Consider the following 51468-nt stretch of genomic DNA (forward strand, 5'->3'; position numbering starts at 1 on the left):
TAATGATAAAGTCCTGCAGGTCACCACCGGCACCTTAACGCTAACCGGTACCATAAACAATGCTGGCGGCACCACTATTAATCAGGGTGCCACCTTACAAATAGGGGATGCTACGCACACCGCGGCCTTTATCTCTGATGCAGTAACCAATAACGGCAATCTGATAATTAATCAGAGCGGCGACTCCACCTTTAGCAGTGATATCAGCGGCCAGGGTAAACTCATTAAATCCGATGCCAGCACCCTGACGCTTGACGGTGTATTCAGTTACACCGGCGGCACTGAACTCAATGGCGGCACCACGCTGGTCGCCAAAGACAGCGCGCTGGGCACGGCCGCTGCGCCTGCCAGCATCACCATCAACAATAGCGCCACCCTGGCCAGTGCCGGTACGGTAACGGGCGATGTGAATATTATGGCAGGCGGCACGCTGGCAGCCTGGAATGTGGCGACGGCAGGGAATACCCCTTCCGCTACTGCGGATTCCATAAAGGGTAACGTCAGCAACAGCGGTTCGCTGATTATTGGCAGCGCAAACACCCAGCCAGGCCAGCGTTTTACCATCAATGGTAACTATGTTGGTAATGCCGGCAGCCAGCTAATAATGAATACCACCCTCGCGGATGACAACGCTGCGACGGACATGCTGACCATCACCGGTAACACCAGCGGTGAATCGAAAGTGGCGCTGACCAATATCGGCGGCCAGGGCGCGCAGACAATCAACGGCATTGAAATTATTGAGGTTGGGCAGACTTCCGATGCCGTATTCACTCTCTCATCCCGTGCCGTAGCGGGTGCCTGGGAATACGATCTTAAAAAGCGCGATGGAGACTGGTATCTGGTATCGGAAAAAGAACCCGATCCAAATGACAACGGCGATGGTGACAACGGCGAAGGCGGCGATAACGGTAACGGCGGCGATAACGGCAACGGCGGCGATAAYGGCAACGGCGGCGATAATGGCAACGGCGGCGATAATGGYAACGGCGGCGATAAYGGCAACGGYGGCGATAAYGGYAACGGYGGCGATAACGGTAACGGCGGCGATAACGGYAACGGYGGYGATAACGGCAACGGTGGTGATAACGGCAACGGCGGTGGAGATAAATCCCCTGACGTCATTCGTCCGGAAACCAGCGCTTATCTGGCTAACCAGAGCGCTGCACAGCAAATGTTCCTGCACAAGCTGGACGATCGCGAGCAGGTGCTGGCGCGTAATGAAGGCGAACAAAATGGCTGGATGTACGTCAAAGGCCGTTATAACGAAGGTACCGCAGCGGATGCGAAAGGCGGTTATGACACCACCACCACCGTCTTCCAGGTCGGCAGCGATCTCTATACCCGCACTTATGATGAAGGCGAACTGCATGCCGGCTTTATGCTTGGCGCAGGTCTGAGCGTCACGCATGCGGATGCCACTAATAACCGCAACTCCGCGAAGGGAAAAGTCAGCGGTTATAACGTCGGGCTGTATGCCACCTGGCAGCAGGATCCACAGTTACGTACCGGCAGCTATGTGGACAGCTGGGTGCAGGCTAACTGGTATGACGGCTACGTTCGTGGCGATGGCCTCGACTCTGAAGATTACAAGAGCAACGGCTATGCCGCCTCGCTGGAAATGGGCCACGCCTGGCTGGTTAACGGTGAAGAAGATCGCAGCTGGAAGATCGAGCCTCAGGGCCAGATCATCTACAGCTATCTCGATCAGGACGATCATACCGAGGTTAACGGTACGCGCATTACGCAAAGCGACAAGGACAGCATTCTGACCCGTCTGGGCGTACGCGTCAGCAACCTCAATCAGAAAGCGCCGGGAGACTGGCAGCCGTGGACATCGGTTAACTGGCTTAACGGCGACGGCGCGACCGATTTGCAGTTTAACGGCGAAACGCTGAGTAACGATGTGCCGGAAGATCGCGCCCTGGTCGAGGTCGGGATCACCGGTAAGCTCAATGAAGCAATGACGCTCTCCGTACGCGCCACGGGCGAATGGGGCGAAAACAGCTACGACGCTTACGGCGGCCATATTCTCTGGAACTATCGCTGGTAATAAATGCGGGGGCGATATTTTTCGCCCCCGCATTTCAGCCAGTGGCTTCCTCGCAGGGAACTTTAATCACCGCTTTTTTTACCTCGCTCTCCCGCCCCATGGTGCAACCAGGCTTATGCGGTTCACCAGGCATAAATACGGCAAACATCCCGGCGCGCAGGGTCAGCGTCTGCTGATTATCAATGTGCTGGCACAGCTGATAATCTTCTGCGTCATGCCACTCTTCACACTCGCGCGCACTGCCCGCAGCGCCGTAAAAAATCTGCTCTTCCCCGGAAAGCACCACCTGCACATCCACATACTGCCGGTGGAGTTCAGCCTTTTTTGTGTCCGGCAACTGGGTGCTGTAATGCATCACGTTCATAAAGCACGCCGTACCGGCGAGTTCGTGCCGTCCGGAGGATAGCTGCTCCGGCGCTAATGCCAGCGCCTGGCGCAGCGCATCCAGCAATCCGGCGGGTAAACCGGCCGCTTCCGGCTGGTGAATATCTCCGTAAATCATGCTTTTCTCCCGTTAGCCCACCAGGCCGCGCCGAGCAGTCCGGCGTCGTGCTGATAATGCGCAGTCAGTAATTCGGTATGGTACATCGCCGGTTCGCGTAACAGCGCCGTCCGCACACGGGCAAGATAGCCGGGTGCCAGACCAATGCTGCCGCCGAGCACCACGCACTGACAGTCGGTGGCGGCCTTCACATCGGCGATCAGGCGTGCCAGCGCGGTTGCCGATCTGTCCACCAGCGCACTGGCTCCTGCATGTCCCTGCTCGCTCAGGGCAAAAAGGGTTTTCGCGTCACAGCCAGCCAGTTCGCCCTCTGCCGCCGCCGCGATCCCGCGTCCGGAGGCAATGGCTTCCACGCAGCCGGTACGTCCACAGCCACAGCGCGGCCCGAGCGGATCGGCGAGCGTATGGCCGAAATGGCCCGCCAGCCCGCCCTGTCCGGTGACCAGCCTGCCATCACGCACCAGGCCGCCACCGACGCCTGTCGAGACGGTCAGAAACACCATGTCACGCACCCGAGCTGCCAGCGGCTGATATTCTGCCCATGCTGCCGCCTGCGCATCATTTAGCGCCACTCCCGGCAAGCCGGTGATGCTCGCGACGCAGGCCACCAGCGGAAAATGCGCCAGTCCGCCAAGGTTTTCCGGGTTAATGGCCGTCAGTACGCCATCCTGAATGATACCGGTGGAGGCAATGGCGAAGCGCTGCGCACGCGGGTAGAGCGGCGTCAGCAGATCGCGCAGGGCGGCCTCCAGCGCATCAGGCGTGCGGCTGGCGGGCGTCGGCAGGGTGGCGCGGCAGGATAATCGCCCGTGCACGTCCACCAGCGCAGCGGCAAGTTTGGTGCCGCCGATGTCGATAGCCAGAGTGATCATTTCGCCGCCCGCTTTGTTTTCATTAAGCCGCTTTTGTCCGTGTTATGCGTTACCGCACCGCTAAACGCTTTGCCATCAATAGCGTCGTGTGTACGCAGGGCTTCCGGTCGCAACCAGCGCTGTACGCGGGACGGCATATCAAGACCAATCAGCAGGATCACCACAAAGGTCAGGCTGAAAGAGAGCGATCCCAGCGCGGTGCCCAGCTCCATTTTCTGTGCGAAGAGTGCCCCGATAATCGGCGCCAGCGCGCCGCCCAGCGCCCCCACGTTATAAGTGAAGCCCAGCCCCGCCGCCCGTTGATCGGTATCGAAATAGCCGCCGATCAGCTTAGGTAAGATCCCGGAGATCCCCTGCCCCAGCATCTGCTGGAAGAAGAGTAAAAAGCCCAGCACCCAGACGTTGGCGCCGCCAATGGCGAATACCGGGATGATCAATAACTGCGAGGCCAGCAGACTGTAAACATAGGCTTTGCGCGTGCCCAGCCAGTCGCCGAGAAAGCCCCCCACGCAGCAGCCCACCGCCGCGCCAAAGCCGCTGAAGAACAGCACCCGCGCCACGGTGGAGGGATCGTAAGCCAGTTCGGTTTTCAGGTACGTCGGCAGCAGCGCCTGAATGGGCCAGGAATAGAGGAAGGCAAACAGCACCACCACCATCAGCATCACGCCCGTCGGCCAGCGTTTGCCGCTGCTTTGCACCATAAAGCTGATAAAGATCGCCGCGCACAGCAGACCAAAGGCAATCACCAGCGCGGCGTTTTTCATCTGCGCGGCAAAGCAGTACCAGAGCGCGCTGGCGGCGGCTATTGTCATCAGGATATTCAGAATGCGCAGTTTGCCGCGGTAAAGAATGTCGACCATAGTACGCACCGGCGCTTTACCGGCATGTTTTTGCTGCCAGTCTTCCGCTTCCGGAATATTTTTACGCAGCCAGAGCGCGAAAACGATCGGCACGATGCCGATAAAGAACAGCGCCCGCCAGCCCCATACCGGCACCACCAGGCTGTAAACCTGAGCGGCGATCACCGCGCCCACGGAAAAACCGGAGATCAAAAAGCCGCTGGCTTTATTGCGCAGTTGCTTCGGCCAGCTTTCAATCACGTAGGTGGCGCTGGAGCCGTATTCACCCGCCATCCCCATGCCGATCACCAGACGGGCGATAAACATGGTGGTGTAGCCCGGCGCGAAACCGCAGGCCAGGGTACCGACAGAAAACAAAATGATGCTGGTGACCATGGCGAGGCGGCGACCGTAGCGGTCCCCCATCGCCCCCAGCATCAGCCCGCCGAACCAGCGGGAAATAAAGGCGGCGGAAATCAGGCTGGCTGCCTGAACGGTGGTCAGGCCGAATTCGCCCTGGATCTCGGTTAATACCAGCGCGATTAATACAAAATCAAAACCATCCAGCAGATAGCCAAGCCAGGCGGCGCTGAACGCCCGCCACTGGCTGCGATTAAGATGGCGATACCACGGGATGCTCTGGGCAGGCATTGTCATAACATTCTCCCGACGCTCGGTCTGTTTTTCATGGCCGGGCCGACCTGTTGCCGCCCGGCATCAGGTTAGCACTTCTCAGCAAGCAGCCGATCCGCCAGCGCTTTCAGTTCTGGCAGGTATTGTTCATCAACCGGGCCGAAGGGTTTACGGCACAGCGGCACCGTCAGCACGTCCATGTAGTGCAGGATAGTTTTCAGGCCGCGGAAAACCCCCACTTTGATCAGCAGATCGATCGCTTTATTACACTCGGTCTGCAAACGTTGCGCGGTGGCGATATCCCCTTCGGCCAGCGCGCGGACAATCCCCATGTAGCGCCAGCCCATAATGTTATAGGTGCTGCCGATACCGCCATTCGCGCCCGCCAGCAGACCGGAGGCGAAGATCTCGTCATAGCCGTTATAAAGCACCAGATCCGGATGCGCGCGGTGGATCTGCTCCATCTGGAAGATATCGCCGGAGGTTTGTTTCAGCGCGCCGACGCCAGGCAGCGTGACCAGGGTGCTGATTTGATCGAGCGACAGCTTCACGCCGCTCAGCGCCGGGATGTTGTAAACCACCATCGGCAGGCCGTCGGCGGCATCAATGGCCGCCCGGTAGTGATCGCAGTGCTCGGCAAAGCTGAAAGGATAATAGAAGGGCGTAACGGCGGAGACGGCGTCAAACCCGTAACGGCTGGCTGCTGTCGCCAGCTGCTGCGTTTCCCGCGTGCTGACGGTGCCGACATGGGCAATCAGCGTGATTTTGCCTTTCGCTTCTTCGGCCACGATCTCCAGCACTTCTTCACGTTCTTTAATGCTTTGGACAAAGGCTTCGCCGGTGGATCCGCCGACGTACAGCCCATCAATTCCCTGACTGATATTGAAACGCACCAGACGGCGCAGGCTTTCGGTATCCAGATTTTCGCTGGCGTCGAAGGGGGTTAACAGGGCGGGCATAACACCTTTTAACTGAACAGACATGAACTTCTCCTGATGGGTTATCACTGTCTGACTATATACCTTTATACCTGTTATACCAGCACACAAAATCGACATTTTGTCCCCAAACGCAGGGAATGGGATCTGCCTCACTAAACGATCGTTTGAGGATCGTTAAGGCAATGCGGGATCAGGCGCGGGATTTTTTCTTTTTGTCGAAGGCGTGCCAGGTGGCGAAAACGCTGTTCAGATGGGTATGCAGGGCGCGATCGGCAGCATCCGGATCGCGCTGGCGGATGGCGTTGACGATCTCAATATGCTGCTGATAACTGACGTTATTGTGCTGATGCAGCTCTTTTTCCGGTACGGCCGGACGCGCGGCGATCAGCCAGTCAAGCAGGGAGAGATGAATGGCGTTGAAAATAGGGTTGCCGGGAATTTGCGCCAGCACGCGGTGAAACTCAACGTCGGAGCGGATAAAAAGCGCGTTGTCGTCCAGCGTCTGGCTGTTCCATTCCAGCGCTTTACTGAGCTGTTCAATCTGCGCGTCGGTGGCATGCTCGGCGGCGTAACGCACCAGGCTTGATTCAAAGAACAAACGCAGCTGTTCAAAATGGGCGATACCGCCGGGGCGCGAGAGAAAGTCTTTCGCCATGCCGGAGAGTTCGCTGACGATGGTATCCGCTGAGGGGCGTGATACGCGCGCCCGTTCGCCGTTGCTGATCTGCACCAGGCCTTTGCGCTTCAGCGCGGCCAGCGCTTCACGTACCGACGGGCGGCCAACGTTGAACAGCGCCATCAGCTCACGCTCAGACGGCAGCTGTTCACCCTCGGCCACTTCACGGCGGCGGATCATCTGCTCCAGCTCTTCTTCCACCATCTCTGAGAGCTTTTTACGCGCCAGCGGACGACGACGCAGCGTGCGCGCGACCTTTTCAGCAGGGTTGTCGGAATCAGGATCAAATGCGTTCATAGCGCCCGGATAAGTAATGTGTGACAGCAAGCTCATCATAACACAGGAATATCAGGCTGGCGCACCTGGTGCGGGATGGCGTTACCAAAGGCAAAAAAAACAGGCCCGTCAGGGCCTGTCAGTTTATTTCACAACGCGTAATGCCGGACGGCCACCGCGCGGCGGCGGATCGTCATCAGGATCGTTGTCATCACTGTTATCGGGCTTGTCGCCGTCGATAACGGACATGACAGTTTCACCCTCAGGCGTGGCAGTCTCGTCATCGTCATTGAGAGAAATGGCGTCGCCGTCATACGCCGCTTCCGGCTCAAACATGGTGCCTGCGCCGTTTTCACGGGCATAAATTGCCAGTACGGCAGCCAGCGGGACGTACACCTGGCGCGGCACCCCGCCGAAACGCGCGTTAAAACGCACTTCGTCGTTAGCCAGCTCCAGATTACCGACAGCACGCGGCGCGATATTCAACACAATCTGCCCGTCACGAGCATATTCCATTGGCACACGCACGCCTTCCAGGGTCACATCTACCACCAGATGCGGCGTGAGCTGGTTATCCAGCAACCATTCATAGAATGCGCGCAGCAGATACGGACGGCGTGGAGACAGTTGTGACATTTCCATGCTTATTAACCCCGGCCAAGGCGCATTTCGCGTTCGGCTTCTGTCAGTGAAGCGAGGAAGGAATCGCGTTCAAAGACGCGCGTCATGTAGCCTTTCAGCTCTTTAGCCCCTGCGCCGCTGAGTTCAATCCCCAGCTGCGGCAGACGCCATAACAGCGGCGCCAGATAGCAATCGACCAGGCTGAATTCATCGCTCAGGAAGTAAGGCTTCTGTCCAAATACCGGCGCGATAGCCAGCAGCTCTTCACGCAGTTGTTTACGGGCGGTATCCGCCTGAGCACCGGTGCTGTTCACGACAACGTTCATCAGCGAGTACCAGTCTTTTTCGATACGCTGCATGTACAGGCGGCTTTCACCACGCGCAACCGGGTATACCGGCATCAGCGGCGGATGCGGAAAACGCTCATCCAGATATTCCATAATGATGCGAGATTCCCAGAGGGTCAGCTCGCGATCTACAAGTGTCGGTACGCTTTGATTCGGGTTGAGGTCAATCAGATCCTGAGGCGGATGATCCTTCTCCACATGCTCAATTTCAAAACTAACACCTTTCTCGGCCAGCACGATGCGGACTTGGTGGCTATAGATGTCAGTAGGACCAGAAAACAGCGTCATTACCGAACGTTTGTTGGCAGCGACAGCCATGAAAACCTCCAGGTATATTCAGAATATTACTGCTGCAAACCACAACGTGGCTCGCCAGATGTAAGTAATCTATCCACCCGGGTACATTTCATTGTTCAATATTTAAACAAAAAATGAACTATCCCCGGCATTTGGGCACAAAATTGGATGATAGTTTACCAGATTTTGCGGGCTTTGTGGTGAGGGTATTGCGCAATTGCTCAAAAAGAGGCAGGAATCAATCTATTACAGTAGATAACTAAATTTTCAGGCATAAAAAAACCCGCCGGAGCGGGTTTTTTCGCCAACTGTATTCTGCCTGAGCAGAAACAGATTAACGTTTGGAGAACTGAGGACGACGACGTGCTTTACGCAGACCGACTTTCTTACGTTCAACCTGACGAGCATCACGAGTAACGAAGCCAGCTTTACGCAGTTCGCCACGCAGGGACTCATCGTACTCCATCAGAGCGCGGGTGATACCGTGACGGATCGCACCAGCCTGACCAGAGATACCACCACCTTTAACAGTGATGTACAGATCCAGTTTCTCAACCATGTCGACCAGTTCCAGCGGCTGACGAACTACCATGCGGGCAGTTTCACGACCGAAGTACTGTTCCAGAGAACGTTGGTTGATAACGATTTTGCCACTGCCCGGTTTGATGAAAACGCGAGCTGCGGAACTTTTGCGGCGACCAGTGCCGTAGTATTGATTTTCAGCCATTGCCATAATCCCGATTAGATGTCCAGAACTTGCGGTTGCTGTGCCGCGTGGTTGTGCTCGTTACCCGCGTAAACTTTCAGTTTACGGTACATAGCACGACCCAGCGGGCCTTTTGGCAGCATGCCTTTAACCGCGATTTCAATCACACGCTCAGGACGGCGGGCAATCATCTCTTCAAAGGTCGCTTCTTTGATACCACCGATGTGGCCGGTGTGATGGTAGTACATTTTGTCAGTACGCTTGTTACCGGTTACGGCAACTTTTTCTGCGTTCAGAACGATAATGTAATCACCAGTATCTACGTGCGGAGTGTATTCCGCTTTATGCTTACCGCGCAGGCGACGAGCCAGTTCGGTAGCCAGACGGCCCAGAGTTTTACCGGTCGCGTCAACAACATACCAGTCGCGTTTTACGGTTTCTGGTTTAGCTGTAAAAGTTTTCATTAAAAGCTTACCCAATAAATAGTTACACGTTGGTGAACACCCAAACGTTTAGTCAGTTGAGGTTCACACGACATTGTCCAGCAAACCTACCCCTTCGAATAGCCTATGCCGGCACACAAAAGTTTTGGGAAAAAAACTTTCTCGTAACGTGGGGTCGCAAGATTATAGGGAAGTCGGGTACAAAGATCGACCCCTTTTTGTGATTGCGACGATACTTTTCCCCGCGCCGTGCCTGGGGAGGCGATTATGCCAGATGCTCGCGCTTCAGATACTCCTCGCTTTGCATCTCCTGTAAGCGGGACAAGCAGCGCTGGAATTCAAATTTTACCCGCTCACCCTGATAAATCTCATGCAACGGGGCTTGCGCGCTGACCACCAGCTTCACGTGCCGCTCGTAGAATTCATCCACCAGCGCGATAAAGCGCCGCGCTTCGTTCTCCATCAGCGGCGTCATCACCGGCACGTCGTAGAGCATCACCGTGTGATACAGACGCGATAGCGCAATATAGTCGTGCTGACTGCGCGCCTCGACGCACAGCGTAGTGAAGGAAACTGCCAGCGTCTGATTTTCCGCCCCCAGGGTTTGCAGCGGGCGATGATTGATCTCAAGCGCTGGCCGCTGCTCGCGCGGCGTGCCCGCCAGCGCCAGCCACAGCGCTTCCATCTGCTGCGCCGTCTCGTCATTTAGGGGTGACAGCCACAGATGCGCCTGCGTCAGGGTACGCAGACGGTAATCGACGCCCGCGTCCACGTTCATCACGTCACAGTTGGCCTTGATAGCTTCAATCGCCGGCAGGAAGCGCGCGCGTTGCAGGCCGTTGCGGTAAAGCTCATCCGGTGGAATGTTAGAGGTCGCCACCAGCGTGATGCCGCGCGAGAACAGCGCTTTCATCAGGCCGCCAAGCAGCATGGCGTCGGTTATATCCGACACAAAAAACTCGTCAAAGCAGAGCACGTCGGTTTCGGCTTTAAAGCGATCGGCGATGATTTCCAGCGGATCGCTCTCTCCCTGTAACGCCGTCAGCTCTTCATGAACGCGCAGCATAAAGCGGTGAAAGTGCAGACGCTGTTTACGTGTGCCAGGCAAAGTCTGAAAAAACAGATCCATCAGCCAGGTTTTGCCGCGCCCGACGCCGCCCCACATATATAAGCCGCGTACGGGAGGGGTTGTCGATTCTTCTTTCTTACCGAGCAGTTTGCCGAAGGCCGCCATCAGGCCGCCGCGTGGCGCAGGCGTAGTGTGGGTATGCGTGAGTTGCTGCCAGATAGCGTCCAGCCGGTTAACCGCCTCGCGCTGCACCTCGTCTGGCTGATGCGTACCCGCATCCAGGGCTTGCTGGTATCGCGATGTGGGGGTAATACTTTGCATGATGTTATTGTTATTCCTTGAGTATCGGTATGCCGTAATTCACGGTTGACGAAAAAAAGGCCGTTCCACACTACGCGATGCAGCCTCAGGATTCCACTTATACGGAATTAGCGGTTATAGTGGCATAATCAGGCACAGGCGAGGAGCCTCCCTGCCAACACCCTACGGAATCACAAGACAACGGGAGATGTTCATGACCTGGGAATATGCGCTAATTGGTTTAGTCGTCGGCATCGTAATCGGTGCTGTAGCCATGCGTTTCGGTAATCGCAAGTTACGCAACCAGCAGGCCCTGCAATACGAGCTGGAAAAAAATAAGGCCGAGCTGGAGGAGTACCGTGAGGAGTTAGTCGGACATTTTGCCCACAGCGCCGAGCTGCTCGATAACATGGCCCATGATTATCGCCAGCTGTACCAGCACATGGCGAAAAGCTCCAGCCAGTTGCTGCCGGAAATGTCCGCCGAGATGAATCCGTTCCGCAATCGCCTTGCTGAATCGGAAGCGGGTAACGATCAGGCCCCGGTACAGATGCCGCGCGACTATTCAGAAGGCGCGTCAGGCCTGCTGCGCGGCGCGAAGAAACGCGATTAAGCGACTGTTAAGCCAGAATTTTTACGGGCGCGCAGGTTGCGCCCGCCTCTTCTTTCCCATCACAGCTATTATTTAGTCATTGTCCTCATTGTTACCCGTGCAAAATTTCAATAACATCCCTCTGTTTTGGGGCGTTTTTCCTTACACTTCAGGTTACGAGAGCCAGCATCAATGAAGAAAAAAAACCAGCTATTGAGTGCGTTAGCGTTAGGTGTTGGATTAGCGCTTGCCGCGCCGTTACAGACGATGGCGGCCTTGCCGTCACAGGTTCCGGGTCAGGCCGCGATCCCAAGCCTCGCGCCGATGCTGGAAAAAGTGTTGCCTGCGGTAGTTAGCGTGCAGGTGGAAGGCACCGCGGTGCAGCAAAATCCCAAAGTGCCGGAAGAACTGAAGAAATTCTTTGGCGAGGACGCGCCGGATCAGCAAGCCCAGCCGTTTGAAGGCCTTGGCTCCGGGGTGATTATCGATGCCGCCAAAGGTTATGTGCTGACCAATAATCATGTCATCAACCAGGCGCAGAAAATTAATGTGCAGTTGAATGATGGGCGTGAATTTGAAGCCAAACTGATTGGCGGCGATGACCAGAGCGATATTGCCCTGCTGCAACTGCAAAATGCCACCAATCTGACGCAAATCGCCGTCGCTGATTCCGACAGCCTGCGGGTGGGCGATTTCGCCGTCGCCGTGGGTAACCCTTTTGGCCTCGGCCAGACCGCCACTTCAGGCATTGTTTCAGCGCTCGGGCGTAGCGGGCTGAATCTCGAAGGGCTGGAAAACTTCATTCAGACCGACGCCTCCATCAACCGCGGCAACTCCGGCGGCGCGTTGTTAAACCTGAACGGCGAGCTGATCGGCATTAACACCGCCATTCTTGCCCCCAGCGGCGGCAGCGTCGGGATTGGTTTCGCCATCCCCAGCAACATGGCGCAGACGCTGGCCAAACAGCTGATCCAGTTCGGTGAAATCAAGCGCGGACTGCTGGGCATTAAAGGCATGGAAATGAGCGCGGATATTGCCAAAGCCTTTAACCTCAACGTGCAGCGCGGCGCGTTCGTCAGCGAAGTGCTGCCCAATTCCGGCTCGGCCAAAGCGGGGATCAAATCCGGCGATGTGATTGTCAGCCTCAACGGAAAACCGCTGAACAGCTTTGCGGAGCTGCGCTCCCGCATCGCCACCACCGAGCCGGGCTCGAAAGTGAAGCTGGGCCTGTTGCGCGATGGTAAACCGCAGGACGTGGAAGTTACGCTGGATAAAAGCACCTCATCTTCAGCGAGCGCGGAAATGATCGCCCCGGCGTTGCAGGGCGCGACCTTAAACGACGGCCAGCTGAAAGACGGTACCAAAGGGATCACCATCTCTGAAGTGGAAAAAAGCAGTCCTGCCGCCCAGGCCGGCCTGCATAAAGATGATGTGATTATTGGCGTCAATCGGGACCGTGTGCAGACAATAGCGGAAATGCGCAAGGTGCTGGAAGCGAAACCGAATATCATCGCCCTGCACGTGGTACGCGGTAACGATACGCTTTATTTATTATTACGTTAGGTATTTGTGGCTCCGGACATCATCCCCACGTGTGATGTCCGGATAACTCATGCTATGCTGCCCATTCTCTCTCTGGTGACGCCTGCATCATGTTTGTAAAGCTCATACGCTCCGTTGCAATCGGTTTGATTGTTGGTGGCCTTCTTCTGGCTGCTATGCCCTCCCTACGTCAGTTTAGTCCGTTGTCGACGCCCAAATTTGACAGCGCTGACGACACGCCGGTGAGCTACAACCAGGCGGTACGTCGTGCCGCGCCTGCCGTGGTTAACGTCTATAACCGCAGCGTGAATGCCTCCGCCAATAACCAGCTGGAGATCCGCACCCTGGGGTCAGGCGTGATCATGGACGAGCGCGGATACATCATTACCAACAAACATGTGATTAATGACGCCGACCAGATTATCGTCGCCTTACAGGATGGCCGGGTGTTTGAAGCCCTGCTGGTTGGATCCGACGCCTTAACCGATCTGGCGGTGCTGAAAGTCAACGCCACCGGCGGCCTGCCGGTGATCCCCATCAACCGTAAACGCATGCCGCACATCGGCGATGTGGTGATGGCCATCGGCAACCCCTACAACCTCGGGCAGACCATTACTCAGGGGATCGTCAGCGCCACCGGTCGTATTGGCCTGAATCCGTCAGGACGGCAGAACTTCCTGCAAACCGACGCCTCCATTAACCACGGCAACTCCGGCGGCGCGCTGGTTAACTCGCTGGGTGAATTAATGGGCATCAACACCCTCTCCTTTGACAAGAGCAACGACGGCGAAACGCCGGAAGGTATCGGCTTTGCTATCCCCTTCCAGCTGGCGACCAAAATTATGGATAAGCTGATCCGCGACGGTCGGGTGATCCGCGGCTACATCGGCATCAGCGGCAGAGAGATCGCCCCGCTGCATACCCAGGGTGGCGGCATCGATCAGATCCAGGGGATTGTGGTGAACGAAGTGGCGCCGGACGGCCCGGCGGCGCGCGCCGGGATCCAGGTGAACGATGTGATTATCTCGGTGAACAATAAACCGGCGGTATCGGCGCTGGAAACTATGGATCAGGTGGCGGAGATCCGCCCGGGTTCAGAAATTCCGGTTGAGGTGATGCGCGAAGATAAGAAGCTGTCCCTTAAGGTCACTATCCAGGAATACCCCGCCACAACCTAGCAGACGTAAAAAAGCCGGAACAACATTCCGGCTTTTTAGCATACAGATACTGCGCAGACTGTTACTGGTTAACGAACTCTTCGCCCAGCTGAATGTCTTTTTTCAGCGTTTCCAGCATGCCTTCCATCGCGCTTTGTTCAAAGGCGCTCAGTGTGCCGATGGACTGACGCTCTTCCACGCCATTTTTGCCCAGCAGCAGCGGCTGCGAGAAGAAGCGGGCGTGTTCGCCATCGCCTTCAACATATGCGCATTCCACCACGCCTTTTTCACCTGACAGCGCACGCACCAACGATAAACCAAAGCGCGCAGCGGCCTGACCCATCGACAGCGTAGCGGAACCGCCACCGGCCTTCGCTTCCACCACTTCAGTACCCGCGTTCTGGATACGTTTGGTCAGATCGGCTACTTCCTGATCGGTAAAGCTCACGCCCGGGATCTGCGACAGCAGCGGCAGAATGGTCACGCCAGAGTGTCCGCCGATAACCGGCACTTCCACCTCACCCGGTTGCTTGCCTTTCAGCTCAGCAACAAAGGTGTTGGAACGGATGATGTCCAGCGTGGTGACGCCAAACAGTTTGTTCTTGTCGTAAACACCGGCTTTTTTCAGCACTTCTGCCGCGATAGCGACGGTGGTGTTTACCGGGTTGGTGATGATACCCACACAGGCGCCCGGACAGGTTTTCGCTACCTGGCTGACCAGATTCTTCACGATACCGGCGTTAACGTTGAACAGATCGGAGCGATCCATCCCTGGCTTACGGGCAACGCCTGCGGAGATCAGCACCACGTCCGCGCCTTCCAGCGCAGGGGTGGCGTCTTCGCCGGAGAAACCTTTGATTTTTACAGCGGTAGGGATATGACTCAAATCAACTGCCACGCCTGGCGTAACCGGCGCGATGTCGTACAGAGAGAGTTCCGAGCCTGAAGGCAGTTGGGTCTTGAGAAGAAGGGCAAGCGCCTGGCCGATACCACCTGCCGCGCCGAGGACTGCAACTTTCATCCTAAACTCCTTATTATGGTAAGGTAAATATGTTGAAACCGTTGCTGGCGACCTTTAAAACTTCGGTAAATGTTAACAATATCCATGACAAAAGAATGCGGCCTCGCACGCTTTTAGCATCATTCACTTCCTGTTGCCCTTTGGGGGAAACTGCATGGCTTTATAGCGTCAGCAACCGAGCCGTGGCGGTACAATACACCCACTAAAGCCCTCAAAACAACATCAATTTGATAACATTTAATTTACTTTTAACCAAATCAGAGACACGTGACGCAGGCATGTTTATCGATAACGTTTTTTGATAAAATCCCGCCCTTTCATTACATTATTTCAGCCTTTAATCAGGCTGAGAATTTGCATAAAAATTCATTTATATGCATAATAATGGTGTTTCTCTCGCCATTCCACGGGTGACTTATGCGAAGTTCGGCCAAACAAGAAGAATTAATCAAAGCGTTCAAAGCGCTGCTTAAAGAAGAAAAATTCAGCTCCCAGGGTGAAATCGTGCTTGCATTGCAGGAGCAGGGTTTCGATAACATCAACCAGTCCAAAGTCTCGCGCATGCTGACCAAATTTGGTGCGGTACGCACCCGCAACGCGAAGATGGAGATGGTGTACTGCCTGCCTGCCGAGCTGGGCGTTCCGACGACTTCCAGCCCGCTGAAGAACCTGGTGCTGGATATTGATTACAACGCGGCAGTAGTGGTTATTCACACCAGTCCGGGCGCGGCGCAGCTGATTGCCCGTCTGCTGGACTCCTTAGGCAAGTCGGAAGGTATTCTCGGCACCATTGCCGGTGACGATACGATTTTCACCACGCCGGCCAGCGGCTTTACTGTCAAAGAGCTGTATGAAGCGATCCTCGTGCTGTTTGAGCAGGAGCTGTAAGAACCACCTCATCAACGGGTAACTATTGGGGGATACCACTGCGGTTTTCCCCTTTTCCGCTATTTATCACCCACATTTCTTTAACAGAAAGTGCGATTTTCTGCCCCATTACATTCACCCAGTGAATAAAACCGCACAAAAAATCAAAATCACCTACCACTCTGATTTTTATATTAATCCTTTCCGCGCGTGGCAAAAATTCGCCATTTTTAATGCCTTTCAGGAATAAAAAAAGCTAATTTTGTAACCAAAACCATACTGAAACCATTAGCATGGTATTAATTATTCGCGTGATTAGTGTATACTTGATTCTGTGATGAAGGTCACAAAGAAAGGCCTTCAGTAAAAGAATTCGACGAGGTAAACAACATGAAAATCAAAACCACTGTAGCCGCCCTGAGCATCCTTTCCGTCCTGTCCTTCGGCGCATCTGCCGCGAACGTTATCGGCAGCGATCAGGCGCAGGCCCGCCAGTCAATCGGTACCGTTTCCGTCGGTGGCGTTAACTCCTCTCCGATGGATATGCGTGCCGCACTGGATAAAAAAGCTGAACAAGAAGGTGCGTCTTCTTACCGCATTATCGAAGCACGTACCGGTGACAGCTGGCACGCCACTGCTGAACTCTATAAATAATTCCCTCCGTAGTGCTATATGATTGCCCCTGCCTTGCAGGGGCTTTTTTTTTTCAGGCTCGTACGTTGAAGCGCAGCGCCCCTTCCAGTTCTTCTTCCGCTTCATCAAATAGCAGGATCAGCGCGCCATAGCGCCGACGCTCTTTATCCGCCAGATGCAAAAACTCGATCTCCAGCGGTACAGGTAAAGCTCCCCCTGTCACCACATCCCAGAGAGAATCCAGATCGTGCACCTTTGCCCGCTCAATCTTAAAGGCGCGCGCAAATTCACGGTAAAAATCCGTCTGGTCCTCAATCTCATCAAAATCAAAAGTGTAGATAGTATTCATTGCCAGCCATCCCGCGCGCACGGGCGGCGAGAGCCGCCGCTGATGTTTATAATCCCCCCAGATGCAGGGTTTTCACTTCCATAAATTCTTCCAGTCCCAGCACCGAGCCTTCACGACCCAGCCCTGACTCTTTTACGCCGCCGAAGGGGGCCAGCTCGGTCGAAACCGCACACTCGTTGACGCCAATCATGCCGCTTTCAATGGCCTGCGAAACACGGAATACCCGCGCCAGATTTTGCGTGTAGAAATAGGCTGCAAGGCCGAACGGCGTATCGTTGGCGCGGCGGATCACCTCTTCTTCCGAGGTAAAGCGGAAGCAGGCGGCCAGCGGCCCGAACGTTTCCTCGGCGGCCAGCTTCATGCCATCGCTACAGTCGCCCAGTACCGTCGGCTCCCAGAAATTGCCGCCCAGCGCATGCGCTTTACCGCCTGCCAGCACTTTCGCGCCTTTCGCCACGGCATCCTCAACGTGTTCGCGCACCTTATCCACCGCGGAAGGTTCAATCAGCGGGCCGACCACCACGCCCTCTTCCACACCATTGCCCACTTTCAGGGCGCTGACGGCGCTCGCCAGCTTGCTGACGAAGGTGTCATACACTGACTCATGAATATAAAAACGGTTAACGCTGACGCACACCTGCCCGGCGTTACGGAATTTATTGGCAATCGCCCCCTGCACTGCCGCATCAATATCAGCATCTTCGAAGACGATATAGGGCGCGTTGCCGCCCAGCTCCATCGACACCTTTTTCATGGTGTCCGCTGCGTTGCGCATCAGGGTTTTGCCGACTGCCGTCGATCCGGTAAAGGAGATTTTGCGCACCTCCGGACTGGCCATAATGGCGTCGCTGATTTCCGCCGTGGTGCCTGCCACGGCGTTCAGTACGCCATCCGGCACCCCGGCTTTTTTCGCCAGCTGGATCAGGGCAAAGGCGCTGAGCGGCGTATTATTTGCAGGTTTGATCAAAGCAGTGCAGCCTGCCGCCAGCGCCGGGCCGAGCTTACGGGTCAGCATCGCCATCGGGAAGTTCCATGGCGTGATCGCCGCCACTACGCCCACCGGTTCGCGGGTGGCAAAGATGCGTGAGCCTGCTTTGGCAGGCGGGATGATTTCGCCGTTGGCGCGCTTGGCCTGCTCGGCAAACCATTGAATAAAGCTGGCGGCATAGTCCACTTCGCCTTCCGCTTCTTTCAGTGGTTTGCCCTGTTCGGCGGTCATCAGCTGTCCCAGCCAGCTTTTATTCTCGATAATCAGTTCATACCAGCGATAGAGGATCGCAGAGCGTTCTTTGGCGGTTTTCGCGCGCCAGGCGGGAAAGGCACGGCTGGCGGCGGCAATGGCCTCTTCCGTCTCTTTCTTACCAGCTTTCGCGACTTTCGCTATGACCTCGCCCGTTGCCGGGTTGGTGACCTCAAAGGTCGTTTCCAGTTTTTTCCATACTCCATCAACAAAATAACCTGTCTGGAATAGCGCATGATCCTGAAGTGCCTGCGTTGTCATATATCCTCCTGAGCCTCGGTTTTCGGGCAATGAAGTTAAGTATAGCCATAAAAAAACCGACGCTTCTGGCGTCGGTTTGTGGGCTTAACTGTCAGTCAGCGCATGCTGATATTTGTGGAGCATATCCACCAGCCGCTTCACAGGATGAGTGACCTGATCCGGCGCGGAGCAGCTGTGCAGCTTCTCCTGATACACATCAAGCTCACCCAGCAGCTGCGTAAAGTAGCGCCGCCGTTTGTGGTCGCTGGTGGCCGACATCACCTGATCCGCCGTGCGTCGCAACTGGCGATGCCAGGCCGACAGTTCGGCGTTCACCGGTACCGGCGCGTCACGCAGGCGCTGGTGGGCGATGATCAGCGTCAGCGCCAGACGGAATTTGGCGACATCATCCGGAAATTTGCTCAGCAGTAAAAACAGCTGCTGATACAGCGCCGGCAGATGGTTTTCTTTACGCCGGGCGGTATTGGTGGTCAGGGACGATACCGCCGCGGACATAAACTGATTGAGCAGCATCCGTCCGGTACGTGCGCGGGAGTTATCCCGCACCAGCACAATCACCGTGAACGCCAGGATACAGCCGACAATCTGCCCCAGCGCGCTGTCAAGAAAGCGGCTGAATTCAAAGGTCATCGGGTTATCCAGCACAATAATATTGATGGTGCTCGCCAGCGCGCCCAGGGATCCCAGCCGCCGTTTCTGCACTTCAATGCCGATAAAGAAGGCCAGTACCGCAAGGCTGATGCACAGCAACAGCATGCTTTGCTGCGTGGAGGGGATCACCACCAGGAAGTAGAACGCCCCCAGGGGTAAGGCCGCCAGCGTACCGTACACAAAATCGATCGCCACCATGCGCGGGTTAGGCAGGCGCATCGCCAGCGAGGTCACCACCGCGATCATCACCATCGCGCCGTTACCCGAGGTCCAGCCCGTCCACAGCCAGAACAGCGTGCCGAGAATACAGGAGAGCGTGGTGCGCCAGAAGTTCACCATCGCATGATGGCGCTCGGCGGACCCGGCTTTAACCACAGTTTCGCCTTCCAGCACCTCTTCTTCCGTGGCGCTGATTTTGGTATTGCCGATCACCCCGCGCCTGAGCAGCAGATAGCGCGTTGCCGCCCCGACCCAGCTGTAAATCGTCACCGGCGTGTCGCGTTCGCCGGTCCAGATAATCACCCGGCGTATGCGCTTGAGCTGTTTATGTACGTCCTGCGCGGTTTCTACCGGCTCCGCAAAGAGTTCGCGGAAGGTGTCGGTCACCGCTTCCGGTCGGGTGTTCTGAATAAGCCAGGTTTCACAGGCCTGAGTGATCAGCGTCAGCGACAGGGTGTTAATCACTTTCAGCCGCCGGTTCGCCCGCGCCCAGCGGGAGGATTCCATATTCAGGTTGCTGCGCATCCCTTCCAGCGCCGTGGTACGGCGCACCAGCGCGCCCCAGGCTTTATCCATCTCTTCGCCGCTGCCATGCGCGATGCATAATTGCATCAGCTGGTATTGCGCCACCAGCAGGCTGTCGAGTTCGCGGTCGATCTCCTGTTTGATGGATCGGGGTGAAAACAGCAAATCCGCGATTATGGCACAAACGATCCCCAGCACGATCTCACTGCATCGCTCCACCGCAAACTGCGGCGTGAGTAATGGCTCGTACTGAATGGTGATGACGATGATCAGCGCCGTATAACCCGCCAGCCCCCAGGCGTAGGAGTTTTCGACGCGCACCAGCGAGGAGACCCAGGTACAAAATCCGGCCCAGATACAGCAAACCACCAGCATCAGCAGCGGCGCGCGGATCATCAGAATAATGATGGTCAGCGCCGCCACGCAGCCGATAAAGGTGCCGATAATACGCAGCATGCCGCGGTAACGGATCGCCCCGGAGTAAGGTTCGCCCCCCGCCGCAAACGCCGGGCCTGCGGCAACGATCGCCGCCGTCAGCACGGCCCAGCGCGGGGTTTCAAGCTGGAAGTGAAAGCCGACGAACAGCGCCAGCACAATGGCGCACGCCAGTTTCAGGGCGAAGCGAATGTGCTGTGTGGCGATGGAAAAAATGCCCATCATGCTTAACCAAACTCACGCAGACGGTGAGCCAGTTTACGGAAGAAGGAGTCCTGGCTTTCGTCCCGGTCTTTTTCACCGGTGATCACCACCGTGGCCGTGGTCCCGGCGGGCCAGACATTCTCTTTCTGATCGTCCAGGCGAATACGCACCGGCACGCGCTGCGCCAGGCGGACCCATTCAAGATTGGAGTCAATGGTCGCCATGCCTTTGGCGTCACGGCTGCTGCTGGCGTTGGTGACCCCGGCGGCGACGCTGTCTACCGTGCCTTTAAGCACCCGGTTACTGCCCAGCGGCGTAATTTCCGCGCGATAGCCGGTTCGCACACCTTCCAGCTTGGTCTCTTCCATATAGGCGAGTACATAAAATGAATTTTGTTTGACCAGCGCCACCGCCGTCGAACCGCGGGTTATAAATTCCCCGGTATAAACGTTCAGGTTGGTCACCCAGCCTGCCGCCGGGGCGCGGATAACGGTACGTTCGAGATCGAGTTTTGCCAGATCCAGCGTCGCCTGCGCTTTCGCCTGCTGGTGGATCACCGTCTGCAAGACGTTGTTGGACTGCTCGATCTCCTCACGGGACATGGCCTGGATGCCTAATTTATTACGACGTCCGGCTTCGCGGCGCTTTTCACTGGCCAGCGCGCGGTAGTACGCCACGTCAGCCTCGGCTTCTTCGACGGCTTTTTGATAGCGCGGCCGATCGATGGTGAACAGCACCTGGTCTTTCTGCACCAGCTGGTTATCGTGAACCTTCACATCGGTGATCAGCCCCGCGACATCCGGCGCGATGGCGACCACATCGGCACTAAAACGCGCGTCACGCGTCCACGGCGATTCGGTGTAATAGACCCATGCGCGAAAGATGGCGATGAATGCCAGAATAACCATCACCAGGGTGATGGCGGTACGGGTAAAATTTCTTGTTAGTGTTTTCACATCTACCTCAGTCGAACAGGCGCGTCAGTAAATAAAATAAGCAGCAATATAGCGCTGTATTAAACAATGCCGGGTGCCAGACAAAGTCATAGATCCCTGTCGGGAGCAGCAGACGGCGCACCAGCCAGAACAGCGCCAGTGATATAAGTAACTCAAAGAATATCGGTGGGAACGACAGACCGAACACCACGACCACGGGAAACAGACTCATGTTGACCTTGATTAACGCATGCAGGAGACAATTATTATTCACGTCACCGCAGGAATTAGGGCCAGAAAGGCCAGGCGAGAGTGACGTATCTATTATTCAGCTAACTATATATTAGCGTAACTGTTATACTGTCATCTATATAGTGTGATCTAAATCACTTTTAAGCCAGAGTGAACAATGGAACGATTAAAACGCATGTCGGTGTTCGCCCGCGTCGTCGAACTGGGTTCGTTCACCGCCGCCGCGCGACAGCTGCATATGAGCGTCTCCTCAATCAGCCAGACCGTCTCGAAGCTGGAAGATGAGTTGCAGGTGAAGTTGCTCAACCGCAGCACCCGCAGCCTGGCGCTGACCGAAGCCGGTAAAATTTATTATCAGGGCTGCCGACGGATGCTGCATGAAGTACAGGACGTGCATGAACAGCTCTACGCTTTTAATAACACGCCCATCGGTACGCTGCGCATCGGCTGTTCTTCAACCATGGCGCAAAATGTCCTCGCCGGGATGACTGCCCGGATGCTGAAGGATTACCCCGGCCTGACGGTGAATCTGGTGACGGGGATCCCCGCCCCCGATCTTATTGCCGACGGGCTGGACGTGGTGATCCGCGTGGGGGCATTGCAGGATTCGAGCCTTTTTTCCCGCCGTCTGGGGGCGATGCCGATGGTGGTGTGCGCCGCGAAAAGCTATCTGGCGCAGTACGGCATTCCTGAAAAACCCGCCGATCTGAGCAATCACTCCTGGCTGGAGTACAGCGTGCGCCCGGATAACGAATTCGAGCTGATCGCCCCTGAAGGGCTATCCACGCGCCTGATCCCGCAGGGCCGTTTTGTCACTAACGATCCGATGACGCTAACCCGCTGGCTGACCGCCGGGGCCGGAGTGGCCTATGTGCCGCTGATGTGGGTGATCGATGAGATCAACCGCGGCACGCTGGAGATCTTATTTCCGCGCTACCAGTCGGATCCGCGCCCGGTTTACGCGCTTTATACCGAAAAGGACAAGCTGCCGCTCAAGGTGCAGGTCTGTATTAACTATCTGACGGATTATTTTGTTGAGGTGGCGAACCTGTTTCAGGCGATGCGCGGACGGGCGAAGGAAAAATAATGTAGGCCCGGCAAGCGCAGCGCCGCCGGGCAATTTCACGCGATAAATTATGCCGTACCGCCCACGGTCAGGTTATCCACTTTCAGCGTCGGCTGACCCACGCCGACCGGCAGGCTCTGCCCTTCCTTACCGCATACGCCCACGCCGCTGTCGAGTTGCAGATCGTTACCGACCATCGACACCTGCTGCATGGCTTCGATACCGGAGCCGATCAGCGTGGCGCCTTTCACCGGCGTCGTCACTTTACCGTTTTCAATCAGATAAGCTTCGGACGTTGAGAAAACGAATTTACCGGAGGTGATATCCACCTGACCGCCGCCAAAGTTTGGCGCGTAGATGCCGTATTCAACGGACTCGATGATCTCCTGCGGCGTGGATTGCCCCGCCAGCATGTAGGTATTGGTCATGCGCGGCATCGGTAAATGGGCATAGGATTCGCGGCGGCCGTTACCGGTTGGCGCGACGCCCATCAGACGGGCGTTCAGCTTGTCCTGCATATAGCCTTTCAGAACGCCCTTCTCGATCAGCACGTTGTACTGGCCCGGCGTACCTTCATCATCAATGGCGACCGAGCCGCGACGATCGTGCATCGTGCCGTCATCAACGATGGTACAGAGTTCAGACGCTACAAGTTGCCCCATCTGCCCGCTGAATACCGAGGTACCGCGGCGGTTGAAGTCGCCTTCCAGACCGTGACCCACCGCTTCGTGCAGCAGCACGCCCGGCCAGCCCGCGCCCAACACCACCGGCAGCGTACCGGCAGGGGCCGCCACGGCGGAAAGATTCACCAGCGCCATGCGCACGGCTTCTTTCGCCCAGGCATCCGCCCGGACGTCGCCGCCCGCATCGGCGAGGAACCATTCATAGCCGAAACGACCGCCGCCGCCGCTTGAGCCGCGCTCGCGCTTGCCCTGATCTTCCACCTGCACGCTGACCGACAGACGAACCAGCGGGCGGACATCCGCCGCCAGCGTGCCGTCAGTCGCGGCCACCAGGATCAGTTCATAAACACCGGTGAGGCTGGCATTCACTTCCTGTACGCGCTTATCCGCAGCACGGGCCACCGCATTCACGCGACGCAGAATGTCGAGCTTCTCTTCACGGGTCATGCTTTGCAGCGGATCGACGCTGGTATAGAGCGCGCCATACTCCACCGCGCCCAGGGTTTTCACTTTACCGTCGCCGCTGTCGCGCACGATAGTGCGTGCCGCCTGCGCGCTCTGTTCCAGCGCCAGCAGGCTGATCTGATCGGCGTAAGCAAAGCCCGTTTTTTCACCGCTTACCGCCCGCACGCCGACGCCCTGGTCGATGTGATACGAGCCGTCTTTAATGATGTTGTCTTCTAAAACCCAGGACTCATGATAGCTCGACTGGAAATAGAGATCGCCGTAATCAAGACGGCGCTCGGCCAGCTGGCCAAGAATGGAAAACAGATCCTGATGATTCAGGCCATTCGCCGTTAGCAATTGTTCACTAACCAGATTCAAACTCGTCATGTTGCTACTCTTTGGTTGCCGCCAGGTTAGCGGTAGAAATCATATCTATTGAGAGTGAGGCAATTACTCGCCCCCGTCAAATCATTGCTTCGCCGGGCTACGCGGCTGGCGCAGCACTTCATTAATTTGTGGTTTATCCATGGTGCCGGTGATCTGGTAGCGCAGGATGGAGACTTTATTCCACAAGGGCCCCAGCACTTTACTGGCGGCGAATACCGCTGCGCCGACGATGGGGTTAACCGCAAAAGCGGCCGCCACGCCGACGGTAGCGGAGATTTCCGGCGCCACCACGGCTTCCACGTCGAGTTTACGGCGAACCAGGTCTACCGATCCTTTCATGGCGATATCCGCTTCCAGGCCATCCACCAGGGTGTCATCGGTATGCAGCACGCCATCTTTGATCCAGGCGGTGCTGCGGATGGAGTCAAAATAGAAGCCTTCGCTGAAGGTGTCGCTGAAATCAAACCGCAGCTTGCGCAGCAGCGCGTCGAAACTCACCAGGCGCAGCAGCTGCCCGGCGCGTCCGGTGCTGACATCCGCGATCTCGCCGTTACCCAGCCGGGTGCGCAGAATACCGTTGAGGGAGGCTTCTTCCGGCTGCCAGGGCGTATTGCGCCAGTGCAAATCGTAATCGACGTCAAAAGGCGCTTCCCGCAGTGGCGTGGTAACACCAAAGAAATTGGTCGCCGCGTCGATCTTATCCCCCTTTAGTCTGCCCTTAATCGACGTGCGTTCGGCACCGGCGCGGTTGACCCATTCGCCGTTCGCCGTCAGACGGGCAAAGCCGCTGTCCAGCAGACCATTCTTCAGGGTTAAGGTGTCGCCATTGATCGTGAAATCGCCGTCGAGCCGCCCGTATTTTTGTCCCCAGAACCAGCACTCCGCGCAGCGTAATTGCAGATCAGGCCAGCCGCTGAAATCGATCTGCCGTTTGGTAAGCAGCGTCGTCGGCGACAGCGGATCGCGCTCGGCCGCCGCCGGGTTGTAATAGAGATAGCGGATCGCCGCCTGCCAGGGAGCGTTATCCAGCATCGTGACAGTAGCATTGATTTCACGTCCCTGGGCTTCGACTTTAGCACCGCCCGCTACCGGCTGCTTCACGATGCTCAGGTTGTTCCATTGCTGCCCGCCGAGCGTCAGCGCCGGGGTACGCAGGGTAATGCTTTCCGGGAAGGCCGTCGCGCTACTGACGTTATTCGCCACGCCCTGCTGGAGCAACGCCATCCACTGCGCGCCATCCAGCGGCGGCAGATTCAGCTCCACGCCTGCGGTTTCCGGCAGCGGCGGCAGCGTCCGGCTTTCCGACGTCCAGATAGCGCGGTCCAGGGTCAGCTTTTTACCCAGCAGCCAGCGGCTGTTGAAATGGCTGTCGCTGCCCGCTTTGCCCGTCAGATCGAAACGCCGCAGGTCGCCTTCCACTTTCACCGTTAACGGCAACGGCTGACCGGCGGCTTTTTCCAGCGGCGAAGGCAGACGGCTGGCGATATTTTTTAAGTCGCCTTTGATATCCACGTTGTAGCGCGCACCGGCATGATAAGGCAGCTCGATGCCCACTTTGCCATTCCAGGCGGCGCTACCGCTGACGGCATCGCGCAGCTGTTTCGGCAGCGCCTCTATGCCCGCAGGCTGCCAGTTACCGTTCAGATCTACCGCCACCTGATAGGCCTTTTCGCCCTCGGTGGTGGAGAAATTCACGTTAAGCGGCTGATTAAACCAGCGGGCGGTCAGCGGCTCGCTTTTCAGATTGCCGTTCTCAAAGCTGAACTGGCCGCTTAAATTATGCAGCGTGCTGTTCAGCGGCTTAATAAACAGGCTGTTATTATTCAATCGGACGTTGCCTTTGGCGGTCGTCATTTCGCCATCCAGCGGAATATCCAGATGTAAGCGAGCGCTTACATCGCCATCAAGCTGAAGCTCTTCCAGCGTGGCGCCCAGCGAATCTTTCAGCGGCGTGTCGTTGAAATAAGGCCCCACTGCTTTGCCTGGCCCGCTGATATCAGCATCGATCAGCAGTTTTTCTTTCAGGTAATCCGGGATCACCGCCGTCAGATTATGACCTTTCACACCGCCAAGGTTGACCTCATCGGTCCTCATCCACAGGCCGTCATTAAGGAAGTCCAGTTCCATATCGAGATTTTTAAGCGCCGGCCAGCCAGGCTGGAACGCGAAGGTGGCGTTACGCAGCGGCACCAGCACTTCGAACTGGCCTTCGTTATGTTTATAGGGGAACAGATGCGGATTACCGCCGTACACCAGGGTGGCGTTATCCACCTGGCCGCCCTGGATTGCGCCGCTCAGGTAATCCACCAGCGCTTTACCCATCAGGTTTTCCGGGAAGTACCGCCAGGCCTGTCCGGCATCATCGGTGCTGATCCCGGCGAGAATGCCAAGCCAGGGTTCATCTCCGGCAGGTTGCAGATAACGAAAATCGCCGCGCGCATGAACGCCCGTGCCTTTGACATCAATCTGCCGACCATCGAGCTGGAAACCTTTGTCATTTTTCAGCCAGTTAAGTGTGGCGACGCCCTTTTCGATTTCCAGCGGCGCGCGGAATACCGTTTTGTAGGGCATTTTCGCATCGGTGACGCTGCCGGTCAGCCTGCCGTCGTCCACGCTGCCGGAGAGCGTACCGGTAAAGTGCTCGACGCCCGGCAGCATTTTCCATTGCTGCCAGGCAAGATTGTTCCAGTTCGCCTGAAAGCGGGTTTTTTCAGTCGCCTGAAGGGGAATATCCAGCGCCAGCTTTTCGATTTGCCCGGTCGGCTGCATGGCGCGCCAGATTTCGCCCAGCGCAGGCGAGAGTTTTTCGGCAATGGGCAGCAGGCCGTCCAGCCCGTTCAGTTCCAGATGGCTGGCGCGCACGCGCAGTTCGTCGCTGCGTACGCCCTTCGCCCCGCCCACTTCCTGCGCCGGAACCCAGGCCAGCGACAGCGCGCCTTTCGGCCACGGCTTGTCATCCATGGTGATACGGGTTTCGGGAATATCGAACTGCCAGCCCTGCTGCTGGCGGGTGACGTGCGCCGTCAGATTATCAACTGACAAACGGTGCGGCTGGCTATCGCCTTTCCAGCTGGCGCCGCCTTTTTTCAGCCAGACATCGCCCCCCGACACTTCGCCTTTGCTCAGCGTCAGCCAGCCCTCAAGGCTAAAGCGCGCGGTTTGCAGGGCGACGTTATCCTGCATCCATTTGCCAAGCCAGGGTTTGACGTCAATATCATCGGCCTGTAGCCATACGCGGCCATGGTTGAGCAGCCCTTCGTCGTCACGCAGATCCATACGCACTTTCATCACGCCGTGTTGTCCGGTAAGGCTGGAGAGGCTGACTTCGCCTTCGGCACGGTGACGGGCTTTGCCGTTAAGCCACGTCAGCTGTGGCACCGCCAGCTCGGCCCGCTGTCCGGATGGCGTCAGGAAACTGATATGGCTGTCGCGCAGATCGAAATGATCGAACTGGCGGAGGAACAGATCGCTCAGGCGGCTGGTTTCCATGCCCTCGCTGTCATTGCTCTGTTGCAGGGGCGTATTGGTATGAACCTGAAGCTGATAAAAGGTGAGGTCGCGGAACTGCCAGCGCAGGTGCAGCAGGCTTTGCCAGACGTCGAGCGCCAGGGTGACGCGCTCAATGGACACTTCGCCGCCGTCTTTAAAACCGGCGTGGATGCCGCGTACGTCCAGCGTCGGGCCGAAATTTTGCCAGCTGGCGGTAACCTGTTTTGCGTCTACCGGCACGCCGGAGGAGGATTCGATTTTCGCGAGGATGGCCGGACGCCAGCTGTCCAGATGCGGCAGCATCAGGCGCAGGCCGCTCACCAGCAGCGCAATGATGACAACCAATGTCGCCACAGTCAGCAGCAATATCCCCGGCAGTCGCCTCACGCATCTCTCCTTGTCAGCCCGCGCAACAGGCCTTGATCGTGTCGCAGCATGCTACGAATTACATCATCACTACGTCGAACTGCTCTTGATTGTAGAGCGGTTCAATCTGCACTTTGACCTGTTTGCCGACAAAAATTTCGACTTCCGCCAGCGCGTGGGACTCTTCGCTTTTCAGCGCCTCGGCCACCGCCGGAGAAGCATAGACCAGGAAACGATCGGAATCGTAGGCATGATGCACACGGACAATTTCGCGCATGATTTCATAGCAGACGGTTTCGACGGTTTTCACCGTCCCGCGACCATGGCAGGTCGGGCATTCGTTGCACAGCACATGCTCGACGCTTTCACGGGTGCGTTTACGCGTCATCTCGACCAGACCGAGCTGCGAGAAACCGTTGATGCTGGTTTTGACGCGATCCTTGCTGAGCGCCTGCTCCAGCGAATGCAGCACGCGACGGCGGTGATCTTCATTATTCATGTCGATAAAATCGATAATAATAATGCCGCCGAGGTTGCGCAGACGCAGCTGACGGGCGATAGCCTGGGTGGCTTCGATGTTGGTGTTAAAGATGGTGTCGTCAAGATTACGGTGGCCGACAAAGGCCCCGGTATTGATATCGACGGTGGTCATCGCTTCCGTTTGATCGATGATCAGATAGCCGCCGGACTTCAGTTCAACCTTGCGCTCCAGCGCGCGCTGAATTTCGTTTTCGACGTCAAAGAGATCGAAAATCGGCTGACGCCCGCTGTAATGCTCAAGCTTGCTGGTCATCTCCGGAATATATTCGGCGGTGAATTCCAGCAGCGCTTCGAAAGTCAGACGGGAATCGACGCGAATACGATCGAGGTGCGCATCGGCAAAATCGCGCAGCACGCGCTGGGCCAGCGCCAGTTCGCCGTACATCTGATAACGCGTCTGCGGGCGCTTTTTGCGCTCCATGACTTTCGTCCATACGCGTTTAAGGTAGGCGGCATCGGAGGCCAGGTCCTCTTCGCATACGCCTTCTGCGGCGGTACGGATGATAAAGCCGCCCTGCTCATCGCAATATTCAGCCACCACGCGCTTTAAACGCTCGCGCTCGGTTTCGCTTTCAATACGCTGGGATACCCCAACGTGGGACGCGCCCGGCATAAACACCAGGTAACGGGATGGCAGGGTGATGTCGGTGGTCAGACGCGCGCCTTTGGTGCCGAGCGGATCTTTCACCACCTGCACCATCAGATCCTGCCCCTGACGCACCAGCTCTGAAATGTCGCGCACGGTGAAGTTTTTCTGCTCTTCCCCGGCCACGCATTCGGTATGCGGCATGATGTCGGAGGCGTGAAGAAACGCCGCCTTATCGAGACCAATATCTACAAAAGCCGCCTGCATACCGGGCAGCACACGGCTCACACGACCTTTGTAGATATTGCCGACTATTCCGCGCCGCGCTTCACGCTCAATGTGGATTTCCTGCAAAATGCCGCCATCAATGTACGCCACGCGTGTTTCTGAAGGCGTTACGTTTACCAACAATTCAGCCGTCATCTTTATTCCTTCCCTCGCGCAGTGCGTTAAAATTGCTCAGCAACTCATAGGTTTCTACCAGCGGTAAGCCGACCACAGCGTGGTAACTGCCGTTAATCCGTCGCACAAAGCAGCCGCCCAGTCCCTGGATCCCGTAGCCGCCCGCTTTATCCATCGGTTCACCGCTGGCGATGTACGCCATGATCTCATCATCAGAGAGTACTCTGAATGTCACATCTGTGACTACCAGACAGTCAAGAATGTGCTGACGATCGGCCAGCGCTACGGCAGTCATCACCTGGTGCGTTTGCCCTGAAAGCTGATGCAACATCTTAGCAGCATGAGAGGTATCCTGCGGTTTTTCCAGCACTTCGCCATTTAAAATGACAATGGTGTCAGCGCCGAGCACCGGCAAATCCCGCGCTGCCTGCGCCACACCAGCCTGGGCTTTTTCCCGCGCCAGACGCGTCACATATTGCTGCGCGCTTTCCTGCGCCTGACGGCACTCTTCGGTGCCGGGCAGAATGCGTTCAAATGAGACGCCCAGTTGCGTGAGCAGTTCCTGACGGCGGGGAGAGCCGGAAGCAAGATAGAGATCTGTCATAATACCCTTTTATTGCACTGCAAACTGCTGGCGAATTTTACGCATCAGCAGGAAAAGCCATGGCCAGAGAACACCGTTAACCGCGCTGCTCCAGAACACTTCCGGCCTGAAGGAGACATTGATCACCAGGAATTCCGCCCAGAACACAATCACCTCGGTGGCAAGCGAAAGCAGCATCACCACCAGCGCCTGCTGCCAGAGCGCGAGGTTACGGAAAAGCTGGAATTTGAGTGCCACGAGGTAAGCGATAATGCTCAGTGACAGGGCCCGCACGCCAAGCGTCGAACCGCTGATGAGATCCAGTATGGCACCCACGGCTAAACCTGTACCGACATTCACGCGGTGCGGTAAAGCGAGGATCCAGTAGAGCAGGATCAGCAGTACCCAGTTAGGCCGGTAGACAATGATGTCATCCGGCCAGGGCATAATCTGCAATAAAAGCGCAATGAGAAACGAGAGCCAGATCACCCAGCGTCCCTGGCTACGATAACTGCCCACTATTGTCCTCCCGGCGCTGTACCGGCAGGCTGCGGCAACCCGGTTGCCGGTGCAGGCACGGGCGCAGGCGGCCCCATCGAATCAGGGGCAGGCAATACCTGGGGCATCATCTGCATCAGGCGTTCGTTGGCGACGCGGTGCACGTCTTCCGGCGTCATCGGGTTTGCCCCGTTACGATCCGCGCCCCACAGCAGCAGCAAATAGCGTAAACGCTGTAAACCCGCCGTCGGACGCGCCTGGATCACGGTGTAAGCACGTTGCGTATCCAGCTTAACGGAGGAGACGACGCCCACCGGATAACCTTCCGGGAAACGTCCGCCCAGACCGGATGTCACCAGCACGTCGCCGACACGAATGTCGGTGTTGGCGGGCAGGTGCTCCAGTTGCAGATCGTCGGTACAGCCGTTACCGGCCGCGATGACGCGGATATCGTTACGTAAGACCTGGATAGGCAGCGCATGGGTGGCATCGCAGATTAACAGCACGCGGCTGGTGAGTTTCGCCACGGCGACCACCTGACCGACCACGCCTTTATCGCTGATCACCGGCTGGCCTTCGTAGACGCCGTTCACGCTGCCTTTATCGATAACCACCTGATCGCTGTAAGGGTCGTTCACCGTCGAGATGACCTGAGTCACCATTTTTTGTTCATCCTGGCGCAGGGGTGAGCCCAGCAGCTCGCGCAGACGCGCGTTCTCCTGTTTGTACTGCCCCAGCATCAGCAGTTCGCTGTTTTTCAGCAGCAGTTCCTGGCGCAGCGCCCGGTTTTCAAGTTCGAGCTGGTCACGTGATGCCAGCGTTTGCGATACGCTGTCGAGCAGGGCACGGGGACCGTTAGAGACAAAGTAGAAAGGACTGACGGCGGTATCCATGTACGTTCGGATCTGACTGAACGCACCCAGGCGGCTGTCGGCGATAATGACACCAAGCGCAACCAGCACCGCCAGAATAAGGCGAATCTGTAGCGACGGGCCACGGCTAAAAATTGGCTTCATAGGCTATGCGTATTCTCAGGCCGGCCAGAACCGAAGCGGCAATAGCGCCGCCCCGGATCTGACACCGACTATTCTTCGCTGAACAAATCGCCGCCGTGCATGTCGATCATTTCCAGCGCCTTGCCGCCGCCACGCGCGACGCAGGTCAGTGGATCTTCTGCAACTACGACAGGAATACCTGTCTCTTCCATTAACAGGCGGTCAAGGTTACGCAGCAACGCGCCACCACCGGTCAATACCATACCGCGCTCGGAGATGTCAGAAGCCAGTTCCGGCGGACACTGTTCCAGCGCAACCATGACCGCGCTGACGATACCGGTCAGCGGTTCCTGCAGCGCTTCGAGGATTTCGTTAGAGTTCAGGGTAAAGCCGCGCGGCACGCCTTCCGCCAGGTTACGACCGCGCACTTCGATTTCGCGCACTTCGTCACCCGGGTAAGCAGAACCGATTTCATGTTTGATACGCTCGGCCGTTGCTTCACCAATCAGCGAGCCGTAGTTACGACGCACATAATTAATGATGGCTTCATCGAAGCGGTCGCCGCCGATACGCACAGAAGAGGAGTAGACCACGCCGTTCAGGGAGATAACGGCCACTTCTGTGGTACCGCCACCAATATCCACCACCATGGAACCCGTCGCTTCTGAAACCGGCAGGCCTGCACCAATTGCGGCAGCCATCGGCTCTTCAATCAGAAAGACTTCACGGGCGCCTGCGCCTTGCGCGGATTCGCGGATAGCACGACGCTCAACCTGGGTTGCGCCAACCGGCACACACACCAGCACGCGCGGGCTTGGACGCATAAAGCTGTTGCTGTGCACCTGTTTGATAAAGTGCTGCAGCATTTTTTCCGTCACGAAGAAGTCAGCGATAACGCCGTCTTTCATCGGGCGAATAGCCGCAATGTTTCCTGGCGTACGGCCAAGCATCTGTTTAGCTTCATGACCTACCGCAGCGACGCTTTTCGGGGAACCAGCACGATCCTGACGAATAGCCACAACAGAAGGCTCATTCAATACGATGCCTTGTCCTTTTACATAAATAAGGGTATTCGCGGTACCCAGGTCAATGGACAAGTCATTGGAAAACATGCCACGAAATTTTTTCAACATACTGAGGGATAATCCTGAAAGCTGGGGCGGAAGAATAAAATCCGCTTACTTTACCAACCACACGCAGCAGCGACAAGGCGCAAAAATCGACGGCTACGGTGAAAATTAGTGCAGTTTGTGTCCTTGAGTTACAAATCGACCTGACTCCTTCAGGACAGATAGAGACCGCAGCGTTCCTCGCTATCACTTTGCAACCAGTCTAAGGTCATTCACTGGCTTTTTTACTGCACGAACTGGCGGGCAGACATGCACACCCCCACAAGATACAGCGCGCGTTATTCTACGTGAAATAACGTTAAACGGCAGGTCAAACAGAGTATCTTTGTGAATATTTTTTTACTTCGGTGTCAAGCGGCATCGAGGCTGCAAAAAAATCCCCCTGCCCGCCTGCCACTCCGCGTTCAATCAGGGTCTGCCATTCCCCTTTAGTACGGATGCCGGTGGCGAAAACGCGCGTTTGCGTTCCTTTGCAGGCCTCCACCAGACTCTGTACCAACAACTGGTTTTCGGTGCGCTTTTCAATGTTACGCACCAGGCTCGGATGGAGCTTCAGCAGTTCCACATCCAGCGCCTTGATCCAACTGGTGCTGACCAGCGTCAAACCCGCCTGAGCGACCACTATTCGCGCGCCTAATGCGGTCATTAATCGCACGACCGGTTGTAAACGGCTGATGTGTTGACAAACATCTGCCTCTGCAAGTTCAATAATAATCCGTTTACGTTGTGATTTTTCACATTGCATCAGGGTATCGCGCAACCAGCGCTGGAACTGGGGGCGGATCAGCGCCTCTACCGTAATGGGCATCGCCAGGCTCTCCTCCGGCCAGAAACGCAGGAAAGGGATCAGCCGGGTCATCTGCTGACGGTCATACTCCTCCGCCAGTCCGAACTGCAACACCATCGGCATATATTCCGCCGGAATGACCTCCTGATCGCCATCAAAAATGCGACACATCAGCTCCCGGTGATGCACGCGCCCGTCGCGGGTTACCGCGGGTTTCTGGTAAAAGCGCGGGCCGCCGCGGCTGAGCATCTGTTCGATCAGCGTTCGCCAGCGGACATTGCCGCGCCCTTTTTCCGGCAGCGTATCATCCCACACCGCCCAGCTGTTGCCGCCCTGCAATACGGCGTTACGCGTGGCCGCTTCAGCGTGTTCCATCACCTGTTCGGTGGATTGCCCGCCGCGCCAGGCGCAAATGCCAATGTGGATCATGTCATCCCGGTCGAGCATTTTGGACGGCGGCAGCGCGTCCACCGATTTCAGCAACTGGGCGGCGATACTTTCTGATTCTTTCAGCGTGCGGTGCGAGAGTAAAACGGCGAAGTCATTACGCTGATAGCGGGCCAGCAGCGCGCCGGGATAGCGCAGCATAAAGGTGGAAAGCAAATTAATGAGCACAAACAGGTTGTCTTCGGTGGCGGCTGCGCCCCATTTATCACGCAGTGAATCAAAATCCGGCAGGCGGATCAGCATGACCACGCCGTGCGTCCCGACGTTTTCCTGATCGTCCAGCAGCGTTGCCAGCTGGTTATCAAAGAACAACCGGTTGCTGAGCCCGGTTTTGGTGTCCTGGGCAACGTACGCGCGGATCAGGGTATCCATATGGCTGCGCTGATCCGCCGCCGTCTGGATCTCCGTCAGCAGCACATCCAGCGCGCTGCTGGTGCGCGACGGCCATTCATGCACGTTTCCGCGCACCTGCGGCCCGCGCTCCCCGTTGAGGATTTTTACTGAGCGGTTTTCCAGCAGCTCCTGTCCGGCGAGCTGGCGGCGTAGCCAGCGCACCGCCAGAAAAATAATGATCACCATAAAACCGATGGCGAGGGTTAAGGGCGCGGTCGCCAGCAGGGAATGAAAATAGTTCACCATCGGATCCTGGTAAGTCATTGAAATGGTCGTACCTGGATTTTTCAGCGAATGGATGGTGATTTCACGGTATTGCGTGGTGCTGCCCTGCGGACGATAGACATCTTTGGCGGTCTGATTGACCAGCGTATGATCGCCCTGCCGGATAACGATGCGCGCAATATCCACTGGCACCATGATTTCATTAAGTTGGGCGCTGAGAACATTTACCGGCGTTGAGACGAGACGGCTATCAATAATGGCGGCAACCGACTGCACCCGGTTGCTGAGTTTGTTCTGAATGGCAGAGTAAAAGCTGAAGGAACAACCTAGCAGGGTGACAAATATTGCCAGCCCGGTAAGCAGAGTGACAAAGGCTGAAAATTTCGTCGTTAATCGCATCCCTGAGTTAACTCCGTTGGTTGAAGGGCGCTTTGTGCCGTCATGACATAGTGTAGAGTAAGCGCTAACTTGCAGCAGGAAACGGGATACTATCAAACAAAAGTGAGCAGGCAAATTTTGGTAACACACTCGCGCTGGCGCAACTCATCCGTCATGCTTATATAAAGCAGACGGAGGATGAGATGAAACCACGAAAACTAACAGAAGCAGATGTCACGGCAGAATCGGTATTTATGCTGCAACGGCGTCAGGTATTAAAAACGCTGGGCATCAGCGCTACCGCCCTTTCTCTTTCCTCTGCGGCGCAGGCCGATCTGCTCAGCTGGTTTAAGGGCAATGACCGGCCAAAAGCCCCCGCCGGGAAACCGCTGAACTTTAATAAACCTGATGAATGGCAGAGTAAACTTTCTCTGACGCCTGAAGAAAAAGTCACGGGTTACAACAATTTTTACGAATTTGGTCTCGATAAGGCCGATCCGGCGGCTAACGCCGGCAGCATGAAAACCGATCCCTGGACGCTCACCATCAGCGGCGAAGTGGCAAAGCCGCTGACCCTCGATCACGATGCGCTGACCACGCGCTTCCCCCTTGAGGAGCGAATTTACCGCATGCGCTGCGTGGAGGCCTGGTCGATGGTGGTGCCGTGGATCGGCTTCCCGCTGCATAAGCTACTCGCGCTGGTGGAGCCCACCAGCAACGCAAAATACGTGGCGTTTGAAACTTTATATTCCCCGGACGAGATGCCCGGCCAGAAAGATCGCTTTATCGGCGGCGGCCTGAAATATCCCTATGTTGAAGGGCTGCGTATTGATGAAGCCATGCATCCGCTGACCCTGTTAACCGTCGGCGTGTACGGTAAAGCGCTGCCGCCGCAAAACGGTGCGCCGGTACGTCTGACCGTGCCATGGAAATATGGCTTTAAAGGCATTAAATCCATTGTCAGCATCAAACTGACCCGTGAGCGTCCTCCCACTACCTGGAATCTTTCGGCACCCAATGAATATGGCTTTTTTGCCAATGTGAACCCGCATGTCGATCATCCGCGCTGGTCGCAGGCCACTGAACGCTTTATTGGTTCCGGCGGCGTGCTGGACGTGAATCGTCAGCCGACGCTGCTGTTTAATGGCTATGCCGATGAAGTCGCGTCGCTCTATAAGGGCATGGATTTGCGGGAGAATTTTTAAATGCGTCTGACGGCAAAACAGGTGACGGGGCTGAAATGTGTGCTGCATCTTGCCGGACTGTTGCCGCTGCTCTGGCTGTTCTGGGCAGCCAGCCAGGGCTGGTTCAGCGCCGATCCGGCGAAAGATATTCAGCATTTTACCGGCAGGATGGCGTTAAAATTTCTGCTCGGCTCACTGCTGGTAACGCCGCTGGCGCGTTACGCCAGACAACCGTTGCTGATCCGCACCCGCCGCCTGCTGGGGCTGTGGTGTTTTGCCTGGGCCAGCCTGCATCTGGTGAGTTACGTTATGCTGGAGCTGGGGATTAATAATCTTGGTCTGCTGGGCCAGGAGCTGATATCCCGTCCTTATCTGACGCTCGGCGGTATCAGCTGGCTGATCCTGCTGGCGATGGCGCTGACATCCACCCAGGCCATGATGCGAAAATTGGGCAGAAACTGGCAACGTCTGCACAATTTCGTTTATCTTGTGGCGATCCTCGCGCCCATTCATTATCTGTGGTCGGTAAAGGTATTATCCCCGCAGCCGGTACTCTACGCCATCGCCGCGCTGGCGCTTTTGGCATGGCGTTACAAGAAGTTCCGTCAATGGTGGCAATAGTGCACGGTTCTGTGCACTTTCCCGCAGTTCTTCTGTCATCCGCTGTCATTTCCTGGATAGCGGTTGATAATCTTCCCTGATAAGACCAGTATTTAGCTGCCAAATGCTACGAAATCGTTATAATGTGCGACTTTGGTTTTGCCAACAGGGTTTTTAGGACTCTGAAAAGGTGACAACCGGGCAATGAAGGTATATTTTGTTTTTTACCGAAGTATTGCAGGAGATAGCAGCACAATGGTGGACAAGTTGCACATTTTGCTCTTAAACGGCCCTAATCTGAATATGCTGGGAACGCGCGAGCCGGAGAAGTACGGTACTCTGACGCTTAACGAAATTGTTACGTCTTTAAGCCAGGAAGCCGAAGCGCTCAACGTGTCTCTTTCGCATTTACAGTCCAACGCGGAGTATGTACTTATCGACCGCATTCATCAGGCTAAAGACAATGTCGACTATATCCTGATTAATCCGGCCGCGTTTACGCACACCAGCGTTGCCCTGCGTGATGCCCTGCTCGCCGTGAGTATCCCGTTTATCGAGATCCACCTGAGCAACGTGCATGCGCGTGAGCCGTTCCGCCATCACTCCTATCTCTCCGATATCGCTGCTGGCGTCATCTGCGGATTTGGCGCTGACGGTTATTCATACGCTTTACAGACGGCGGTAAAACGCCTGTCACAATCACACTAAACAAGAGTACGGAACCCACTCATGGATATTCGTAAGATTAAAAAACTGATCGAGCTGGTTGAAGAATCAGGCATCTCCGAACTGGAAATTTCTGAAGGCGAAGAGTCTGTTCGTATCAGCCGTGCTGCGCCAAACGTGGGTTATCCCATGATGCAGCAGGCTTATGCCGCACCGATGATGCAACAGCCAGCCCTGGCTAACGCTGTTGCACCTGCCGCCACCCCAACAATGGAAGCGCCGGCAGCAGCAGAAATCAGTGGCCACATCGTACGTTCCCCGATGGTCGGGACGTTCTACCGCACCCCAAGCCCGGACGCAAAAGCGTTCATCGAAGTGGGCCAGAAAGTGAATGCGGGCGACACCCTGTGCATCGTTGAAGCCATGAAAATGATGAACCAGATCGAAGCTGACAAATCCGGCGTGGTGAAAGCCATTCTGGTAGAAAGCGGCCAACCGGTAGAATTTGACGAGCCTCTGGTCGTCATCGAATAACGAGGCGAACATGCTGGATAAAATTGTCATTGCCAACCGCGGCGAGATTGCTCTGCGTATTCTGCGTGCCTGTAAAGAACTGGGCATCAAGACTGTCGCCGTGCACTCAACAGCGGATCGCGATTTAAAACACGTATTACTGGCGGACGAAACGGTCTGTATCGGTCCGGCACCGTCCGTAAAAAGCTACCTGAATATTCCGGCGATCATCAGCGCGGCTGAAATCACCGGCGCGGCAGCGATTCACCCGGGTTATGGCTTCCTTTCAGAGAATGCCAACTTTGCTGAGCAGGTTGAGCGCTCTGGCTTTATCTTTATCGGCCCGAAAGCTGACACTATTCGTCTGATGGGCGACAAAGTGTCGGCGATCACCGCGATGAAGAAAGCAGGCGTGCCAACCGTACCAGGCTCTGACGGCCCGCTCGGCGACGATATGGATGCTAACCGTGCCCATGCTAAACGCATTGGTTACCCGGTGATCATCAAGGCGTCCGGCGGCGGCGGCGGTCGCGGTATGCGCGTGGTACGCGGTGATGCCGAACTGGCGCAATCCATCTCCATGACCAAAGCTGAAGCGAAAGCGGCATTCAGCAACGACATGGTGTACATGGAAAAATACCTGGAAAACCCTCGCCACATCGAAATTCAGGTGCTGGCAGATGGACAGGGTAACGCCATTTATCTGGCCGAGCGTGACTGCTCCATGCAGCGTCGCCACCAGAAAGTCGTCGAAGAAGCGCCAGCGCCGGGCATTACTCCGGAACTGCGTAAATTCATCGGCGAACGCTGCTCCAAAGCCTGTATTGACATTGGCTACCGTGGCGCGGGTACTTTCGAGTTCCTGTTCGAAAACGGCGAGTTCTACTTCATTGAGATGAACACCCGTATTCAGGTTGAACATCCGGTAACAGAGATGATCACCGGTGTGGATCTGATCAAAGAGCAGCTGCGCATTGCCGCAGGTCAGCCGCTGTCCATCAAACAGGAAGACGTCCGGGTTCAGGGTCATGCGGTCGAGTGCCGTATTAACGCCGAAGATCCGAACACCTTCCTGCCAAGCCCGGGCAAAATCACCCGTTTCCATGCGCCAGGCGGTTTTGGCGTGCGCTGGGAATCGCATATTTACGCCGGTTATACCGTACCGCCGTATTATGACTCCATGATCGGTAAGCTGATCTGCTTCGGTGAAACCCGCGACGTGGCCATTGCCCGCATGAAAAATGCGTTGCAGGAGCTGATCATCGACGGCATCAAAACCAACGTTGATCTGCAAACCCGCATCATGAATGACGAGAACTTCCAGCACGGTGGAACTAACATCCACTATCTGGAGAAGAAGCTCGGTCTTCATGAGAAGTAATTAAGCGCTCGCAGCAAAAGGCCGGATTTCCGGCCTTTTTTTTATTCTCTTTTTCGCTCTTGCGGTACAATCCCCGCCTTTCTGATCCCCGAGGGACGATAATGGATACACGTTTCGTTCAGGCGCACAAAGAGGCCCGCTGGGCACTCTGGCTTACGCTGCTTTATCTCGCCGCCTGGTTAGTGACCGCTTACTTACCGGGAGATACGACCGGATTCACCGGATTGCCCCACTGGTTTGAAATGTCCTGTCTGCTGCTGCCGCTGGTATTTATCCTGCTGTGCTGGGCGATGGTGAAATTTATCTACCGGGATATTTCCCTGGAGGACGACGATGCAGCTTGAAGTCATTCTGCCGCTGGTCGCCTATTTGCTGGTGGTTTTTGGCCTGTCGGTCTATGCCATGCGCAAGCGCGCCTCCGGCTCATTCCTTAACGAGTATTTTCTCGGCAGCCGCTCCATGGGCGGGATCGTGCTGGCGATGACGCTGACCGCCACCTACATCAGCGCCAGTTCATTTATTGGCGGGCCGGGGGCGGCTTACAAATATGGTCTCGGCTGGGTGCTGCTGGCGATGATCCAGTTGCCTGCCGTCTGGCTGTCGCTGGGTATTCTGGGCAAAAAATTCGCCATCCTCGCGCGTCGTTATAACGCCGTGACGCTCAACGATATGCTGTTTGGCCGCTATCAGAGCCGCCTGCTGGTATGGCTGGCCAGTATCAGCCTGCTGGTCGCCTTTGTTGGCGCGATGGCGGTGCAGTTTATCGGCGGCGCGCGCCTGCTGGAAACGGCGGCCGGTATTCCTTACGAAACCGGGCTGCTGATTTTTGGCGTCAGCATTGCGCTCTATACCGCCTACGGCGGTTTCCGTGCCAGCGTGCTCAACGATACCCTGCAGGGCATGGTGATGCTGATTGGCACTATCGTGCTACTGGTCGGCGTGGTGCATGCCGCTGGCGGACTGGGTAACGCCGTCGATACGCTGCAACGCATCGACCCAAAACTGGTATCGCCGCAGGGTGCGGATGATATTCTGACCCCTACCTTTATGACGTCGTTCTGGGTGCTGGTATGCTTTGGGGTGATCGGCCTGCCGCATACGGCGGTACGCTGCATCTCCTATAAAGACAGCAAAGCGGTGCATCGCGGTATGATCATCGGCACCATTGTGGTGGCGATCCTGATGCTGGGCATGCATCTGGCGGGCGCGCTTGGCCGCGCGGTGATCCCCGATCTGATCGTGCCGGACCTGGTGATCCCAACGCTGATGATGAAAGTGCTGCCGCCTTTTGCAGCGGGGATCTTCCTTGCGGCGCCAATGGCGGCGATCATGTCAACGATCAACGCACAGTTGCTGCAAAGTTCCGCTACGATCATTAAAGATCTCTACCTGAATCTCTATCCGGCGCAGATCAATAATGAAAAGCGGCTGAAGAAAATGTCGGCGGCGATCACGTTGATCCTTGGCGTCTTGCTGTTGCTGGCGGCCTGGCGTCCACCAGAGATGATTATCTGGCTTAATCTGCTGGCCTTTGGCGGGCTGGAAGCCGTATTCCTGTGGCCGCTGGTGCTGGGCCTCTACTGGGAGCGGGCCAATGCGGCCGGGGCGCTTAGCGCGATGATTGTGGGCGGTGTGCTCTATGCCGTGCTGGCGACGTTTAAAATACAATATCTGGGCTTCCACCCGATTGTTCCGTCGCTGTTACTGAGTTTGCTGGCGTTTCTGATCGGGAACCTTTTTGGTCGCCCGGTTGCGGAAGGCCACGTTATTACATCTGATAAATAAAGAGTTTTGCCATGCCGTGGATCCAACTGAAACTGAATACAACCGGGACGAATGCCGAAGCGCTGAGCGATGCGCTGCTCGAAGCCGGCGCCGTCTCTATCACCTTCCAGGACACGCACGATACGCCGGTGTTTGAGCCGCTGCCGGGCGAAACCCGCCTGTGGGGTGACACGGACGTCATCGGCCTGTTTGATGCCGAAACGGACATGAACGAGGTGGTATCACTGCTTGCGTTGCATCCGCTGCTGGGCGCGGGTTTTGCGCACAAAATCGAACAGCTGGAAGATAAAGACTGGGAACGCGAGTGGATGGAAAACTTCCACCCGATGCGTTTCGGTGAGCGCCTGTGGATCTGCCCGAGCTGGCGCGATGTCCCGGACGTGAACGCCGTCAATGTGATGCTGGATCCGGGCCTGGCTTTTGGTACCGGCACTCACCCTACGACCTCGCTGTGTCTGCAATGGCTGGATGGCCTGGATCTGACCGGTAAAACGGTGATCGATTTTGGCTGCGGCTCCGGCATCCTCGCCATTGCGGCGCTGAAACTGGGCGCGGCGAAAGCCATTGGTATCGACATCGATCCGCAGGCCATTCAGGCCAGCCGTGATAACGCCGAACGTAATGGCGTGGCCGATCGTCTGGAGCTGTACCTGCCGCAGGACCAGCCAGCGACCATGAAAGCCGATGTGGTGGTGGCGAATATCCTCGCCGGCCCGCTGCGTGAACTGGCGCCGCTGATCAGCGTACTGCCTGTTGAAGGCGGTCTGCTGGGCCTTTCCGGTATTCTGGCCAGCCAGGCGGAAAGCGTTTGTGATGCCTATGCCGATCTGTTCTCGCTTGATCCCGTCGTGGAAAAAGAAGAGTGGTGCCGCATTACCGGTCGTAAAAAGTAAGTCCCTGCCGCAACGCAGTCTTCTGCTGCGTTGCGCTTATCTCCTGCCTGCCCCATTTTTTGTCCTTTATTCCGTCGTCAATAAGCCTATAATTTTCCTTTCAATTCATTGAAATTTAATATGTTTTTTGGGATTAACTATTCATGGGATGAATGTTATGAACACTGCATTACGCAGCGTGGCTTTATTAGCGCTGGGTCTGCTGTCGGCCTGCGCCACAGCAAACGAATGGAGTTATGAAGGAGAAAGCGCGCCAGAATATTGGGGAGAGCTGAACCCGGACTATTTTATGTGCAGCAAAGGGATGAACCAGTCGCCTGTCGATATTACAGCGGTCATGAAAACCCGTCTTATGCCGCTAAAACCACGTTATCCGCAAAGCCCGGTAAGCCTCAGCCATGAAGGCTATACGGTGATGGCTACCTTTGCCGACGATAACAAAAACAGCGTGAAAATAGACGGCGAGCTGTTCATGCTCCGGCAACTGCATTTCCATGCGCCGTCGGAAAATACGGTGGGTGGTAAGCATTACCCACTGGAGATGCATCTGGTGCACCAGAACGCGCAGGGTGAGACGACGGTCGTGGCCGTCATGTTTACCACCGGTACGCCAAACAATGAACTCCAGAAGCTGTGGCATGAAATGCCGCGCGAGGCGGACGAGAGCGTGGCGCTTACACAGGATGTCGACATCAAAAAACTGCTGCCTGCACGCACAATGTACTATCGCTATAGCGGATCGCTCACCACCCCGCCCTGTACGGAAGGCGTGCGCTGGCTGGTTATGAAAGAGCCGCTTTCACTTTCAGCGGAACAACTGAAGACGCTGACCCGCGTTTTACCTCATGAAAATAATCGTCCCGTACAGCCGGGACACGGTCGGGTGATCATCGAATAACGACACATTATTGCGTGAACCCGTACCGCGTAACGATGCTTTTATGAGCAGAAAAAAACGAGAGGTAGATCGCATTACTGGAGTTGAAGTGTCTATAAAAACAGCAAGTTACCAGATAACCCGCCGTTTTTTAGCGGCAAAATTCACTGTATTTAAGGAATTTTAGTTACGTCATGAATTATTACTATTAACATAACTCAATGATTCTCATGATAATTTATTGATAAATCCAATATGAATAACGGATTCAATGATCTGCAACAGTGGATTGTTCAAAGTTTGGCCTTTCATCTCGTGCAAAAAATGCGTAATATACGCCGCCTTGCAGTCACAGTATGGTCATTTCTTAACTCATGCGAATCGGACACCACCAGCTCAGAAATCGCCTGATCGCAGCGCCAATGGCTGGCATCACTGACAGGCCATTCAGGACGTTGTGCTACGAGATGGGAGCGGGACTTACCGTATCCGAGATGATGTCATCTAACCCTCAGGTCTGGGAAAGTGATAAATCACGCTTACGTATGGTGCACATTGATGAGCCGGGTATTCGTACAGTGCAGATCGCTGGTAGCGTACCTGAAGAAATGGCGGAAGCCGCACGTATCAACGTGGAAAGCGGTGCCCAGGTTATTGATATTAATATGGGTTGCCCGGCTAAAAAGGTGAATCGCAAGCTGGCAGGTTCAGCCCTTTTGCAACATCCAGATCTGGTGAAGTCTATCCTGACTGCGGTGGTAGCGGCTGTGGACGTTCCTGTTACGCTCAAGATTCGCACGGGTTGGGCGCCAGAACACCGTAACTGCGTAGAAATTGCCCAACTGGCTGAAGATTGTGGTATCCAGGCTCTGACCATTCATGGACGCACTCGCGCCTGTTTGTTCAACGGAGACGCGGAATACAGCAGTATTCGGGCAGTTAAGCAGAAAGTTTCCATTCCGATTATCGCGAATGGCGACATTACTGACCCGCTTAAAGCCAGAGCTGTGCTCGACTATACAGGGGCTGATGCTCTGATGATAGGTCGCGCGGCTCAGGGAAGACCCTGGATCTTTCGGGAAATCCAGCACTATCTGGACACTGGGGAGCTGCTTCCTCCCCTGCCTCTGGCAGAGGTGAAGCGCTTGCTTTGTGCGCATATTCGGGAACTGCATGACTTTTACGGTCAGGCAAAGGGTTATCGAATTGCGCGGAAACACGTATCCTGGTATCTCCAGGAGCACGCTCCAGATGACCAGTTTCGGCGCACATTCAACGCCATTGAAGACGCCAGCGAACAGCTGGAGGCGTTGGAGGCATACTTCGAAAATTTTGCGTAAACAGAAATAAAGAGCTGACAGAACTATGTTCGAACAACGCGTAAATTCTGACGTACTGACCGTTTCTACCGTTAACTCTCAGGACCAGGTAACTCAAAAACCTCTGCGTGACTCGGTAAAACAGGCACTGAAGAACTATTTTGCTCAACTGAATGGTCAGGATGTGAGTGATCTGTATGAGCTGGTATTGGCTGAAGTTGAACAGCCATTGTTGGACATGGTGATGCAATACACCCGCGGTAACCAAACGCGCGCTGCTCTGATGATGGGCATCAACCGTGGCACTCTGCGTAAGAAATTGAAAAAATACGGCATGAACTGATACTAATCAGTTAATTGCTTGTTTAAAAAGGCGCTTACCGGCATGGGGAAGCGCCTTTTTTATTGCCTGAAACAGCGGTAAAAAACCCTGCTTGTCATTCTTTCATTAGCCGGGATTTCGTGTATATTTCCAGCACCAAATCGGCGAAAGAGTGAACAAACAATATGTTGCGTAAATATGGCTGGCTGATTGTATTTGCCGTCACCGTTTTCCTGTTTGACGGGCTGTTAATGTTCTGGGTTGAGCTGGTCACCACTGAAGTGGATAAATGCCGCAACATGAACTCCGTTAATCCGTTAAAGCTGGTGAACTGTTCCGAGCTGGAGTAATTGATCGTCGGCGATTTTAAGCGAAACTGTCGTTATCCCCTCTTAATATCATGGATTTAAATCCCTTTGCGCCCTTTGCAGACAATGATAATGTCTCGCCCTTTCCGCCTGTTCTGTAGACAAAATACGACGCCTTAGCGTAAACGAGTTGATGACATCATGCTGGTAAGCCAATACGACCATGTCCTGGTTGTAATTTCTTTTGTCGTGGCCATTCTCGCCGCGTATACCGCACTTAATATGGCAGGACGCGTGACCAGCAGCCAGGGCAAAACCGCATGGGTGTGGCTTATCGGCGGGAGTTTCTCCATGGGGATCGGCATCTGGGCGATGCACTTCATCGGCATGCTGTCGATGGAACTCACCATGCACATGAACTACGCCCCCGGCATGACCACCCTGTCAATGCTGATCGCCTTTAGTGCGTCGCTGTTTGCGCTATGGCTGGTAAGCAAACCCAATCTGCATCAGCGTCGTTTACTCCCGGGTTCGCTGGTGATGGGCGCGGGCATCTCCGCCATGCACTATACCGGTATGGCGGCGTTACAGGTTTCACCGGCGATCGTCTGGGATATGCGCTGGGTTGCCCTGTCGCTGGTGATTGCTTTTGTCGCCTCCTGGGCTGCCCTGTGGCTGACTTTCCGTTTGCGCCACGAAGCAGCACAGGTTGCGCAAATGCGCGCGGGAGCTGCCATTCTGATGGGGCTGGCCATCGCCGGGATGCACTATACCGGCATGCGGGCGGCGATTTTCCCGCATCAGCACCCGATGATGCATGATGGCGTTAACGGCAACTGGCTGGCGGTTCTTGTCAGCGTTGTCGCACTTTCCATTCTGGGGATCACGCTGCTGGTCTCGATGCTGGATGCACGACTACAGGCGCGCACTTCTCTGCTTGCCTTATCGCTTGCAGAGGCCAACCGCGAGCTTGCGCAACTGGCGCTCCATGATACGTTGACCCGTTTACCTAACCGCGTATTGCTGGAAGACCGTCTGGATCAGGCGATCCGCAAGGCGAGACGTGAAGGGAGCTTTTTTGCCCTGATGTTTATGGATCTGGACGGCTTTAAAGCGGTGAACGATGCCTATGGTCACGACGTGGGGGATCGGTTGCTGATCGCCGTTACCGAACGCCTGAAGCATCCGCTTAAAGGCCAGTACACCCTGGCGCGTATTGGCGGCGATGAATTTGTATTGCTGGCTGAAGTCAGCGCGCCGGACGAAGCCGCGTCGCTTGCCAGTGAACTGGTACGGGCGGTTGATCGTCCTTTTACTCTTGATCCCTATGAAATGGTGGTCACACTCAGTGTCGGTATCGCTCTTTTTCCTCACGATGGTGAAAATGAGCGCGAGTTGATGTTCAATGCCGATGCGGCGATGTATCACACTAAACGCATGGGGCGTAACGGGTATCATTTTTTCCAGCCGTCAATGAATACGCTGGCGCAGGCGCAGTTACAACTGGTCAATGATTTGTGGCAGGCGCTGGAGCGTAACGAGCTACGTCTGGTTTATCAGCCTAAATTCCATGCCCCCACCGGACCGGTGGTCGGCTTTGAAGCGCTTCTGCGCTGGCAGCATAGTAAGCGCGGTCTGTTAACCCCTGACGTATTTCTTCCACTGGCCGAAAAGACCGGGCTGATCATTCCTATCGGCAATTGGGTGATCGATGAGGCCTGCCGGCAGCTGCGGGAATGGCATCTCCTGGGGAATACCTCATGGTCAATGGCGGTCAATTTATCCACCCTGCAATTCGAGCAACCCGGACTGGTGGAACACGTGATGGACTGCCTGCAACGCTATCAGGTGGCGCCGGGGGATCTGATCCTTGAAGTCACCGAAACCACGGCGATGAGCAATCCGGAAGAGAGCGTGCGTATTCTGACTGAGCTTACGCATGCCGGAGTCAAAGCGTCCATTGATGATTTTGGTACCGGCTACTCCAGCCTGTTGTATCTGAAACGTCTGCCCGCCTGCGAACTCAAAATTGATCGCGCTTTTGTGAAGGAGCTTAACGGTGACGGCGATGATGCGACCATCGTTTCAGCCATTGTAGCGCTGGCGAAAACGCTGGATCTGAAAATTGTCGCAGAGGGCGTGGAAACCGAGGCGCAGCAGACCTTCCTGACGGAACTGGGCTGCAACACTCTCCAGGGTTTTCTGCTCGGCAGGCCGGTTTCCGCTCAGGAAGCCGCACAGTTGGGTCGTACTGGCGAATAAAAAAGCCCCGGCCTGTGAACCAGGCCAGGGCCGCTTAGCCGTTATCTGGCTTTTTTCGTGAAAAACTGCCGTACAACCACGAAGAATACCGGCACAAAGAAGATCGCCAGCAGCGTGGCGGTCAGCATCCCCCCCAGCACCCCGGTACCCACGGCGTTTTGCGCACCGCTGCCTGCGCCGGAGCTGATCACCAGCGGCATGACGCCCAGAATGAATGCCAGCGAGGTCATCAGGATCGGACGAAGACGCATACGCACCGCGTCCAGCGTCGCTTCAATCACGCCCTTACCTTCTTTATCCATCAGATCTTTGGCAAACTCCACGATCAGAATGGCGTTTTTCGCCGACAGGCCAATAGTGGTTAACAGGCCGACCTGGAAATAGACATCGTTATTCATGCCGCGCATCATCGCCGCCAGCAAGGCGCCAATCACGCCAAGCGGCACCACCAGCATGACGGAAAACGGGATTGACCAGCTCTCATAGAGTGCCGCCAGGCACAGGAAGACAACGATCAGCGAAATAGCGTATAACGCGGGCGCCTGGTTGCCGGACAAACGTTCCTGATATGACATACCCGTCCAGTCGTAACCTATCCCGGCGGGCAGCCGGGAGGCCATTTGTTCCATCAACAGCATGGCGTCACCCGAACTCTTGCCGGGGGCGGCCTCCCCCAGGATCTCCATAGATGGCAGACCATTAAAACGTTCGAGCCGCGGTGAGCCGTAAACCCAACTTGAGGTGGTAAACGAGGAGAAGGGCGTCATTTCTCCGTTGCTGCTGCGCACGTAGAGATTATTAATATCCCCCGGCAGCATACGGAATTTCGCATCGGCCTGAACGTAGACTTTTTTCACGCGTCCATGATCGATAAAGTCATTAACGTAGGATCCCCCCAGCGCAATTGAGATCGTCTGATTAACATCAGAAAGATCGATACCTAAGGCCTGGGCTTTTTCAATATCCACTTCAAGTTTGAACTGCGGCGTATCTTCAAGTCCGTTAGGCCGTACGCGCACCAGTTTATCAGGATGCTGCTGCACCATTTCCAGCAGCTGGTTACGTGCTTTGGTCAGCGCATCATGCCCAAGGTTGGCCTGATCGATAAGCTCGAAGTCAAACCCTGTCGCCGTGCCAAGTTCAACAATCGGCGGCAGGTTAAAGGGGAACACCTGGCCATCCTGAATACGGCTGAAGGCTTTTGTGGCGCGCGCGACAATGCCCTCTACGGCGTTTTCTTTGCCTGGACGCTCTTCCCATGGTTTAAGACTGATAAAGGCAATCCCCGAGTTCTGCCCCTGACCGCTGAAACTAAAACCATTCACCGTCAGCACCGAATTCACGTTCGCTTTTTCATCGTTCAGGTAGTAATCGGTCACCTGATCGAGCACCTTCTGCGTACGTGCCTGGGTTGCCCCGGCTGGCAGTTGCACCATGGTCATAAAGACGCCCTGATCTTCGTCCGGCAGAAAGGACGTCGGTAAGCGTAAAAACAGCACCGCCATGCCTGCCACGATCAGGGCATACACCAGCAGGTAACGCCCGGTACTTCTGATAATGCCGCCAACGCTGTCGGTGTAATGGCTGGTGCAACGTTCAAACAGACGGTTGAACCAGCCGAAAAAGCCTTTTTTATCACCATGGGCATGGGGATCGACGGGCTTAAGCAGCGTGGCGCATAACGCTGGCGTGAGGATCAGCGCAACCAGTACCGACAGGGCCATAGCTGACACGATAGTGATCGAGAACTGGCGATAAATTTCGCCCGTTGAACCGCCAAAAAATGCCATTGGAATGAAAACCGCCGACAGCACCATGGCGATGCCCACCAGCGCCCCCTGGATCTGTTCCATTGATTTCTGGGTGGCTTCTCGCGGCGGCAGGTGATCCTCTACCATTACACGCTCAACGTTCTCCACGACGACAATGGCGTCGTCGACCAGCAGGCCGATCGCCAGCACCATCCCGAACATGGTGAGCGTGTTAATCGAATAGCCAAAAGCAGAGAGGACGGCAAAGGTGCCCAGCAACACAACCGGCACGGCGATGGTCGGGATCAGCGTGGCGCGGATATTTTGCAGGAACAGGTACATCACCAGGAAAACCAGGATGATGGCTTCGAACAGGGTTTTGATCACTTCGTGAATGGAAATCTGCACGAAGGGCGTAGTGTCATACGGATAAACAACCTGCATACCCTGCGGAAAATAAGGAGCAAGTTCCTGCAATTTGTTCTTGATGGCGCTTGCGGTATCAAGAGCGTTTGCCCCTGTCGCCAGTTTGATACCTATCGCCGCGGCGTCCTGACCGTTGATTTTCGTCACGGTGTTGTAATTCTCGCCGCCCAGCTCAATGCGGGCTACGTCTTTGAGACGGACCTGCGAACCATCTGCATTGACTCGCAGCGTCACGTTGCCGAATTGCTGCGGATCTTTCAGGCGCGTTTGCGCAATGATAGAAGCGTTAAGCTGCTGATTGGGAACAGAAGGCGTTCCGCCCAGCTGCCCGGCGGCAATCTGGTCGTTTTGTACTCTGAGCTGGTTGACGACATCCACCGCCGTCAGACGATATTTATTCAGCATATCGGCGTTCAGCCAGATACGCATCGCATACTGCGCACCAAAAAGCTGTACGTCGCCGACGCCATTGGTACGGCTAATGGCATCTTTTACGTTAGAGGCGACATAGTCAGAAATATCGTCCTGGTTCAGGCTTTTGTTTTCAGAGGTAAAGCCCACGACCATCAGGAAGCTACTACTGGCTTTCTCAACGCTAATCCCCTGCTGCTGCACTTCCTGAGGCAAAAGCGGCATCGCCAGTTGCAGTTTGTTCTGCACCTGTACCTGAGCAATATCCGCTTCAGTTCCGGATTTAAACGTCAGGGTGATGGTGACGCCGCCTGCGGAATCGCTGGTTGAGGACATATACATCAGGTTATCGATGCCATTCATGTTCTGTTCAATAACCTGAGTGACGGTATCCTGCACCGTTTGCGCATCGGCCCCCGGATAGGAGGCGCTGATGGCGATGGCGGGCGGTGCAATAGTCGGATACTGCGCTACAGGTAATTGCATGATTGCCAGTACACCCGCAATCATTAATATGATCGACAGCACCCAGGCAAAAATCGGACGATCAATAAAAAACTTCGACATCTTTTACGACTCTCACTGCGTAATCGCGATTGCTGCACCGCGGTTTTTACTTACCTGATGAAGCAGGCACGATAGTCACATGGGTGCCAGGGCGCGCACGCTGCAAGCCGCTGACAATGACCTTGTCACCCTCTTTTAGCCCCTCAGAAATGAGCCATTTGTCGCCAATCGCCTGTGTCGCCACGACGTTGCGCTGCTCTGCCTGGTTTTTGTCATTCAACAGCATGACGGTCGCATCGCCACGCGCATTACGGGTTACGCCCTGCTGCGGCACCAGAATGGCTTGTGGCTGGATGCCTTCATCCAGGCGCGCGCGCACAAACATTCCCGGAAGCAGGCTGTGATCGGGATTAGGGAAAACCGCGCGAATGGTGATCGAGCCGGTGCTCTGATCGACGGTAATATCAGAGAATGCCAGCGTACCCTTTAACGGGTAGACCTGACCGTTTTCTGTAAGCAGTTCCACTTCTGCTTTGCCATCCTGTTTGCGCAGGTTGCCCTGTTCTACTGCCTGCTTCAGACGCATGAAGTCGCTGCTGGACTGCGTGACATCAACATAAATCGGATCGATCTGCTGCACGGTGGCCAGCGCCGTCGTCTGACCATTGGTTACCAGCGCGCCTTCGGTGACGGCAGATTTACCGATACGTCCGCTGATGGGAGAACTGACGCGGGTATAGGCCAGATTAATACGTGCCGTTTCCACGGCTGCTTTTGCCGCCTGAACGCTGGCGTCGGCCTGGCGAGCGCTGGCCACGGCGGTGTCATATTCCTGACGACTGACGTATTGCGTTCCTACCAGGGGTACATAACGTTTTACCGTTAAATGCGCCATACTGGCGGCGGCTTCCGCTTTGGCTAATTCGCCCTGCACGCTGGCTAAGGCTGCCTGATAGGTTGCCGGATCAATCTGATACAACGAGTCGCCAGCGGTAATATCGTTACCTTCAACAAAATTACGTTTGAGAATAATTCCGCTGACCTGCGGGCGTACCTCTGCAATACGGAATGCCTCGGTTCGTCCGGGTAATTCTGTCGTCACCGCCAGAGGGGCTGCTTTAACCTGCCAGACGCTGACTTCTGGATCCGGTATTTTAGCTGGCGCGCTTTCATTATCGTTACAACCGCCAAGCAAGCCGATTGACATAATAATGACTGACGAAAGGCGAATACATTCACCAAATTTATTCATTGCAGTTCCTCAAAACACAATGCGCGGCAAAAGCCGCAAAGCAGGTAGAAAAATAAAACCAGCGGACCGGGTATCCTACAAATAATCCACTCTTTATGTAAATGACACCGAATCCGAAGCCGCAAATAATGGCACTTAAAACTAAAGCCAT

Annotated in this window: 46 protein-coding genes; 20 read left to right on the forward strand and 26 right to left on the reverse strand. The window is 55.7% G+C overall.

Going from position 1 to position 51468, the window contains the following annotated elements; translation table 11 throughout:
* Positions 1–2053 (forward strand): autotransporter outer membrane beta-barrel domain-containing protein (locus QRD42_RS02615; protein ID WP_321988123.1); only part of this gene is annotated, 2053 nt, incomplete at its 5' end.
* 34 nt (positions 2054–2087) lie between these two features.
* On the opposite strand, the gene nanQ is transcribed toward QRD42_RS02615, so the two are convergent.
* The 10 genes from nanQ to zapE all read right to left on the reverse strand — a co-directional run bounded on the left by nanQ (position 2088) and on the right by zapE (position 10596).
* Positions 2088–2555, reverse strand: a complete 468-nt coding sequence (nanQ, locus tag QRD42_RS02620; protein ID WP_321988124.1) for an N-acetylneuraminate anomerase — start codon at positions 2553–2555, stop codon at positions 2088–2090.
* Entirely contained in the window at positions 2552–3427 is an 876-nt protein-coding gene (gene nanK / locus QRD42_RS02625) for an N-acetylmannosamine kinase (protein ID WP_321988125.1), read from the reverse strand. The genes nanQ and nanK overlap by 4 nt, the downstream gene beginning before the upstream one ends.
* The gene (locus QRD42_RS02630) at positions 3424–4923 is read right to left on the reverse strand and encodes an MFS transporter (protein WP_321988126.1); all 1500 of its coding nucleotides are present in this window, start codon (positions 4921–4923) and stop codon (positions 3424–3426) included. The genes nanK and QRD42_RS02630 overlap by 4 nt, the downstream gene beginning before the upstream one ends.
* A 65-nt stretch (positions 4924–4988) precedes the next feature.
* Positions 4989–5882, reverse strand: a complete 894-nt coding sequence (nanA, locus tag QRD42_RS02635; protein WP_321988127.1) for an N-acetylneuraminate lyase — start codon at positions 5880–5882, stop codon at positions 4989–4991.
* Positions 5883–6030: 148 nt separating this feature from the next.
* Positions 6031–6813, reverse strand: coding sequence for a transcriptional regulator NanR (gene nanR, locus QRD42_RS02640; RefSeq protein ID WP_072570128.1), 783 nt, complete (start codon positions 6811–6813; stop codon positions 6031–6033).
* A gap of 123 nt (positions 6814–6936) precedes the next feature.
* Entirely contained in the window at positions 6937–7434 is a 498-nt protein-coding gene (sspB, locus tag QRD42_RS02645; protein WP_318363363.1) for a ClpXP protease specificity-enhancing factor, read from the reverse strand.
* 5 nt (positions 7435–7439) lie between these two features.
* Positions 7440–8078 carry a stringent starvation protein SspA gene (gene sspA / locus QRD42_RS02650; RefSeq protein ID WP_072569548.1) on the reverse strand — a complete coding sequence of 213 codons (639 nt, stop codon included), beginning with the start codon at positions 8076–8078 and terminating at the stop codon, positions 7440–7442.
* 313 nt (positions 8079–8391) lie between these two features.
* On the reverse strand, positions 8392–8784 hold the full coding sequence (rpsI, locus tag QRD42_RS02655) for a 30S ribosomal protein S9 (RefSeq protein ID WP_003025138.1): 393 nt from the start codon (positions 8782–8784) through the stop codon (positions 8392–8394).
* Positions 8785–8798: 14 nt separating this feature from the next.
* Positions 8799–9227, reverse strand: a complete 429-nt coding sequence (gene rplM, locus QRD42_RS02660) for a 50S ribosomal protein L13 (protein WP_017374839.1) — start codon at positions 9225–9227, stop codon at positions 8799–8801.
* A 244-nt stretch (positions 9228–9471) separates the two neighbouring features.
* Entirely contained in the window at positions 9472–10596 is a 1125-nt protein-coding gene (zapE, locus tag QRD42_RS02665; RefSeq protein WP_321988128.1) for a cell division protein ZapE, read from the reverse strand.
* Positions 10597–10789: 193 nt separating this feature from the next.
* Here zapE and zapG point away from each other — a divergent pair, with 193 nt between their 5' ends.
* The 3 genes from zapG to degS all read left to right on the forward strand — a co-directional run bounded on the left by zapG (position 10790) and on the right by degS (position 13887).
* Positions 10790–11188, forward strand: coding sequence for a Z-ring associated protein ZapG (gene zapG / locus QRD42_RS02670; RefSeq protein ID WP_072570127.1), 399 nt, complete (start codon positions 10790–10792; stop codon positions 11186–11188).
* 171 nt (positions 11189–11359) lie between these two features.
* Complete coding sequence (gene degQ / locus QRD42_RS02675) at positions 11360–12730, forward strand: serine endoprotease DegQ (protein ID WP_072569546.1); 1371 nt, start codon at positions 11360–11362, stop codon at positions 12728–12730.
* An 89-nt stretch (positions 12731–12819) separates the two neighbouring features.
* The gene (gene degS / locus QRD42_RS02680) at positions 12820–13887 is read left to right on the forward strand and encodes an outer membrane-stress sensor serine endopeptidase DegS (RefSeq protein WP_072569545.1); all 1068 of its coding nucleotides are present in this window, start codon (positions 12820–12822) and stop codon (positions 13885–13887) included.
* Between the two features lie 61 nt (positions 13888–13948).
* On the opposite strand, the gene mdh is transcribed toward degS, so the two are convergent.
* A complete protein-coding gene (mdh, locus tag QRD42_RS02685; RefSeq protein ID WP_072569544.1) occupies positions 13949–14887 on the reverse strand; it encodes a malate dehydrogenase in 939 nt (312 codons plus the stop codon).
* 417 nt (positions 14888–15304) lie between these two features.
* Between mdh and argR the strand changes: the two genes are divergently transcribed.
* Together argR and yhcN are read left to right on the forward strand one after the other, a co-directional pair.
* Positions 15305–15775 carry a transcriptional regulator ArgR gene (argR, locus tag QRD42_RS02690; protein ID WP_072569543.1) on the forward strand — a complete coding sequence of 157 codons (471 nt, stop codon included), beginning with the start codon at positions 15305–15307 and terminating at the stop codon, positions 15773–15775.
* 369 nt (positions 15776–16144) lie between these two features.
* A complete protein-coding gene (yhcN, locus tag QRD42_RS02695; RefSeq protein WP_318374892.1) occupies positions 16145–16408 on the forward strand; it encodes a peroxide/acid stress response protein YhcN in 264 nt (87 codons plus the stop codon).
* 52 nt (positions 16409–16460) lie between these two features.
* Here the strand turns inward: yhcN and QRD42_RS02700 are convergent, their stop codons facing one another.
* The 5 genes from QRD42_RS02700 to aaeX form a co-directional block, all read right to left on the reverse strand.
* A complete protein-coding gene (locus QRD42_RS02700; RefSeq protein ID WP_318374891.1) occupies positions 16461–16736 on the reverse strand; it encodes a barstar family protein in 276 nt (91 codons plus the stop codon).
* A 46-nt stretch (positions 16737–16782) separates the two neighbouring features.
* Entirely contained in the window at positions 16783–18237 is a 1455-nt protein-coding gene (locus QRD42_RS02705; protein WP_072569540.1) for an NAD-dependent succinate-semialdehyde dehydrogenase, read from the reverse strand.
* Positions 18238–18321: 84 nt separating this feature from the next.
* On the reverse strand, positions 18322–20289 hold the full coding sequence (gene aaeB / locus QRD42_RS02710) for a p-hydroxybenzoic acid efflux pump subunit AaeB (protein WP_321988726.1): 1968 nt from the start codon (positions 20287–20289) through the stop codon (positions 18322–18324).
* A 5-nt stretch (positions 20290–20294) separates the two neighbouring features.
* Positions 20295–21227, reverse strand: a complete 933-nt coding sequence (gene aaeA, locus QRD42_RS02715) for a p-hydroxybenzoic acid efflux pump subunit AaeA (protein ID WP_321988129.1) — start codon at positions 21225–21227, stop codon at positions 20295–20297.
* 7 nt (positions 21228–21234) lie between these two features.
* Positions 21235–21438 carry a p-hydroxybenzoic acid efflux pump operon protein AaeX gene (gene aaeX / locus QRD42_RS02720; RefSeq protein ID WP_072569538.1) on the reverse strand — a complete coding sequence of 68 codons (204 nt, stop codon included), beginning with the start codon at positions 21436–21438 and terminating at the stop codon, positions 21235–21237.
* A gap of 177 nt (positions 21439–21615) precedes the next feature.
* Between aaeX and aaeR the strand changes: the two genes are divergently transcribed.
* Positions 21616–22545, forward strand: coding sequence for an HTH-type transcriptional activator AaeR (gene aaeR / locus QRD42_RS02725; protein ID WP_072569537.1), 930 nt, complete (start codon positions 21616–21618; stop codon positions 22543–22545).
* Positions 22546–22592: 47 nt separating this feature from the next.
* Here the strand turns inward: aaeR and tldD are convergent, their stop codons facing one another.
* The 8 genes from tldD to csrD all read right to left on the reverse strand — a co-directional run bounded on the left by tldD (position 22593) and on the right by csrD (position 34881).
* A complete protein-coding gene (gene tldD / locus QRD42_RS02730; protein ID WP_318374889.1) occupies positions 22593–24041 on the reverse strand; it encodes a metalloprotease TldD in 1449 nt (482 codons plus the stop codon).
* 81 nt (positions 24042–24122) lie between these two features.
* Entirely contained in the window at positions 24123–27917 is a 3795-nt protein-coding gene (gene yhdP / locus QRD42_RS02735) for an AsmA2 domain-containing protein YhdP (RefSeq protein ID WP_321988130.1), read from the reverse strand.
* 58 nt (positions 27918–27975) lie between these two features.
* Entirely contained in the window at positions 27976–29445 is a 1470-nt protein-coding gene (gene rng, locus QRD42_RS02740) for a ribonuclease G (protein WP_318377058.1), read from the reverse strand.
* Complete coding sequence (locus QRD42_RS02745) at positions 29435–30028, reverse strand: Maf family protein (RefSeq protein ID WP_072569533.1); 594 nt, start codon at positions 30026–30028, stop codon at positions 29435–29437. Before QRD42_RS02745 ends, rng begins: the two co-directional genes overlap by 11 nt.
* Positions 30029–30037: 9 nt before the next feature.
* Positions 30038–30526 carry a rod shape-determining protein MreD gene (gene mreD / locus QRD42_RS02750; RefSeq protein WP_072569532.1) on the reverse strand — a complete coding sequence of 163 codons (489 nt, stop codon included), beginning with the start codon at positions 30524–30526 and terminating at the stop codon, positions 30038–30040.
* The gene (gene mreC, locus QRD42_RS02755) at positions 30526–31521 is read right to left on the reverse strand and encodes a rod shape-determining protein MreC (protein WP_318363354.1); all 996 of its coding nucleotides are present in this window, start codon (positions 31519–31521) and stop codon (positions 30526–30528) included. The genes mreD and mreC overlap by 1 nt, the downstream gene beginning before the upstream one ends.
* A 68-nt stretch (positions 31522–31589) precedes the next feature.
* Positions 31590–32633 carry a rod shape-determining protein MreB gene (mreB, locus tag QRD42_RS02760; protein ID WP_006818047.1) on the reverse strand — a complete coding sequence of 348 codons (1044 nt, stop codon included), beginning with the start codon at positions 32631–32633 and terminating at the stop codon, positions 31590–31592.
* A gap of 307 nt (positions 32634–32940) precedes the next feature.
* Complete coding sequence (csrD, locus tag QRD42_RS02765) at positions 32941–34881, reverse strand: RNase E specificity factor CsrD (protein WP_321988131.1); 1941 nt, start codon at positions 34879–34881, stop codon at positions 32941–32943.
* A gap of 182 nt (positions 34882–35063) precedes the next feature.
* On the opposite strand from csrD, the gene msrP reads away from it, so the two are divergent.
* From msrP to QRD42_RS02830, 13 genes are all read left to right on the forward strand, one after another.
* On the forward strand, positions 35064–36065 hold the full coding sequence (gene msrP / locus QRD42_RS02770) for a protein-methionine-sulfoxide reductase catalytic subunit MsrP (RefSeq protein ID WP_072569529.1): 1002 nt from the start codon (positions 35064–35066) through the stop codon (positions 36063–36065).
* Complete coding sequence (gene msrQ / locus QRD42_RS02775; RefSeq protein WP_321988132.1) at positions 36066–36665, forward strand: protein-methionine-sulfoxide reductase heme-binding subunit MsrQ; 600 nt, start codon at positions 36066–36068, stop codon at positions 36663–36665.
* A gap of 234 nt (positions 36666–36899) precedes the next feature.
* Positions 36900–37352 carry a type II 3-dehydroquinate dehydratase gene (aroQ, locus tag QRD42_RS02780; protein WP_321988133.1) on the forward strand — a complete coding sequence of 151 codons (453 nt, stop codon included), beginning with the start codon at positions 36900–36902 and terminating at the stop codon, positions 37350–37352.
* 21 nt (positions 37353–37373) lie between these two features.
* Positions 37374–37844 carry an acetyl-CoA carboxylase biotin carboxyl carrier protein gene (gene accB / locus QRD42_RS02785; RefSeq protein ID WP_072569526.1) on the forward strand — a complete coding sequence of 157 codons (471 nt, stop codon included), beginning with the start codon at positions 37374–37376 and terminating at the stop codon, positions 37842–37844.
* 10 nt (positions 37845–37854) lie between these two features.
* Positions 37855–39204, forward strand: a complete 1350-nt coding sequence (accC, locus tag QRD42_RS02790; protein ID WP_072569525.1) for an acetyl-CoA carboxylase biotin carboxylase subunit — start codon at positions 37855–37857, stop codon at positions 39202–39204.
* Between the two features lie 101 nt (positions 39205–39305).
* Positions 39306–39548, forward strand: a complete 243-nt coding sequence (locus QRD42_RS02795) for a YhdT family protein (RefSeq protein WP_318363350.1) — start codon at positions 39306–39308, stop codon at positions 39546–39548.
* Positions 39538–40989 (forward strand): sodium/pantothenate symporter, encoded by a 1452-nt coding sequence (gene panF, locus QRD42_RS02800; RefSeq protein ID WP_318363349.1) that lies wholly within the window; start codon positions 39538–39540, stop codon positions 40987–40989. Before QRD42_RS02795 ends, panF begins: the two co-directional genes overlap by 11 nt.
* Positions 40990–41000: 11 nt before the next feature.
* Positions 41001–41882 (forward strand): 50S ribosomal protein L11 methyltransferase, encoded by an 882-nt coding sequence (prmA, locus tag QRD42_RS02805; RefSeq protein ID WP_321988134.1) that lies wholly within the window; start codon positions 41001–41003, stop codon positions 41880–41882.
* Positions 41883–42039: 157 nt separating this feature from the next.
* Positions 42040–42780, forward strand: a complete 741-nt coding sequence (locus tag QRD42_RS02810) for a carbonic anhydrase (RefSeq protein ID WP_321988135.1) — start codon at positions 42040–42042, stop codon at positions 42778–42780.
* A 353-nt stretch (positions 42781–43133) separates the two neighbouring features.
* Positions 43134–44099, forward strand: a complete 966-nt coding sequence (gene dusB / locus QRD42_RS02815) for a tRNA dihydrouridine synthase DusB (protein ID WP_321988136.1) — start codon at positions 43134–43136, stop codon at positions 44097–44099.
* A 25-nt stretch (positions 44100–44124) separates the two neighbouring features.
* Positions 44125–44421, forward strand: a complete 297-nt coding sequence (fis, locus tag QRD42_RS02820) for a DNA-binding transcriptional regulator Fis (protein ID WP_003855228.1) — start codon at positions 44125–44127, stop codon at positions 44419–44421.
* Positions 44422–44585: 164 nt separating this feature from the next.
* On the forward strand, positions 44586–44750 hold the full coding sequence (locus tag QRD42_RS02825) for a DUF2556 family protein (protein WP_072569519.1): 165 nt from the start codon (positions 44586–44588) through the stop codon (positions 44748–44750).
* A gap of 159 nt (positions 44751–44909) precedes the next feature.
* Positions 44910–46970, forward strand: coding sequence for a putative bifunctional diguanylate cyclase/phosphodiesterase (locus QRD42_RS02830; protein WP_321988137.1), 2061 nt, complete (start codon positions 44910–44912; stop codon positions 46968–46970).
* Positions 46971–47011: 41 nt separating this feature from the next.
* Here QRD42_RS02830 and QRD42_RS02835 read toward each other — a convergent pair whose 3' ends face one another.
* Both QRD42_RS02835 and QRD42_RS02840 read right to left on the reverse strand, forming a co-directional pair.
* Positions 47012–50125: an efflux RND transporter permease subunit gene (locus tag QRD42_RS02835; RefSeq protein ID WP_321988138.1), complete on the reverse strand. Its 3114-nt coding sequence runs from the start codon at positions 50123–50125 to the stop codon at positions 47012–47014.
* A 46-nt stretch (positions 50126–50171) separates the two neighbouring features.
* On the reverse strand, positions 50172–51317 hold the full coding sequence (locus QRD42_RS02840; RefSeq protein WP_321988139.1) for an efflux RND transporter periplasmic adaptor subunit: 1146 nt from the start codon (positions 51315–51317) through the stop codon (positions 50172–50174).
* Between the last annotated feature and the right edge of the window lie 151 nt (positions 51318–51468).

The organism is Enterobacter sp. PGRG2, from assembly GCF_030291195.1.
In the GTDB taxonomy this organism is placed as follows: Bacteria; Pseudomonadota; Gammaproteobacteria; order Enterobacterales; family Enterobacteriaceae; genus Enterobacter_D.

Excerpts from the sequence above, each read along its gene's own strand:
- nanQ (WP_321988124.1), bottom strand. The coding sequence starts at position 2,555 with ATGATTTACGGAGATATTCACCAGCCGGAAGCGGCCGGTTTACCCGCC.
- nanK (WP_321988125.1), bottom strand. The coding sequence starts at position 3,427 with ATGATCACTCTGGCTATCGACATCGGCGGCACCAAACTTGCCGCTGCG.
- QRD42_RS02630 (WP_321988126.1), bottom strand. The coding sequence starts at position 4,923 with ATGACAATGCCTGCCCAGAGCATCCCGTGGTATCGCCATCTTAATCGC.
- nanA (WP_321988127.1), bottom strand. The coding sequence starts at position 5,882 with ATGTCTGTTCAGTTAAAAGGTGTTATGCCCGCCCTGTTAACCCCCTTC.
- nanR (WP_072570128.1), bottom strand. The coding sequence starts at position 6,813 with ATGAACGCATTTGATCCTGATTCCGACAACCCTGCTGAAAAGGTCGCG.
- sspB (WP_318363363.1), bottom strand. The coding sequence starts at position 7,434 with ATGGAAATGTCACAACTGTCTCCACGCCGTCCGTATCTGCTGCGCGCA.
- sspA (WP_072569548.1), bottom strand. The coding sequence starts at position 8,078 with ATGGCTGTCGCTGCCAACAAACGTTCGGTAATGACGCTGTTTTCTGGT.
- rpsI (WP_003025138.1), bottom strand. The coding sequence starts at position 8,784 with ATGGCTGAAAATCAATACTACGGCACTGGTCGCCGCAAAAGTTCCGCA.
- rplM (WP_017374839.1), bottom strand. The coding sequence starts at position 9,227 with ATGAAAACTTTTACAGCTAAACCAGAAACCGTAAAACGCGACTGGTAT.
- zapE (WP_321988128.1), bottom strand. The coding sequence starts at position 10,596 with ATGCAAAGTATTACCCCCACATCGCGATACCAGCAAGCCCTGGATGCG.
- zapG (WP_072570127.1), top strand. The coding sequence starts at position 10,790 with ATGACCTGGGAATATGCGCTAATTGGTTTAGTCGTCGGCATCGTAATC.
- degQ (WP_072569546.1), top strand. The coding sequence starts at position 11,360 with ATGAAGAAAAAAAACCAGCTATTGAGTGCGTTAGCGTTAGGTGTTGGA.
- degS (WP_072569545.1), top strand. The coding sequence starts at position 12,820 with ATGTTTGTAAAGCTCATACGCTCCGTTGCAATCGGTTTGATTGTTGGT.
- mdh (WP_072569544.1), bottom strand. The coding sequence starts at position 14,887 with ATGAAAGTTGCAGTCCTCGGCGCGGCAGGTGGTATCGGCCAGGCGCTT.
- argR (WP_072569543.1), top strand. The coding sequence starts at position 15,305 with ATGCGAAGTTCGGCCAAACAAGAAGAATTAATCAAAGCGTTCAAAGCG.
- yhcN (WP_318374892.1), top strand. The coding sequence starts at position 16,145 with ATGAAAATCAAAACCACTGTAGCCGCCCTGAGCATCCTTTCCGTCCTG.
- QRD42_RS02700 (WP_318374891.1), bottom strand. The coding sequence starts at position 16,736 with ATGAATACTATCTACACTTTTGATTTTGATGAGATTGAGGACCAGACG.
- QRD42_RS02705 (WP_072569540.1), bottom strand. The coding sequence starts at position 18,237 with ATGACAACGCAGGCACTTCAGGATCATGCGCTATTCCAGACAGGTTAT.
- aaeB (WP_321988726.1), bottom strand. The coding sequence starts at position 20,289 with ATGGGCATTTTTTCCATCGCCACACAGCACATTCGCTTCGCCCTGAAA.
- aaeX (WP_072569538.1), bottom strand. The coding sequence starts at position 21,438 with ATGAGTCTGTTTCCCGTGGTCGTGGTGTTCGGTCTGTCGTTCCCACCG.
- aaeR (WP_072569537.1), top strand. The coding sequence starts at position 21,616 with ATGGAACGATTAAAACGCATGTCGGTGTTCGCCCGCGTCGTCGAACTG.
- tldD (WP_318374889.1), bottom strand. The coding sequence starts at position 24,041 with ATGACGAGTTTGAATCTGGTTAGTGAACAATTGCTAACGGCGAATGGC.
- rng (WP_318377058.1), bottom strand. The coding sequence starts at position 29,445 with ATGACGGCTGAATTGTTGGTAAACGTAACGCCTTCAGAAACACGCGTG.
- QRD42_RS02745 (WP_072569533.1), bottom strand. The coding sequence starts at position 30,028 with ATGACAGATCTCTATCTTGCTTCCGGCTCTCCCCGCCGTCAGGAACTG.
- mreC (WP_318363354.1), bottom strand. The coding sequence starts at position 31,521 with ATGAAGCCAATTTTTAGCCGTGGCCCGTCGCTACAGATTCGCCTTATT.
- mreB (WP_006818047.1), bottom strand. The coding sequence starts at position 32,633 with ATGTTGAAAAAATTTCGTGGCATGTTTTCCAATGACTTGTCCATTGAC.
- csrD (WP_321988131.1), bottom strand. The coding sequence starts at position 34,881 with ATGCGATTAACGACGAAATTTTCAGCCTTTGTCACTCTGCTTACCGGG.
- msrP (WP_072569529.1), top strand. The coding sequence starts at position 35,064 with ATGAAACCACGAAAACTAACAGAAGCAGATGTCACGGCAGAATCGGTA.
- msrQ (WP_321988132.1), top strand. The coding sequence starts at position 36,066 with ATGCGTCTGACGGCAAAACAGGTGACGGGGCTGAAATGTGTGCTGCAT.
- aroQ (WP_321988133.1), top strand. The coding sequence starts at position 36,900 with ATGGTGGACAAGTTGCACATTTTGCTCTTAAACGGCCCTAATCTGAAT.
- accB (WP_072569526.1), top strand. The coding sequence starts at position 37,374 with ATGGATATTCGTAAGATTAAAAAACTGATCGAGCTGGTTGAAGAATCA.
- accC (WP_072569525.1), top strand. The coding sequence starts at position 37,855 with ATGCTGGATAAAATTGTCATTGCCAACCGCGGCGAGATTGCTCTGCGT.
- QRD42_RS02795 (WP_318363350.1), top strand. The coding sequence starts at position 39,306 with ATGGATACACGTTTCGTTCAGGCGCACAAAGAGGCCCGCTGGGCACTC.
- panF (WP_318363349.1), top strand. The coding sequence starts at position 39,538 with ATGCAGCTTGAAGTCATTCTGCCGCTGGTCGCCTATTTGCTGGTGGTT.
- prmA (WP_321988134.1), top strand. The coding sequence starts at position 41,001 with ATGCCGTGGATCCAACTGAAACTGAATACAACCGGGACGAATGCCGAA.
- QRD42_RS02810 (WP_321988135.1), top strand. The coding sequence starts at position 42,040 with ATGAACACTGCATTACGCAGCGTGGCTTTATTAGCGCTGGGTCTGCTG.
- dusB (WP_321988136.1), top strand. The coding sequence starts at position 43,134 with ATGCGAATCGGACACCACCAGCTCAGAAATCGCCTGATCGCAGCGCCA.
- fis (WP_003855228.1), top strand. The coding sequence starts at position 44,125 with ATGTTCGAACAACGCGTAAATTCTGACGTACTGACCGTTTCTACCGTT.
- QRD42_RS02825 (WP_072569519.1), top strand. The coding sequence starts at position 44,586 with ATGTTGCGTAAATATGGCTGGCTGATTGTATTTGCCGTCACCGTTTTC.
- QRD42_RS02830 (WP_321988137.1), top strand. The coding sequence starts at position 44,910 with ATGCTGGTAAGCCAATACGACCATGTCCTGGTTGTAATTTCTTTTGTC.
- QRD42_RS02835 (WP_321988138.1), bottom strand. The coding sequence starts at position 50,125 with ATGTCGAAGTTTTTTATTGATCGTCCGATTTTTGCCTGGGTGCTGTCG.
- QRD42_RS02840 (WP_321988139.1), bottom strand. The coding sequence starts at position 51,317 with ATGAATAAATTTGGTGAATGTATTCGCCTTTCGTCAGTCATTATTATG.